Annotated in this window: 62 protein-coding genes (1 of these 62 running past the window's edge); 34 read left to right on the top strand and 28 right to left on the bottom strand. The window is 67.9% G+C overall.

Going from position 1 to position 54,025, the window contains the following annotated elements; all coding sequences use genetic code 11:
* The 4 genes from glf to ACQVDU_RS05590 all read right to left on the bottom strand — a co-directional run.
* On the bottom strand, positions 1–439 hold the beginning of the coding sequence (gene glf, locus ACQVDU_RS05605) for a UDP-galactopyranose mutase (RefSeq protein WP_443476479.1). It extends 698 nt beyond the left edge of the window; the window shows 439 of its 1,137 coding nt (coding positions 1–439); its start codon is at positions 437–439; its stop codon lies beyond the left edge, outside the window.
* Between the two features lie 93 nt (positions 440–532).
* On the bottom strand, positions 533–1,933 hold the full coding sequence (locus ACQVDU_RS05600; RefSeq protein ID WP_443476478.1) for a polysaccharide biosynthesis tyrosine autokinase: 1,401 nt from the start codon (positions 1,931–1,933) through the stop codon (positions 533–535).
* A gap of 159 nt (positions 1,934–2,092) precedes the next feature.
* A complete protein-coding gene (locus ACQVDU_RS05595; RefSeq protein WP_443476477.1) occupies positions 2,093–2,491 on the bottom strand; it encodes a type II toxin-antitoxin system VapC family toxin in 399 nt (132 codons plus the stop codon).
* Positions 2,488–2,742, bottom strand: coding sequence for a type II toxin-antitoxin system VapB family antitoxin (locus ACQVDU_RS05590; protein ID WP_443476476.1), 255 nt, complete (start codon positions 2,740–2,742; stop codon positions 2,488–2,490). The genes ACQVDU_RS05595 and ACQVDU_RS05590 overlap by 4 nt, the downstream gene beginning before the upstream one ends.
* Positions 2,743–2,813: 71 nt before the next feature.
* Here ACQVDU_RS05590 and ACQVDU_RS05585 point away from each other — a divergent pair, with 71 nt between their 5' ends.
* From ACQVDU_RS05585 to ACQVDU_RS05575, 3 genes are all read left to right on the top strand, one after another.
* Entirely contained in the window at positions 2,814–3,056 is a 243-nt protein-coding gene (locus tag ACQVDU_RS05585; RefSeq protein WP_443476475.1) for a hypothetical protein, read from the top strand.
* Entirely contained in the window at positions 3,053–3,490 is a 438-nt protein-coding gene (locus ACQVDU_RS05580; RefSeq protein WP_443476474.1) for a type II toxin-antitoxin system VapC family toxin, read from the top strand. The genes ACQVDU_RS05585 and ACQVDU_RS05580 overlap by 4 nt, the downstream gene beginning before the upstream one ends.
* A gap of 149 nt (positions 3,491–3,639) precedes the next feature.
* The gene (locus ACQVDU_RS05575; RefSeq protein WP_443476473.1) at positions 3,640–3,906 is read left to right on the top strand and encodes a hypothetical protein; all 267 of its coding nucleotides are present in this window, start codon (positions 3,640–3,642) and stop codon (positions 3,904–3,906) included.
* A gap of 39 nt (positions 3,907–3,945) precedes the next feature.
* Here ACQVDU_RS05575 and ACQVDU_RS05570 read toward each other — a convergent pair whose 3' ends face one another.
* From ACQVDU_RS05570 to ACQVDU_RS05555, 4 genes are read right to left on the bottom strand one after another with little or no spacing between them, the layout of a single operon-like run.
* On the bottom strand, positions 3,946–4,353 hold the full coding sequence (locus ACQVDU_RS05570; protein WP_443476472.1) for a type II toxin-antitoxin system VapC family toxin: 408 nt from the start codon (positions 4,351–4,353) through the stop codon (positions 3,946–3,948).
* A gap of 1 nt (position 4,354) precedes the next feature.
* Positions 4,355–5,005 carry an arsenate reductase/protein-tyrosine-phosphatase family protein gene (locus ACQVDU_RS05565; RefSeq protein WP_443476471.1) on the bottom strand — a complete coding sequence of 217 codons (651 nt, stop codon included), beginning with the start codon at positions 5,003–5,005 and terminating at the stop codon, positions 4,355–4,357.
* A gap of 41 nt (positions 5,006–5,046) precedes the next feature.
* Positions 5,047–5,448 (bottom strand): hypothetical protein, encoded by a 402-nt coding sequence (locus ACQVDU_RS05560; RefSeq protein WP_443476470.1) that lies wholly within the window; start codon positions 5,446–5,448, stop codon positions 5,047–5,049.
* Positions 5,445–6,065, bottom strand: coding sequence for a nucleotidyltransferase family protein (locus tag ACQVDU_RS05555; protein WP_443476469.1), 621 nt, complete (start codon positions 6,063–6,065; stop codon positions 5,445–5,447). The genes ACQVDU_RS05560 and ACQVDU_RS05555 overlap by 4 nt, the downstream gene beginning before the upstream one ends.
* Before the next feature lie 228 nt (positions 6,066–6,293).
* On the opposite strand from ACQVDU_RS05555, the gene ACQVDU_RS05550 reads away from it, so the two are divergent.
* Both ACQVDU_RS05550 and ACQVDU_RS05545 read left to right on the top strand, forming a co-directional pair.
* Positions 6,294–6,536, top strand: coding sequence for a helix-turn-helix domain-containing protein (locus ACQVDU_RS05550; RefSeq protein WP_443476468.1), 243 nt, complete (start codon positions 6,294–6,296; stop codon positions 6,534–6,536).
* Complete coding sequence (locus ACQVDU_RS05545) at positions 6,533–7,825, top strand: type II toxin-antitoxin system HipA family toxin (RefSeq protein ID WP_443476467.1); 1,293 nt, start codon at positions 6,533–6,535, stop codon at positions 7,823–7,825. Before ACQVDU_RS05550 ends, ACQVDU_RS05545 begins: the two co-directional genes overlap by 4 nt.
* Before the next feature lie 19 nt (positions 7,826–7,844).
* Here the strand turns inward: ACQVDU_RS05545 and ACQVDU_RS05540 are convergent, their stop codons facing one another.
* Positions 7,845–8,483, bottom strand: coding sequence for an arsenate reductase/protein-tyrosine-phosphatase family protein (locus ACQVDU_RS05540; protein WP_443476466.1), 639 nt, complete (start codon positions 8,481–8,483; stop codon positions 7,845–7,847).
* 85 nt (positions 8,484–8,568) lie between these two features.
* Complete coding sequence (locus tag ACQVDU_RS05535; protein ID WP_443476465.1) at positions 8,569–9,483, bottom strand: hypothetical protein; 915 nt, start codon at positions 9,481–9,483, stop codon at positions 8,569–8,571.
* Positions 9,484–9,829: 346 nt separating this feature from the next.
* On the opposite strand from ACQVDU_RS05535, the gene ACQVDU_RS05530 reads away from it, so the two are divergent.
* From ACQVDU_RS05530 to ACQVDU_RS05520, 3 genes are all read left to right on the top strand, one after another.
* Complete coding sequence (locus tag ACQVDU_RS05530; protein ID WP_443476464.1) at positions 9,830–10,474, top strand: lysostaphin resistance A-like protein; 645 nt, start codon at positions 9,830–9,832, stop codon at positions 10,472–10,474.
* A gap of 93 nt (positions 10,475–10,567) precedes the next feature.
* Positions 10,568–10,819: a type II toxin-antitoxin system Phd/YefM family antitoxin gene (locus ACQVDU_RS05525; RefSeq protein WP_443476463.1), complete on the top strand. Its 252-nt coding sequence runs from the start codon at positions 10,568–10,570 to the stop codon at positions 10,817–10,819.
* On the top strand, positions 10,816–11,202 hold the full coding sequence (locus ACQVDU_RS05520; RefSeq protein ID WP_443476462.1) for a type II toxin-antitoxin system VapC family toxin: 387 nt from the start codon (positions 10,816–10,818) through the stop codon (positions 11,200–11,202). Before ACQVDU_RS05525 ends, ACQVDU_RS05520 begins: the two co-directional genes overlap by 4 nt.
* Before the next feature lie 12 nt (positions 11,203–11,214).
* On the opposite strand, the gene ACQVDU_RS05515 is transcribed toward ACQVDU_RS05520, so the two are convergent.
* Both ACQVDU_RS05515 and ACQVDU_RS05510 read right to left on the bottom strand, forming a co-directional pair.
* Positions 11,215–11,397, bottom strand: coding sequence for a response regulator transcription factor (locus ACQVDU_RS05515; protein WP_443476461.1), 183 nt, complete (start codon positions 11,395–11,397; stop codon positions 11,215–11,217).
* A complete protein-coding gene (locus ACQVDU_RS05510; RefSeq protein WP_443476460.1) occupies positions 11,391–11,831 on the bottom strand; it encodes an MFS transporter in 441 nt (146 codons plus the stop codon). The genes ACQVDU_RS05515 and ACQVDU_RS05510 overlap by 7 nt, the downstream gene beginning before the upstream one ends.
* 378 nt (positions 11,832–12,209) lie before the next feature.
* Between ACQVDU_RS05510 and rplM the strand changes: the two genes are divergently transcribed.
* The 3 genes from rplM to glmM are packed head-to-tail and all read left to right on the top strand — an operon-like array spanning position 12,210 to position 14,552.
* Positions 12,210–12,656, top strand: a complete 447-nt coding sequence (gene rplM / locus ACQVDU_RS05505) for a 50S ribosomal protein L13 (RefSeq protein ID WP_443476459.1) — start codon at positions 12,210–12,212, stop codon at positions 12,654–12,656.
* Between the two features lie 28 nt (positions 12,657–12,684).
* The gene (gene rpsI, locus ACQVDU_RS05500) at positions 12,685–13,167 is read left to right on the top strand and encodes a 30S ribosomal protein S9 (protein ID WP_292729292.1); all 483 of its coding nucleotides are present in this window, start codon (positions 12,685–12,687) and stop codon (positions 13,165–13,167) included.
* Between the two features lie 20 nt (positions 13,168–13,187).
* A complete protein-coding gene (glmM, locus tag ACQVDU_RS05495) occupies positions 13,188–14,552 on the top strand; it encodes a phosphoglucosamine mutase (RefSeq protein ID WP_443476458.1) in 1,365 nt (454 codons plus the stop codon).
* 158 nt (positions 14,553–14,710) lie between these two features.
* Here the strand turns inward: glmM and ACQVDU_RS05490 are convergent, their stop codons facing one another.
* A complete protein-coding gene (locus tag ACQVDU_RS05490; RefSeq protein WP_443476457.1) occupies positions 14,711–15,643 on the bottom strand; it encodes a Ppx/GppA phosphatase family protein in 933 nt (310 codons plus the stop codon).
* Positions 15,644–15,678: 35 nt separating this feature from the next.
* A complete protein-coding gene (locus ACQVDU_RS05485; RefSeq protein WP_443476456.1) occupies positions 15,679–16,329 on the bottom strand; it encodes a YdcF family protein in 651 nt (216 codons plus the stop codon).
* A gap of 52 nt (positions 16,330–16,381) precedes the next feature.
* Between ACQVDU_RS05485 and coaA the strand changes: the two genes are divergently transcribed.
* The 10 genes from coaA (at position 16,382) to ACQVDU_RS05435 (ending at position 25,773) form a co-directional block, all read left to right on the top strand.
* Positions 16,382–17,344 carry a type I pantothenate kinase gene (gene coaA, locus ACQVDU_RS05480; RefSeq protein ID WP_443476455.1) on the top strand — a complete coding sequence of 321 codons (963 nt, stop codon included), beginning with the start codon at positions 16,382–16,384 and terminating at the stop codon, positions 17,342–17,344.
* A 162-nt stretch (positions 17,345–17,506) separates the two neighbouring features.
* Entirely contained in the window at positions 17,507–18,829 is a 1,323-nt protein-coding gene (locus ACQVDU_RS05475) for an esterase/lipase family protein (protein WP_443476454.1), read from the top strand.
* A 64-nt stretch (positions 18,830–18,893) separates the two neighbouring features.
* On the top strand, positions 18,894–20,747 hold the full coding sequence (gene glmS, locus ACQVDU_RS05470) for a glutamine--fructose-6-phosphate transaminase (isomerizing) (protein ID WP_363494223.1): 1,854 nt from the start codon (positions 18,894–18,896) through the stop codon (positions 20,745–20,747).
* 170 nt (positions 20,748–20,917) lie between these two features.
* Positions 20,918–21,304, top strand: coding sequence for a holo-ACP synthase (locus tag ACQVDU_RS05465; RefSeq protein WP_443476453.1), 387 nt, complete (start codon positions 20,918–20,920; stop codon positions 21,302–21,304).
* On the top strand, positions 21,301–22,440 hold the full coding sequence (gene alr, locus ACQVDU_RS05460) for an alanine racemase (protein WP_443476452.1): 1,140 nt from the start codon (positions 21,301–21,303) through the stop codon (positions 22,438–22,440). The genes ACQVDU_RS05465 and alr overlap by 4 nt, the downstream gene beginning before the upstream one ends.
* On the top strand, positions 22,437–22,943 hold the full coding sequence (gene tsaE, locus ACQVDU_RS05455) for a tRNA (adenosine(37)-N6)-threonylcarbamoyltransferase complex ATPase subunit type 1 TsaE (RefSeq protein ID WP_300591709.1): 507 nt from the start codon (positions 22,437–22,439) through the stop codon (positions 22,941–22,943). Before alr ends, tsaE begins: the two co-directional genes overlap by 4 nt.
* Positions 22,944–23,100: 157 nt before the next feature.
* Positions 23,101–23,796, top strand: coding sequence for a tRNA (adenosine(37)-N6)-threonylcarbamoyltransferase complex dimerization subunit type 1 TsaB (gene tsaB / locus ACQVDU_RS05450; RefSeq protein ID WP_300591707.1), 696 nt, complete (start codon positions 23,101–23,103; stop codon positions 23,794–23,796).
* A complete protein-coding gene (gene rimI, locus ACQVDU_RS05445; RefSeq protein ID WP_443476451.1) occupies positions 23,793–24,311 on the top strand; it encodes a ribosomal protein S18-alanine N-acetyltransferase in 519 nt (172 codons plus the stop codon). The genes tsaB and rimI overlap by 4 nt, the downstream gene beginning before the upstream one ends.
* Entirely contained in the window at positions 24,308–25,408 is a 1,101-nt protein-coding gene (tsaD, locus tag ACQVDU_RS05440; RefSeq protein ID WP_443476450.1) for a tRNA (adenosine(37)-N6)-threonylcarbamoyltransferase complex transferase subunit TsaD, read from the top strand. The genes rimI and tsaD overlap by 4 nt, the downstream gene beginning before the upstream one ends.
* Complete coding sequence (locus ACQVDU_RS05435) at positions 25,405–25,773, top strand: hypothetical protein (protein ID WP_292709848.1); 369 nt, start codon at positions 25,405–25,407, stop codon at positions 25,771–25,773. Before tsaD ends, ACQVDU_RS05435 begins: the two co-directional genes overlap by 4 nt.
* Positions 25,774–25,793: 20 nt before the next feature.
* Here the strand turns inward: ACQVDU_RS05435 and ACQVDU_RS05430 are convergent, their stop codons facing one another.
* Together ACQVDU_RS05430 and ACQVDU_RS05425 are read right to left on the bottom strand one after the other, a co-directional pair.
* Positions 25,794–26,987: a class I SAM-dependent methyltransferase gene (locus tag ACQVDU_RS05430; RefSeq protein ID WP_443476449.1), complete on the bottom strand. Its 1,194-nt coding sequence runs from the start codon at positions 26,985–26,987 to the stop codon at positions 25,794–25,796.
* A 133-nt stretch (positions 26,988–27,120) separates the two neighbouring features.
* Positions 27,121–28,449, bottom strand: coding sequence for an extracellular catalytic domain type 1 short-chain-length polyhydroxyalkanoate depolymerase (locus tag ACQVDU_RS05425; RefSeq protein WP_300591699.1), 1,329 nt, complete (start codon positions 28,447–28,449; stop codon positions 27,121–27,123).
* Between the two features lie 350 nt (positions 28,450–28,799).
* On the opposite strand from ACQVDU_RS05425, the gene groES reads away from it, so the two are divergent.
* Positions 28,800–29,096, top strand: coding sequence for a co-chaperone GroES (groES, locus tag ACQVDU_RS05420; RefSeq protein ID WP_228177199.1), 297 nt, complete (start codon positions 28,800–28,802; stop codon positions 29,094–29,096).
* A 260-nt stretch (positions 29,097–29,356) separates the two neighbouring features.
* Positions 29,357–30,322 (top strand): EamA family transporter RarD, encoded by a 966-nt coding sequence (gene rarD, locus ACQVDU_RS05415; RefSeq protein WP_443476750.1) that lies wholly within the window; start codon positions 29,357–29,359, stop codon positions 30,320–30,322.
* A gap of 34 nt (positions 30,323–30,356) precedes the next feature.
* Here the strand turns inward: rarD and ACQVDU_RS05410 are convergent, their stop codons facing one another.
* From ACQVDU_RS05410 to ACQVDU_RS05400, 3 genes are read right to left on the bottom strand one after another with little or no spacing between them, the layout of a single operon-like run.
* Positions 30,357–30,713, bottom strand: a complete 357-nt coding sequence (locus ACQVDU_RS05410) for a metal-sensitive transcriptional regulator (RefSeq protein WP_300594361.1) — start codon at positions 30,711–30,713, stop codon at positions 30,357–30,359.
* Complete coding sequence (locus ACQVDU_RS05405; protein WP_443476448.1) at positions 30,710–33,022, bottom strand: heavy metal translocating P-type ATPase; 2,313 nt, start codon at positions 33,020–33,022, stop codon at positions 30,710–30,712. The genes ACQVDU_RS05410 and ACQVDU_RS05405 overlap by 4 nt, the downstream gene beginning before the upstream one ends.
* On the bottom strand, positions 33,019–33,225 hold the full coding sequence (locus ACQVDU_RS05400) for a heavy-metal-associated domain-containing protein (RefSeq protein ID WP_443476447.1): 207 nt from the start codon (positions 33,223–33,225) through the stop codon (positions 33,019–33,021). The genes ACQVDU_RS05405 and ACQVDU_RS05400 overlap by 4 nt, the downstream gene beginning before the upstream one ends.
* Before the next feature lie 241 nt (positions 33,226–33,466).
* On the opposite strand from ACQVDU_RS05400, the gene ACQVDU_RS05395 reads away from it, so the two are divergent.
* A complete protein-coding gene (locus ACQVDU_RS05395) occupies positions 33,467–34,735 on the top strand; it encodes an ABC transporter substrate-binding protein (RefSeq protein ID WP_443476446.1) in 1,269 nt (422 codons plus the stop codon).
* Between the two features lie 350 nt (positions 34,736–35,085).
* On the opposite strand, the gene ACQVDU_RS05390 is transcribed toward ACQVDU_RS05395, so the two are convergent.
* Genes ACQVDU_RS05390 through ACQVDU_RS05375 form a run of 4 tightly spaced genes read right to left on the bottom strand, consistent with a single transcriptional unit; the run spans position 35,086 to position 39,100 of the window.
* The gene (locus ACQVDU_RS05390) at positions 35,086–35,850 is read right to left on the bottom strand and encodes an ABC transporter ATP-binding protein (protein WP_443476445.1); all 765 of its coding nucleotides are present in this window, start codon (positions 35,848–35,850) and stop codon (positions 35,086–35,088) included.
* Positions 35,847–36,872, bottom strand: a complete 1,026-nt coding sequence (locus ACQVDU_RS05385) for an ABC transporter ATP-binding protein (protein WP_443476444.1) — start codon at positions 36,870–36,872, stop codon at positions 35,847–35,849. The genes ACQVDU_RS05390 and ACQVDU_RS05385 overlap by 4 nt, the downstream gene beginning before the upstream one ends.
* On the bottom strand, positions 36,862–37,842 hold the full coding sequence (locus ACQVDU_RS05380; RefSeq protein ID WP_292709866.1) for a branched-chain amino acid ABC transporter permease: 981 nt from the start codon (positions 37,840–37,842) through the stop codon (positions 36,862–36,864). The genes ACQVDU_RS05385 and ACQVDU_RS05380 overlap by 11 nt, the downstream gene beginning before the upstream one ends.
* 13 nt (positions 37,843–37,855) lie before the next feature.
* Positions 37,856–39,100, bottom strand: a complete 1,245-nt coding sequence (locus ACQVDU_RS05375; RefSeq protein WP_300590555.1) for a branched-chain amino acid ABC transporter permease — start codon at positions 39,098–39,100, stop codon at positions 37,856–37,858.
* A gap of 283 nt (positions 39,101–39,383) precedes the next feature.
* Between ACQVDU_RS05375 and guaB the strand changes: the two genes are divergently transcribed.
* From guaB to ACQVDU_RS05335, 8 genes are all read left to right on the top strand, one after another.
* The gene (gene guaB / locus ACQVDU_RS05370) at positions 39,384–40,886 is read left to right on the top strand and encodes an IMP dehydrogenase (protein ID WP_443476443.1); all 1,503 of its coding nucleotides are present in this window, start codon (positions 39,384–39,386) and stop codon (positions 40,884–40,886) included.
* Positions 40,887–41,080: 194 nt separating this feature from the next.
* Complete coding sequence (locus tag ACQVDU_RS05365; RefSeq protein ID WP_443476442.1) at positions 41,081–41,932, top strand: endonuclease domain-containing protein; 852 nt, start codon at positions 41,081–41,083, stop codon at positions 41,930–41,932.
* Positions 41,933–42,105: 173 nt separating this feature from the next.
* Positions 42,106–42,384, top strand: coding sequence for a DUF2277 domain-containing protein (locus tag ACQVDU_RS05360; RefSeq protein ID WP_228179476.1), 279 nt, complete (start codon positions 42,106–42,108; stop codon positions 42,382–42,384).
* A 168-nt stretch (positions 42,385–42,552) separates the two neighbouring features.
* A complete protein-coding gene (locus ACQVDU_RS05355; protein WP_443476441.1) occupies positions 42,553–43,347 on the top strand; it encodes a HesA/MoeB/ThiF family protein in 795 nt (264 codons plus the stop codon).
* The gene (locus ACQVDU_RS05350; protein WP_443476440.1) at positions 43,344–44,564 is read left to right on the top strand and encodes a molybdopterin molybdotransferase MoeA; all 1,221 of its coding nucleotides are present in this window, start codon (positions 43,344–43,346) and stop codon (positions 44,562–44,564) included. Before ACQVDU_RS05355 ends, ACQVDU_RS05350 begins: the two co-directional genes overlap by 4 nt.
* Positions 44,561–45,031, top strand: coding sequence for a cyclic pyranopterin monophosphate synthase MoaC (gene moaC / locus ACQVDU_RS05345; RefSeq protein WP_292709878.1), 471 nt, complete (start codon positions 44,561–44,563; stop codon positions 45,029–45,031). The genes ACQVDU_RS05350 and moaC overlap by 4 nt, the downstream gene beginning before the upstream one ends.
* A gap of 29 nt (positions 45,032–45,060) precedes the next feature.
* Entirely contained in the window at positions 45,061–46,074 is a 1,014-nt protein-coding gene (locus tag ACQVDU_RS05340; RefSeq protein ID WP_443476439.1) for a DUF6457 domain-containing protein, read from the top strand.
* Entirely contained in the window at positions 46,074–46,307 is a 234-nt protein-coding gene (locus ACQVDU_RS05335; protein WP_443476438.1) for a MoaD/ThiS family protein, read from the top strand. Before ACQVDU_RS05340 ends, ACQVDU_RS05335 begins: the two co-directional genes overlap by 1 nt.
* 117 nt (positions 46,308–46,424) lie before the next feature.
* On the opposite strand, the gene moaA is transcribed toward ACQVDU_RS05335, so the two are convergent.
* From moaA to ACQVDU_RS05315, 4 genes are read right to left on the bottom strand one after another with little or no spacing between them, the layout of a single operon-like run.
* Entirely contained in the window at positions 46,425–47,537 is a 1,113-nt protein-coding gene (gene moaA / locus ACQVDU_RS05330) for a GTP 3',8-cyclase MoaA (RefSeq protein WP_443476437.1), read from the bottom strand.
* Positions 47,534–47,971 (bottom strand): molybdenum cofactor biosynthesis protein MoaE, encoded by a 438-nt coding sequence (locus tag ACQVDU_RS05325; protein WP_443476436.1) that lies wholly within the window; start codon positions 47,969–47,971, stop codon positions 47,534–47,536. Before ACQVDU_RS05325 ends, moaA begins: the two co-directional genes overlap by 4 nt.
* On the bottom strand, positions 47,971–48,495 hold the full coding sequence (locus ACQVDU_RS05320) for a MogA/MoaB family molybdenum cofactor biosynthesis protein (RefSeq protein ID WP_443476435.1): 525 nt from the start codon (positions 48,493–48,495) through the stop codon (positions 47,971–47,973). Before ACQVDU_RS05320 ends, ACQVDU_RS05325 begins: the two co-directional genes overlap by 1 nt.
* A complete protein-coding gene (locus tag ACQVDU_RS05315; RefSeq protein WP_443476434.1) occupies positions 48,492–50,855 on the bottom strand; it encodes an FdhF/YdeP family oxidoreductase in 2,364 nt (787 codons plus the stop codon). Before ACQVDU_RS05315 ends, ACQVDU_RS05320 begins: the two co-directional genes overlap by 4 nt.
* 157 nt (positions 50,856–51,012) lie before the next feature.
* On the opposite strand from ACQVDU_RS05315, the gene fdhD reads away from it, so the two are divergent.
* Entirely contained in the window at positions 51,013–51,891 is an 879-nt protein-coding gene (fdhD, locus tag ACQVDU_RS05310; RefSeq protein ID WP_443476433.1) for a formate dehydrogenase accessory sulfurtransferase FdhD, read from the top strand.
* Here fdhD and ACQVDU_RS05305 read toward each other — a convergent pair.
* Positions 51,834–53,321 (bottom strand): DHA2 family efflux MFS transporter permease subunit, encoded by a 1,488-nt coding sequence (locus tag ACQVDU_RS05305; RefSeq protein WP_443476432.1) that lies wholly within the window; start codon positions 53,319–53,321, stop codon positions 51,834–51,836. The two genes, fdhD and ACQVDU_RS05305, sit on opposite strands and share 58 nt — an antisense overlap.
* 59 nt (positions 53,322–53,380) lie before the next feature.
* Between ACQVDU_RS05305 and ACQVDU_RS05300 the strand changes: the two genes are divergently transcribed.
* Positions 53,381–53,998 carry a TetR/AcrR family transcriptional regulator gene (locus tag ACQVDU_RS05300; RefSeq protein WP_228179465.1) on the top strand — a complete coding sequence of 206 codons (618 nt, stop codon included), beginning with the start codon at positions 53,381–53,383 and terminating at the stop codon, positions 53,996–53,998.
* The last annotated feature ends 27 nt before the right edge of the window (positions 53,999–54,025 follow it).

The following is a 54,025-nucleotide window of genomic DNA, read 5'->3' as shown; positions in this document are numbered from 1 at the left end:
CGTACAGTGGCCGGCCGATCAGGCCGATCGCGCGCTCTTCGAGGTTGCGAGCGATCTTGACGTCGAATTCGCCTGTCTGTGCGGTGATCAGGGCCCGTGCTTCTCCAGGTGAGTACGCGGCGCCGAAGAATTGATTGATCGTGCCGAGATTGATCGGCAGCGGGTACACGACTCCGTTGTGATTCGTGTACACGCGGTGCACGTATGACGTGAACGCGGTGAAGCGGTTCACGTACTCCCACACGGTCGCGTTAGAGGTGTGGAATAGGTGCGCACCATACCGATGCACCTCGATCCCTGTGGACGGCTCCGCCTCGCTGAAAGCGTTCCCGCCGATATGGGAACGACGATCGATTACCGTCACTTCGCGTCCCGCAGCTGCGGCCCGCTCCGCGATCGTGAGACCAAAGAACCCCGAGCCTACGACGAGCAGGTCCATCTTCATCTCCAAGCGGTTCGGCACACATGTTCACGCCGTCGTGCTCGAACTAATCTAGGTGCGCTGGGTTACGGCAGCGTTAATCGCCCGGTTCTAGCGGGACTTCTTCTTGTCGGAGTGCCCATACCCGTATCCGTACCCATAGCCATACCCGTATCCGTAGCCGTACATGTAGGCATCGGGTCCCTTGGTGGGCGCCATCGTCATCACGAGTCCCGCGACCTTCGATCCGACTGTTTCCAGAGCATCGAGCGCACCGCCCAGCTGGTGTGTGTTGGTGCGGCCAGCAGCGGTGACGACGATCGCGCCCGCAGTGAGGCGCGACAGAACCGCGGCATCCGTGACCGGAAGAAGCGGCGGGGCGTCGCAGATCACGACATCGAAGGTGTTGACGAAGTCGTCGAGGAGCGCCTTCATCTGCGACGATCCGAGGAGTTCGGACGGGTTCGGCGGGACCTTGCCCGCGGGAAGCACATATAGAGGACGGCGGCCCCAGGGGAGCATCACGTCGGTGACCTTGGCGCGCCCGATCAAGACATCCGTGAGTCCGACTGCACCCTCGATGCCGAGGTAGTCGGCGACCTTCGGCTTGCGCAAGTCGGTGTCGATAAGGGCCACACGCTTGCCGGCATCCGCGAGCGCGATCGCCAGGTTGACCGCCGTCGTCGACTTGCCCTCGCTGGGAATGCTCGAGGTGATGACGAAGCTCGTGCCGCCGTCCATCTCGATGAACTGCAGGTTCGTGCGCAGGGCGCGGAACGACTCAGCGCGCTGGTTCGTCGGGTCGGCCTCGAGGATGATCGGGCGCTCCGCTGCCTTCGGGTCGAACGGAATGACACCGATCATCGGGCGGTCGGTCAGCTGCGCGACATCGCGCGGCGTGCGCACCTTGGTGTCGAGCACGGTGCGCAGGATGGCGAAGGCGATGCCCAGTGCCAGGCCGATGAGGCCACCGAGTGCCAGGTTCAGCGGCACGTTCGGGCTCACCGGCACGGTGGTGGGAAGAGCCGGGCGGATCACCGACAGACGCACGGGGCTCGCGCTGACGCTTGCCGTCGTCTCGATCTCTTCCACGGCATCGGACAGGCTCGCCGCGGTGGCATTCGCGATATCCGCTGCTAGCTGCGGGTCGGCATCCTGCACTGACACGTTGATGATCGCGGAGTTGAGCGGCGACGACACGGAGATCTGGCCCGCGAGCTGTCTCGCGGTCGTGTCGAGACCGAGCTCGTCGATCACTGGGTTGAGGACGACGGGGGTGGTCGCGACCAACACGTACGACGGAACCCGGTCGAGGGAGAAGTTGGCGCCCTGGTTCAGGTCCTGGATTGTTCCCGACCCTGTCTGCGTCGAAACGAACACCGAGCTTTGGGATTCGTACAGCGGCGTGCGCGTCAGGGAATACGCGGCGGCGGCACCGACACCGACGAGCGTCAGCGCAAGGATGATGAGCCAGTTCTTGCGCAGGATGTGCAGGTAGTCGCGGAGCTCCATGGTGCCTCTCGGTTGGGGATCCTCGAACTATCCTCACACACCCGGTATTTCGCGCTGGTATCCGGTTGGTATCCGGTTGGGGCGGCGAGGGTGCGTTTCGTCTCGCTTCGTTCGCTCAACGACCGGATGAGGCAGCTCGCTCAACGAGCGGGATGAGAGTCAGAGGGCAGACGGGATGTCGGTCTGCGCGAAGTCGTCGCCCTTGAACAGCAGCGGTGCGCCCAGGCTGCGTGCGAGCGCGTACGAGTAGCAGTCGCCCATGTTCAGTGATGCGGCGTGGCGACCCTTGCCGAAGCGCCGCCACGCTGCCGTTGCGATCGATGCCTGAGCAGTGTCGAAGGGTGCGACTGTGACGCGAGCGCGAGAGATGAGGGCTTCGAGATCCTGGGTAGCTGCTGGCCCCTGGCGCGCTTCGGCCACGATCATCGCTTCCACGAGGGTGGCAGCGCTCACGCGCAGATCGCCGACGTTCTCGGCGATCACCCGGGCGAAATGCGATGCATCCTCTTCGCCAAGGACGATGGCCAGCAACGCCGACGTGTCGAGTGCGATCGTCATCGGGGCAGGCCGTGCTCGTCGTAGCCGAGGATTTCGTCGGCCGGCCGCGGATCCAGGGTTGCCCGATCGCGCCCTCGGGAGATGATCGCCTCGAGGTCGGCCTGCACGTCAGGTGCCGTGGCCTGCGCCTTGACGCGGTCAAGGCGCTCTGCGAAGGCCCGTCGCGCGGCAACCGTGATGCTCTCGCCCGTTGCGTCAGCGAGAGCGCGCGCGAGGCGATCCGCCTCGGGGTCTTTTATGTTGAGGACCATGGCGGGATTCTACCTCTTGAGGAAGAAAGGGAGATGATTAGGCGGAAAGATGCGCATGCTACAGTATGAGCATGAAGACCGAACGCCTGCAGGTGCTCATCGAGACGGAGCAGCGCGAACGGCTTGAGCGGGTCGCCGCTCGCCGTGGAGTGTCGGTTGCCTCGCTCGTCCGTCGAGCGATCGATGTCGCCTACCCCTCGGGCCTCGAGCAGAAGGCCGCGATTGCTGCCGGCATCCTCGCTGCGGAACCGATGGACGTTCCCGATCCCGACGACTTACGCGCTGAACTCGACGTCATTCGCGGTCGCGCATGATCCTGCTTGACACGACGGTGCTCGTCTATGCGGTCGGGTCCGAGCATCCGTTGCGGGAACCGTGCCGTGCACTGGTCTCGGCGATCGGTGACGGGCGGATTGCGGCGACCACCACCGTCGAGGTGCTGCAGGAGTTCACTCACGTCCGCGCGCGGCGGCGCGGGCGTGACGACGCCGCGGATCTCACCTCCCGGTTCGCGGCGCTGCTGTCTCCACTCATCACGGTCGACGGGGCCGACCTCGCTGCCGGACTTGACCTGTACCGCACCCACGATGCAGTCGGGGCCTTCGACGCCGTACTCGCGTCGGTCGCAATGCGTCGTGATGGCATGCAGGGGTTGGTTTCGGCCGACCGCGCCTTCGCCACCGTCGGCGGACTCACGCACTACGACCCGGCATCGGCTGGGTTCCTCGCCGCGCTCGGCATCGGCTGAGTCATCCGTAAGGATCGACATTTGCTGCCGTTCCTCCCCAGGGCGCGGCAACGACCTGACCTGCGCGCGTGGGCAGATCGCACACCTCGAGTGCTCTTGCGTGCGTACGGTTCTGGATATGTGCGCTGATCCAGCGGACACTGGAGAACATGGAGGTCGTCGTGGGGATGGACACACTTGCCGTGCTCGCTGCGCTCGCGGTTGGCATCGTCGGGCTCGCGACGACGGTGACGGCGTCTGCGCGACGAACCCGCACCGAGCTGAAGACCGAGTTCGCGACGGAGGTGTCCCGCCTCGACGACCGACTCTCACGGTTGGACGACCGTGTTTCGCGGCTGGACGACCGTGTCTACGCGCTCGCGGCGGGCCTCGCACCGCGCCTGGCGCCCGCACGCGAGGCTCCGAGCGACGAGTAATCGGCGCCCGTCGCTCCTATCAAGCGGATCAACGTGCCGTCATCTCGAAGACTCGCGACCGGGCTGCGCGATACGGATCGCGAGAGCGGCAGCAGCATCGGCTTGCCTGTCGTCATAGGTGATGACCGCGCGAAGATCATCACCGAGCTCGAGAGCGGATGCAAGATGTACGGCATCCGATGACCGCAGTGCAACCGGTTCGAGGGTCGCGGCGCGCTCGAAGATCGCGGTGCTCAGCTGAAGCACCGTCAGCGACTCCAGCACCTCCCGCGCACGCACCATGCGGTCTGGTGCGTTGCGGCGCACAGCGCGCAGCAGTTCCGTGCGGCGGAGGTCACTTGTCACGGGCTCGCGATCCGACGCCTGAAGCCAACTCAGCAATGCGGCCGACTCGTTCTCGGCGACCACGAGCTTGACCACCGCCGAGGTGTCGAGGTCGCACGCCATCTCAGAATCGCTCTTCGTCGCGCATGGCCGCCAGGTCCGCCGACAACGGATCGCTGGGTGTGACGGCGGCGCGGATCACCCGAGCTACCTCTTCTACGGCTGGCAGCAGCTGGCTCATCGAGGTCTCGTAGGTGTCCCAGCCGCGGCCGGCCGGATCAAGGACGTCGTCCTCTGCTGGATCGCCCGGAGCGTCGACCGTGCCGCGCACGGTGAGCACGCGCGCGAGGGCAGCCTGGAACCGCGCGCGCGGTTCGTCGCCGGCATCCGTCGCGGCCTCGTGGATCTCGGCATCGGTCACGTGCCGTGACAGGCGAGCGAACTCGAGGATCGTGAACGCCTTGCGCAGCAGCGACGGATCGAGTTCGACGACGGCCTTGCGGTGCGCGCGGGTCATCGCCAGCACCAGGTCGCGACCTGCGAGCACCGGCTCGGTGAGGCGCTTGGCCTGATGGGCCTCGATCTCTGCCGCCGGGATGCCGAGCTCAGCCGCGATCTCGCACGCCTGCTCGGTCATCGCCTCACCCGGACGCGGCTGGGTTCCGGCGCTCGCCACCTCGACCGGGAGATCGGCCAGGAGGAGACGCAGGTACAGCTCCGATAGGGGGGAGCGGACGATGTTGCCGGTGCAGACGGTGATGATCTCGATCGGCATGAATCGAGGGTACCTGGGGGCGTTTCGGGAGGGTCGCTCGTTCACCGAGCGGGAGGGACGAGCCGGGCGGCCTGGACGAGTCGCTCGGCTGCGCGCCGCAGCTCGGCCAGCCGTTGGGCCGACACGGCGGCACCGCCGTAGCCAGCCTCGGTCTTTCGACTGAGCAGCCTCTGCAGCGATGCGACGAGACTCGGATCCGCGCGCCGGAGCACACCCAACGCGTCAGCATGATTCTCGCCGATCGAGTGCTCGCCGAGCTTCGATGCGCAGATCGCATCTGAAGCGGCGATTCCAGCCAGGATGTAGAGGCTGGCCATGCTGTTCGGATCGCCTCCGAGCTCGCTCAGGTCTTCGGCGCTCTGCCAGAAGTCGATCGCTCGGGCACGCCGGAGAGCGGCATCCTGGGCGTTTGCCCTGACGGTGCGGGACGACCGTGGTGTCACGTCATTGCCTCCTTGCGGAGCTGTCGGCGCAGCCAGGTCGTGCTGCCCGCGAAGACAAGTCCGTCGTTCACAACGGCCCGCAGGAGAGGGGCGTGGGCTTCAGAGCGAAGGTCATCCACCTCGAGATCGAGGATGCGCGCGTCGTTGCCCGTCATCGCCGTGACGCGACGGGTCAGGCCTGCAACGTCCGAGATCCATTGGTCTGACGCGCCTCGCGGAGAGACCAACAGGATGTCGATATCGCTGTCTTCACGCATCTCCGCCCGCGCAGCGGAACCGAACACCGCGCCGAAATCTGGCGGCGACGCCCATCGCGACACCTGCTCGGTCATTCTGCCCAGGAGTGCGGCGGTCGGACGCGCGATGGCGCGAAGTTCGCTCGCGAAGAGGTGCTCGTCGTTCAGAGCGTAGGTGCGCACACGACCGACGTCGCGTGCGACGACGGTGCCGTGAGCCACAAGACGCTCGGCAGCGTTGCGGATCCCGTTCAGCGATCTGGTCGGGATCAACTCGGCAAGGCGCGATGCAGTGTGCTCGGTGTGGGTCGACGCGAGCACGCCCAACACATCCCCATCCACGGTCGGGGTGATCGCGGCGAACGGTCGCTGCAGCTGCATATCACTATTGTGACTGAAAAGTCACTATTCTGCACGTGAAGTCAGAATTGTGATGCAACGATTCCGCCTACTCAGCGACCGGGGACAAGGCTTGGGCTTGGGGTGCTTCACTCGAGGCTCGCCGCTCTCTGATGCCATTTCGGGAATCGACTACGTCGTGATTCCCGAAATAGCATCACGCCGGGTATGATGTTGCAACGGGAATCATCGGCGTCAGGGGGACGTCCCATGCGAGTGCTCATCGACGACCCGAGTGACCTCGGGCGGGTCATCCGTCGCATCCGAGAACAGCACGGATGGTCGCAACGCCGACTCGCCGCCGCTCTCGGGGTCGGCCAACGCTACGTCCACGAACTCGAAACCGGGCGCGCAAAGAGGTTCGACACTCACTACTTGCAGGTGCTCGCCGCGCTGGGCGTTCGACTGGTCGCCGAGGTCGACGATCCTGATCCCACGGCATCCGAATCATGACCGACGCGCTGCCCGTGCGGCTCTATGACACGAACATCGGAACGCTCGAACGCACGGCGCGAGGCGGGGCAGTCCTGCGCTGGTCGCGCGAGGCGATCGACCGGTGGGGCGAGAACTCCCGGGTTCTCAGTGCCGGCCTGCGCGTCGGAGTGGACGACGAGCAAGCCTCCGAAGCGTTCTTTGGGGGGCTGCTTCCCGAGGGCGAGCACATCGCCCGGCTCGCGCGGGAGGTTAAGGTCGACCGTGGCGATGTCGTGGGTCTGCTGGCGGAGGTCGGCGCCGACCTCGCTGGGGCATTGCGAGTTGGTCACCTCGAGGCTCAGCAGCGCGACCCCGAGAAGCTCGACATTGACACCGTCGGGGCGCTCCTTGATCGTGCGAGCGGCTTCCTCATCGGCGGGGGAGGATCCGCCCTCCCGGGCTTTCAGCGCAAGCTCATGCTCACGCGCCGTGACGGATCGTGGTGGCGGGGGAACGGTGTCATCCCCTCGACCCACATCCTCAAGCCCGTCGCGGCGGAGTATGCGGCATCCGTCGAGAGCGAGAACTACACGCTGCAGGTCGCGCGACGCGCAGGGCTTCTCGCCTTCGAAACGTGGACCGAAACCATGGCGGGCCACCCCGTGCTCGTCGTCGAACGCTACGACCGCATCGCCGACGGTGACACTGTGCGCCGCATCCATCAAGAGGATGCCGCGCAAGCGCTGCGCCTGCCCTGGGGTGGCAACGACAAGTTCGAGCAGAACAACCTCAGCGCCACTCTGCGCGGCATCGCGGGTCTTCTCGATATCGGGCGCACCGTCTTCGAGACGCCGTACGCCGACCGGCTACGCCTCGCGCGATACGCAGCGTTCACTGTCGCCGTCGGCAACACGGACGCCCACGCCAAGAACTTCTCTCTGCTGCACGACGAGCGGGGCAGAGTCACGCTGGCGCCGATCTATGACGCTGCACCGCTCGCTCTGGCCTACGACGCGACGGATGCCCTCGCGTTGCGGATCAACGGGGTGACACGTCTTCCCGATGTCACGGCTGATGACCTGGTCGCCGAGGCGACGAGTTGGGGTGTGCCGGGTGGTGAGGCCCGGACGGCGATCGATGAGACGCTCGCCGCGATCGTCGAAGCAACACGCGAGGTGCACGCGCACCCCGCGATCGAGGCGCACGTACCCGGCTACATCCGCGGGCAGGCCGAGAACCTGCTCGCGGGACGACCCGCACGGATCTCGTCGACTATTCCGCTCTCGTTGCGCGAACGCATCGGGAGCCCCCAGGACCGGGGCGCGTGAGGGCTGCAGTGGTGCTCGCTCAGCGAACGAGGGAGGCCTCGCGGACGCGATCGGCGAACGCCACTGCGGCATCCAGCGCCGGGATCATCTCCGCCACCGCTCGGGCGTAGTGCGCACGACGCCGCGACAGCTCGGGGTCGAACACGTCATCCACCGCCGGGTCACCCGGCGGATCCATCGTGCCCCGCACCTCGCGCACGAGGTCGGTTGCGGCGCGAACCCGCGCAGTCGGGTCGTCGCCCGCACGATCCACTGCCCGCTGGAGGGCCTCGTCATCAACCTGGGCAGAGAGCCTGGCGAACTCGCGGATCGTGAACGCGCGCCCCAAGGCGCTGAGATCCATCCGCACGCACGCGCTGCGGTGGATGCGGGAGGCTCCGAGAATGATGTCGGCCTGCTCGATCATCTCGCGCGTCAGCAGCTGCGGGCGGTGGGCCTCGGCATCCGTCATCGACAAGCCCAGCGCCTTCGCGGCATCGCGAGCGCGTCGCGTCATTCCGTCACCGGGCGCGGGATGTGTGCCCGCGCTGCGCACCGTGATCGAAAGATCCGCGAACTTCTCGCGCAGATACAACTCGGCAAGCGGCGAACGAATCATGTTCGCCGTGCACACGACAAGGACCTCGACCATTGATCCCCAGATCTCTGTGGCCACCACTTCGGGTGTCGATGCCCCGTCCCCATGTGCACCGACATATGCATCCTAGGGGTGAAATGTGAACGGGTGGTTTCGCGCCGCGCTGTCAGCGGGCGGAAACGAAGGTATCGCCAGCCCAAACCCAGGGCACGCCGTCGCCGTCGAGGGTGACAGCGACCGGGGCATCCGTTGGAACGCTCGGGATGCAGGTCGCAGCGCTCGGCTCCGCCACGAGCATCCCGTCGCAGGATGCGGCATCCGGCCGTGCCGTCGTGATCTGGCCGTCACCAGCCACAGCCAGCGCCAGAACTCCGGCCTGACCGAGGGGCGACCAGGTGGCGGCATCCGTCGACTGGGAAGCATCCGACCCGCAGATCACCGCCGTCGTACCGGCGCCCGCGCGCACCCCCGTCGGTGTCGCGCACGGGGCGTCGAGCGTGCCGGCGGGGGTCACGACGGCTGCCGGATTCGCGGGATCGAGGTAGGTCGACGAAGCGAGGATGTCGCCGTTGGGCTCCCAGAACTGCCCGTCGGTGAAGGTACGCATGCCCTGCAACGTGCAATCCGCGCCCATCAGCGCAACCATCTGGCCCTGATCCGCCGCATACGGCGCGAGCGAAAGGATCTGCCCGATTCCGAGATAGCGGGGAGTGACATCCGCCCAGGTCGCGCCGGCATCTGTCGAGCGCTCCAGCAGCGGCTCTACCGACCCGCACTGCCCGGCGCTCGCGCGCCACCACACACCCTCGGATGTCGCCAGGAACCGTTGCTCTGCGCCCGTTGCTGCCGCCACCGTCGAGGTCGGTGTTGGCGTCGGAGTGGGAGTCGGAGTCGAGGTCTCGACGCCCATCGTCGGGGTGACGCGCGGCGACTCGGTCGGCGGAGGAGTCTGCGTGCGCGTGATCGCCAGCCAGCTGAGGCCCCCAACGGCGAGGATCAGCACCGCCACGATCACGATCGACACCCACGCGGGAACAGAGCCCCGGGAGCGGCGTCTCGACGTGCTCGATCGGTAGGCCACGGCGGTCCTCGCGTGTCGGCTGGTGTACGGCGGGCGGAACAATATCCGCTCGCGCTGGCGATGCGGATAGAAGCGTGTGGTTCTGGCGCCGAACCGGCAAGGAATTCCCCCGACAGGTACCCTGGCGCCTATGACGGAGTCTAGCGCGGCGACAGTACGTTCACGGGAACGAGGGTCATCGAGGCGCTCGGACGCTACCGCAGCATCCGGATCTTCGCGGCGATCATCCTCGTCTCGGGGGTCGGATTCGAACCGCGGGTCGAGGCGGAGCGAGCGCGCCAGCCACTCGTGGCGGTCGGGCGGGTCATCCGTCGCTCGCTGGGACTGGGAACTCGTCGGATGGGCAGTGCTCTTGCTCGGCGCCGGCATCCTGCTCGCCACCCTGGCCGACCGGCTCGTGGGCGGCACGCTCGGTTCCGCGCTCTCGCTTGCCGCCCTGTGGGGCGGGATGCTCGCCGCGATCATCCTCGCGTTCGCGCGCTCCCGGCCCCGGATGCTGCTGCGTTTCCACCCGTTTGACCTGCTCTACGGCATCGTGCTCGGCGTGCTGCTGCGCTTCACCCAGGGCTTCCTCGAGATCGCCGGCACCCGCACCGCCGCGTGGCCGACAGCAGGAACGCTGGACGGGTCGCTCCCGGCATCCTTCTGGTTCGACGGCGTGCTCGCGCCCGTCGTGATCGCGCCGGTTCTCGAAGAGTTCTTCTTCCGTGCCGTGCTGCTCGTGGCGATCTTCACGGCGGTCAGACGGATGACGAACTCACGTTCGTGGGCCGGGTTCGCCGCGATCTCGGTGACGACCGTGCTCTTCATCGGGCTGCACCTCGTCTTCGACACCTATACCTGGTGGTCGGTAGCGACCCTCGGACTCGTGGGGATCGTGTGTGCCGGCCTCGTCGTCGCAACCGCGCGGATCTGGGGCGCCGTGCTCACCCACATCGTCTTCAACGGCGTTGCCGTTGCGATGCTCGTCGTCGGCACGATCGGCGCTTAGCCGCATCCTCCCCCGGGAGGTGCGGTGACGCAGCTCTCCATACCCCCCTGAATCGCCCTGTGCTACGCGTGCTACGCCTGGTACATTCGCGGTATGCCCACCATCAGCCATCGAGAAATGCGCAACAACAGCGCAAACGTGCTGCGCGGTGTGCAAGAGGGCGAAACGTATGTCGTGACCAACGACGGTGTTCCCGTTGCCTCGATCGTGCCGAGCGGAGAGCAGGCTGCCGAACTCCCCCTTGTTCGCGCGGCGACAGCATCCGACAGGATCGGATCACTCACTCGACACAGCATCCGGGGGAGCGTCAGCGAGACTCTTGACGAACTGCGATCCGAGCGGTGACGCGGGCGTATATCGATACGTCGGCGGCAGCCAAGCTGGTGATTGACGAGCCCGAGTCAGCGGCGCTAGCCGCGTGGGTCGATGACGGTTCCGTCGAGCTCGTCGCCGGCATGCTGCTCGAGACCGAGTTGCGGCGCGTGGGGGTGCGCCACGGCATCCCGCAACTTGATATCACTGCCCTGCTCGATCACGTCACCCTCTACGGATTGACACCCGCTGTCTACCGCGAGGCGGGAGTACTACCTGGACCGGCGTTGCGCACACTCGACGCACTGCATCTGGCATGCGCTCTTCGCCTGGGCGTCGACACCGTTCTCACCTATGACGACCGGTTTGCGGATGCAGCGCAGGGCGTCGGTATTCCGGTCACTGCGCCGGTGTAGCGTATTCGCGGCCTACGGCGAGGCGGGGAGTGCGACCAGACCGAGTCGCGTTGCCTCGGCGATCGCCTCGTGGCGCGAGGAGACTCCCATCCGCCGGTAGAGCGAGCGCACCTGCGACTTGATGGTGTTGACCGACACGTGCAGTCGCGCCGCTATCTGCGCGAGCGAGTCAGGGCTTGCCAGTGCCGTCAACACCTCGCGCTCGCGCGGGCGGGAAGCACAGCCGCCGCTCCGACGGCGACCGCGACGGCGAGAAGGGACATCGCCATCGTCACCGTTCCGACGTGATCCGGAAGAAGGCTCGACAGCAGCAGGGGAGGAACGGCGCCGAGGAACGCCGCAGCTGAGAAAGCTCCCGAGGCTCGTCCACGCTCGGCATCCCGAACAGCGTCGGCGAGAAGACCCGCCGCCCCTGCCAGGAGCGCGTTGTAGAACACCTGCACCAGCACCCACGCGGTGAGCAGGATCCCGATCGACGGTGCGACCAGCAGGAGGCCCATCGAGGCGAGCCCGAAGACGGAACCGCCGATGATCCACGGATGCCGCGCACCGAGCCGCGAGCGCGTGCGGTAAGAGAGCGCCCCGAAGAGAGGGTTGGTCACCGTCGCCGCTACCGCCCCGAGCGTCACAGCCAGCGCGAGGATGCCGGTTCGTTCGGTTGGCTAACCTTTCGCGGGTTCGGGTGTCGACGCAGGTCCGGGCGCGACCCAGATGCTGTGTCGCAACGGCGCACCGTTTGGCCCACACGCCGGTGCCGCCCGCACATCTGCGGCGTGTCGCGGCCGGGGTGCGCCGTTGCGACAAGCGCGGCAGTACCAGGGCCCCGGCGCCGACGGTTCGCGCGCAGCATCCGGATGCCGTAAGCTATCCCTTTGGTGCTTGCCTCACTGCGGCAGACACCTGCGAACGTGAGCCCTCCACTGGCGTGTTCGGCGGCCTTCGGCCTCGGAACCACCCCGGAGCGGGATTCACGAACTCCTCCGTTCGAACCAGAAAGCAGCACTATCGTGACGCGCACATTCACCCCCAAGGCTGGCGAAATCCAGCGCGAATGGCTCGTGATCGACGCCACCGACGTCGTTCTCGGCCGCCTCGCCTCCCACGCCGCAGCGCTCCTGCGCGGCAAGCACAAGGCGACCTTCGCCCCGCACGTTGACAGCGGCGACCACGTCATCATCATCAACGCCGACAAGGTCGCCCTCACCGGTCAGAAGCTTGCGCAGAAGAAGGCCTACCGCCACTCCGGCTACCCGGGCGGCCTCAAGTCTGTTTCCTACAGCGAGCTGCTCGAGAAGAACCCCGTCCGCGCCGTCGAGAAGGCCATCCGCGGCATGCTCCCCAAGAACAGCCTGGGTCGCCAGCAGCTGTCCAAGCTGAAGGTGTATGTCGGTGCCGAGCACCCGCACGCCGCTCAGCAGCCCAAGACATACACGCTCGACCAGGTCGCCCAGTAAGCGCCGGACAGACCAGAAGGACATACTCGTGGCGAACGACACCACCGCAACCGAGCCCACCAGCTACACCACCGAATCCGCCGTCGACGTCGAGGCTGTCGAGGCTGCGCGCCCCGTACTCAACGTTCCCGGCGCGGCAGTGGGCCGCCGCAAGGAAGCCATCGCGCGCGTGCGCCTGGTTCCCGGTACCGGCACCATCACCGTCAACGGCCGCACGTTCGAGAACTACTTCCCGAACAAGCTGCACCAGCAGCTCGTGACCGACCCCTTCACGCTGCTGAACCTCACCGGCGCCTACGACGTCATCGCCCGCATTCAGGGTGGCGGCCCCTCGGGTCAGGCCGGCGCGCTGCGCCTGGGCATCGCCCGTGCCCTCAACGAGATCGACGCCGAGAACAACCGCCCGGCCCTCAAGAAGGCCGGCTTCCTCTCGCGCGACGCTCGCGTGAAAGAGCGCAAGAAGGCTGGTCTCAAGAAGGCGCGTAAGGCTCCGCAGTACTCGAAGCGTTAATCGCTTCCCAACCGCGAACCATGCCGCTTTTCGGCACGGACGGCGTACGAGGGCTTGCCAACGGCATCCTCACCGCCGATCTCGCTTTGTCCCTGGCCCAGGCGACAGCTGTCGTCCTGGGCCAGGGCCGTACCGCTGATGCCCGCCGTGCTGCGGGCAAGCGCCTCACCGCGGTCGTCGCCCGTGACCCGCGCGTGTCAGGGGAGTTCCTCGTCGCCGCCGTGTCGGCGGGACTCGCCTCCTCGGGCGTCGACGTCCTCGACGCGGGCGTTCTTCCGACGCCAGCCCTGGCGTACCTCGTCGGAGACCACGACGCCGACTTCGGGGTCATGGTCTCGGCATCCCACAACCCGGCGCCCGACAACGGGATCAAGATCTTCGCCCGCGGCGGCGTGAAGCTGCCAGACGTCGTCGAAGCGCGCATCGAAGCTGCCATGAGCGGTGAGAAGCTGCAGCCGACCGGCGCCGGAGTCGGCCGGATCACTCGCTTTTCGGATGCCGAGGATCGGTACGTCCTGCACCTGCTCCAGTCGCTGCCGCATCGGCTCGAGGGCCTTCACGTCGTGCTCGACTGTGCGCACGGTGCGGCGGCGGGCGTCTCGCCGCAGACGTTCGCGGATGCCGGGGCTCGGGTCACCGTCATCGGTGCCGACCCCGACGGCCTCAACATCAACGACGGTGTCGGTTCGACGCACCTCGACCAGCTTGCGGAGGCGGTCGTCGCGCACGGCGCCGACCTCGGCATCGCGCACGACGGCGATGCCGACCGGTGCCTCGCCGTTGACGCCGCGGGCGCCGTGATCGACGGTGACCAGATCATGGCGATCCTCGCCGTGGCATTGAAGGAGCGCGGCGAGCTCACCGACGACACGCTCGTCGCGACAGTCATGAGCAACCTGGGTCTTCACCGCGCGATGGCCGATCACGGCATCCGGGTCGAGCAGACAGCCGTGGGTGACCGCTATGTGCTCGAGCGCATGACCGCGGGTGGGTTCGCCCTCGGTGGCGAGCAGTCGGGCCACGTCATCATGTCGCGTTTCGCGACGACCGGCGATGGCCTGCTCACGGGACTTCACCTGATGTCGCAGATGGCCCGGACCGGGCGCACACTCGCCGACCTCGCCTCGATCATGACCGTCTACCCGCAGGTGCTTGTGAACGTGACGGGCGTCGACCGGTCGCTGGTTGCGACTGACGAGGTCGTGCAGGATGCGGTAGCCCAGGCATCCGCTGCCCTGGGGCAGTCGGGCCGCGTCCTGCTGCGCCCCTCCGGAACCGAGCCCCTCGTGCGCGTCATGGTCGAGGCCGCCGACGCCGAAACCGCGCACGCTCAGGCCGAGGCCCTCGCCGAGGTCGTGCGTGAACGCCTCAGTCTTCCCGCCTGAGGCGCGCCGACGCGGCATCCGTTACCGCCGCCCCTGAGGTCGTAACGGCGCAGAGTCTCAGCGACACGCCGCGGCCCGCGGCGCGAGGCCGGGGTGTCGAGCACGATCTGCGCCGTTGTGCGCCGGAAACGGTGCCGCCGCCGTAGCTCGGCGCCGGGTCAGCCCCAGGCCATCGACTCGATGTAGCGCAGCAGCACGCCCTCGCGCAGGGCCCACGGGCTCACCTCGAGCTCCTCGACATCCATCGCCTTCATCGCCTCGTGCAGCACGACGGCTCCCGCGACGATCTGGAAGGTGCGGTCGGCGGTGATGCCGGGAAGTTCCTGGCGAGCGGATGCCGGAATGCGCGCCAGCCGCGGGATCCAGGACCCGAGGGCAGCCCGAGGGAGCATCATCCGTTCACTTCCCGACCAGCCGGGCAGCGGATAGCCGACGAGTTTGGCAAGGGACCGGATCGTCTTCGAGGAGCCGACGGTGTGATCGGGCCGGGGGAGGGCGGCGAAGGTCTTGGTCAGCGGTTTGAGCGTCTGGCGGGCGTGTGCCCGAAGACGATCCACGGCCTCCTCGCCGGGCGGGTCTTCTGGCAGATAGGCGATCGTCATGCGGCCGGCGCCGAGGGGGACGGATGCCGCTTCATCCGGCAGCTCATCGGCGCCCGCCGCGATCTCCAGCGACCCACCGCCGATGTCGAAGAGCAGGATCTGGCCTGCCGACCAGCCGAACCACCGCCGCACCGCGAGAAACGTGAAGCGTGCCTCGGACACGCCCCCGAGCACCTGCAGCTGCTGTCCGAGCGCGGCCTCGATCCGCGAGATGACGTCCACGCCGTTGGTCGCCTCCCGCACCGCCGAGGTCGCCGTAGCGAGGAACTCGTCGACGTTCTCGCGTTCGGCCACGGCGCGGGCCTGCGTGACGGCATCCACCAGCGCGGCGATCCCGTCCTCGCTGATCGCGCCATCGGGCGTGACGTACCTCATGAGGCGCAGCACCGATCGGTGGCTCGTGGAGGCGAGGGGGCGACCGCCCGGGTGAGCGTCAGCAACGAGGAGATGGACGGTGTTGGAGCCGATATCGAGGACGCCCAGACGCACGGGTGTCAGCCTATCGGTGGCTTGAGCTGGCGGCGTCAGAGGAGGGCGTCGGCAGGGGGCTCCGCGCAGCCGAGGATCCACGCCTTCGCGAATGCGGCGCTCTGGTAGGCGTAGTTGTAGATCCAGTGCGAGAGGTTCAGGTGCTCGTCGACGGGGATCACTGTCACGTCGGCATCCGCGCACGTGTCGAAGATGTAGCGCGTGCGCAGGACGTGCGGGGTGTAGGTCAGGACGATGACAGCATCACTGTCGGTCGCATAGGCCTCCAGCATCGCGGCCTCCCCTCGCGTCGTGAAGGGGTCGGGAGTGCGGCAGGTCACGTAGGCGCGCCAGCAGTAGGGGAGCTCGTCAGCCGAGTCCGGCCCCGAGGGCGGTACCGATACGAGAACCTGATCGGCGATCCCCTGGTCGCGAAGGCTCTCGGCGTCAGCGATGCGGGTGGCAGTCGGCGGGCCGATCACGTAGATGAGGTCGGCTTTGGGCGCCGGGGGATCGGCGGGAAAGACATACAGGGGGAGCCCGATCACGGCGACGAGGGTGATGATTGTCAGGATGCCGAGAGCGCCGCGACGCGCCCACCGGGCTCGAGTGATGATCGACTCGTCGTCCACGCGTGCATCCTCCGTCTCGTCGTGCGGCGACCACGGCGTCGACGTGCTCTGACGAGCGACAGTGTAGTGAGCCATTGATGACAACTCGGCGTCAGGGCGGAGGACTCGCGGGGGCTACGATGGCCCCGTGCCCAGCGATGCCGCAGCCCTCGACGCCCGCGAGCAACTGAACCCGCAGCTCTACCGTGAGATTTTGCGCCCTGACTGGGCGAGACTCGCCGCCGACATGCGTCAGCCGCTCACCGAGACAGAGATCGTGTCGCTTCGCGGCCTCGGCGATCGCCTGGACATCGACGAGGTGCGCGAGGTGTATCTCCCGCTCAGTCGCCTCCTGAGCCTGTACGCCGGCGCGACCCGGCGAATCGGAGCCGATACCAGTGCGTTCCTCCACGAGACCGACTCGACCACCCCGTTCGTGGTCGGTGTCGCCGGTTCGGTAGCCGTCGGCAAGTCCACCATCGCGCGCCTGCTGCGGGAGCTCATGAGCCGCTGGCCCGACACCCCGCGCGTCGAGCTCGTGACCACCGACGGCTTCCTCTATCCCAACGCCGAACTCGAGCGCCGCGGCATCATGCACCGCAAGGGCTTCCCCGAGTCCTACGACCGTCGCGCGCTCGTGCAGTTCCTCACCGACGTCAAGAGCGGGGCACCCGAGGTTCGCGCTCCCTTCTACTCCCACATGAAGTACGACATCGTCCCGGATGCCGTCATCACGGTTCGCCGGCCGGATGTCGTGATCGTCGAGGGACTGAACGTGCTGCAACCGCCGCCGTCGCCGAACGAGGTGGCGGTCAGTGACCTGTTCGATTTCTCGATCTATGTCGACGCCGATCCCGAACACATCACGCAGTGGTTCGTCGACCGGTTCCTCGCACTCAAACACGGCGCATTCGCCGATCCCGGATCGTTCTTCAACGTCTTCTCGGATCTCACCGATGAGACGGCGGTTGAGACTGCCCTGGGATTCTGGAACGAGATCAACTTGCCCAACCTGATCGAGAACGTCCTTCCGACCAGGCATCGGGCAACCCTCGTGCTGCAGAAGGCTGCCAATCACGCGGTCGACCGCGTGCTGCTACGCAAGGTCTAGATCTAGAAGCGCGATCAGCGCCCGCCGTCGGCCCTGATCGGCGGCATTCTCCAATCGCCGAGGCGTGGGAGCGATCCCAACGTGCGCGCGGCATCACCGATATCGCGACACGCCGATGGTCATGGTAGAGATATTTCATGCGGGGTGGTCATCGGGGGCCGTATGAAAGCTCTGCTCCCTAACCGGCGTGGGCGCTTCTTCGGCGTGACGTTCCTGTCAGCGATTGCGGCAGGGGCGATGATCGGCGTGCCTTCCATCGCCTGGGCCACGCCGGCCGACCTGGCTGGTTCCGCGGCATCCGGCTCGCCCGTCACGACTGTTCCATCGGGCTCATCGAGTGTCGATGGCGTGGATGCGGCGTCTTGCCTCGCGGAGGTGTCACCCCACCTCGTGCGGCTCACCGGCTCCGATGAGGACCCCGTGCGAAACCCCGTCCTGCTCGTGCACGGGTGGCTCAGTACCGCGATGCCCGAGGCGGAGGTGGGGCCCCGACCGGTCACGACGAGCACGGGTATCGCGAATTCTCCCTTCTCCAGGCCCGTCGAGTGGTCGTCGGGCGGTGACCCCGCGGTGGATTTGCGCTCGCTGCAGGAGCGACTATCCGAACTGCCCGACACCTCTGTCTTCGCCTTCGACTATTCGTCCATGGCTGCACTGTGGGTGGGGCACACCGCGATAGCTCCCGCCCTCGCGGGAGCTATCGACTGTCTCGCGGCGGTGTCAGGCGACACCGTCGACATCGTCGCGCACTCGATGGGTGGACTGGCTCTTCGCTACGCCCTCGGGGGATCGAACGAGGGGGTGACCTCGCACGTCGGCCAGGTCATCACCGTGGCGACCCCCAACGAGGGCTCGCAGGTCGCATCGGCGGTGTCGATCCTCGGGGATGCGACAGAGTCGCTGTTCTCGTCGGCGTCGGTCCTCGCTCAGATCGCGTTGCCCGCAATCGTCGGGATCTGCAATCGCGAGATGGAGTCGGATGCTCGGGTCGGGTGCGACATCCCACCGAGCGCCCGAACCGTCTTCGCTGTCGCGGGTGACGGCGGTCAGGCGCTGCGGGCAGGCTCCGCGGAGCTGTCGAGCGTGCCGGAGTGGCCGAGCAGCCTGAAGGTTCACGCGATTGCCGGCGACTACCGCATTCACCTGACGGCGGGGCTCGTGCCTCCCGAGCTCTTCACGGCTCTGCGCGACGCAGCGGGGGTCTTCGGGTTGGATGTGAGGCCCATTGTCGACGAGGAGATCGAGGCGGGAGATGGCATCGTCGAGGTGAGTTCGGCGACAGCGGATGCCGACTCAAGCTTCATCGCGCGCTGCGACGTGACTGTCGATCTCACGACCACGGAAGGGTCGGCGACGTTCGGCGAGCTCACTGATCGGTTTGGGGGGATCCCGCCGCTGGCCGGCCCGTGTGCGCACGATCGCCTGTTCGAGAATGACGACGTCGCGCGGGATATCGTCGCGACGCTCGGGGCGTCCCGCGGGTAGTGCTGTCGCGTATTCCCGGCGGCGGCGCAGGATGCGGGCGTTTGCGCCCCGTAACATGTGTGGAATGTGTGGAATCGTCGGCTATGTCGGGCCCCGTGAGAGCCAGCCCATCCTCATCGCCGGGCTGTCGCGGCTGGAGTACCGCGGCTACGACTCGGCCGGTATCGCCGTCATCGACGGTGACGGGAACCTCGGGATGCGCAAGCATGCCGGCAAGCTCAGTGTGCTGCGTGAAGATCTCGCCGAGCACCCGCTCCCCGCGGGGACGACGGGGATCGGCCACACGCGCTGGGCGACCCACGGTGGCCCCACGGATGCCAACGCTCACCCGCATCTCGCCGATGATGACAAGCTCGCGCTGATCCACAACGGCATCATCGAGAACTTCGCCGCGATCAAGAACGAGTTGCGCGAAGAGGGCTTCGAGTTCCGCAGCGAGACCGACACCGAGGTCGCGGCGGTGCTGCTCGGACGCGAGTATCGGGCGCACGGTGGCGACCTGGTCGCCGCGTTCCGTTCGGTCGTGCGCCGCCTCGATGGCGCCTTCACTCTTCTCGCGATGCACCGCGACAACCCCGGCCTCGTGGTCGGCGCCCGGCGCAACTCGCCCCTGGTGATTGGACTAGGCGAGGGCGAGAACTTCCTCGCCTCCGACGTCGCAGCCTTCGTCGAGCACACGCGGCAGGCTCTCGCGATCGGCCAGGACGAGATCGTCGCCATCACCCCCGACGGGGTCGAGGTGACGGACTTCGACGGCAACCCCGTCGGCGTCGAGCCGTTCGAGGTGCTGTGGGATGCCGCCGCCGCCGACAAGGGCGGATGGTCGTCGTTCATGGCCAAGGAGGTGTCGGAGGAGCCCGAGGCCGTCGCGAACACGGTGCGGGGCCGCATCCGTGACGGGGTGGTGTCGATCCCCGAACTCGATGGCCTGGACGAGTTGTTCGCCGGTATCACCCGCGTCATCGTGGTGGCCTGTGGCACGGCAGCCTATGCGGGGATGGTCGGCAAGTACGCGATCGAGCAGTGGGCGCGGGTGCCGGCCGATGTCGAGCTGGCCCACGAGTTCCGCTACCGTGACCCGGTCATCGGATCTGACACTCTCGTCGTCTCGATCAGCCAGTCCGGTGAGACGATGGACACGCTCATGGCGGTCAAGTACGCCCGCGAGCGCGGTGCGAAGACGCTGTCGATCTGCAACACGCAAGGGGCGACGATCCCGCGCGAGTCCGACGCCATCGTCTATACGCACGCGGGCCCCGAGGTCGCGGTCGCCTCGACAAAGGCGTTCGTCGCGCAGATCACGGCGCTCTACCTCCTCGCCCTGCACATTTCGCACGTGCGCGGAACCCTCAGCGACACCGAGATCCGCCAGCAGGTGCTCGAGCTCGAAGCGGTTCCCGACAAAATCACGCGAGTGCTCGAGAGCGAGCAAGAGCACATCGAGCAGTTCGCGCGCTGGATGGGCGACACCCAGTCCGTGTTGTTCCTCGGTCGTCATGTCGGCTATCCGATCGCGCTCGAGGGGGCTCTCAAGCTCAAGGAGATCTCCTACATCCACGCCGAGGGCTTCGCGGCCGGCGAGCTCAAGCACGGCCCCATCGCCCTCATCGAGCCCGGTCAGCCGGTCTTCGTGATCGTGCCCTCGCCGCGTCACTCGCCGCTGCTGCACTCGAAGGTCGTCTCGAACATCCAGGAGATCCGCGCTCGCGGCGCCCGCATCATCGCCGTGGCCGAAGAGGGGGATGCCGCCGTGCTTCCCTACGCCGACGAGGTGCTGCGCATCCCGCTGGCGGACCCGCTGTTCGAGCCGCTGCTTGCCGTCGTGCCGCTGCACATCTTCGCGATGGGCCTGGCCACGGCCAAGGGCCTTGACGTCGACCAGCCGCGCAACCTCGCAAAGTCCGTCACGGTCGAGTAGCGCCCGGGCGCGCTGTTTCGGTCGGACGAGGCAGCCTTGGTCGGATGCTGTGCGCTGAGGCATCCGACCAACGTCGATTGATCCGACGGATGCACGCCGCGCCGGTACCGGCCAGCGGTAGGGTGGCGGATGCTGCGGCATCCGTCACCGCCGCCGGCTGAGGAGAGTCCATGATCGTCGGGATCGGCGTCGACCTTGTCGACATCGAACGCTTCGAACGGACGATAGCGCGCACCCCGAAGCTGCTGGTGCGGCTATTTTCGCCCGCCGAACGGATGCTGAAACCGCGGTCGCTGGCGGCCCGGTATGCGGCGAAGGAAGCGCTCATCAAGGCGCTCGGCGGGTCGGACGGGGTGCACTGGACCGAGATCGAAGTCACTCCCGAGGCATCCGGTCGGCCGTGGTTCACGCTCACGGGCTCGACGGCCGAGGTCGTCGCCGCCCGATCGATCACGACCCTGCACCTGTCGATGTCTCACGACGCGCACCTGGCCACCGCCTACGTGATTGCAGAATCAGCCCAGGAACGCCGCATCGCTGAGGAGGGAGTGTCATGAGCGTCATGCCGGGGTCGAGATTGCCCGAGGGGATGCTGCGCGAGGCATCCGTTGACGTCGCCGCGATCGCGGCGAATGTGCAGCACCTGCGACGGATGACGAACTCCGAGGTCATCGCGGTCGTAAAGGCCGATGGGTATGGCCATGGGGCGACGCGGTCGGCTGTCGCGGCGCTCGCGGGCGGTGCAACCCGGATCGGTGTCTCGGACATCACCGAGGCGCTCGCTCTGCGCCGCGCGGGCATCACAGCCCCGATCCTCGCCTGGCTGCACGCGCCCGGCACCTCGTTCCGCGAAGCTGCCGCAGCTGGCATCGAGCTCGGCATCTCGAGCTTCGACCAGCTGCAGCAGGCCTCTGCTGCGGCATCCGTCGACCGGCCCGTCGGGGTGCACCTGAAGCTCGAGACCGGACTCGGGCGCAACGGCGTCGCACCGGCGGACTACGGCGTCGTCTTCGCCGAAGCCGCGCGGCTCGAGCGCATCGGCAAGCTGCGGGTGATCGGCCTGTTCAGCCACCTCTCGAACACGAGCAACGACGATGACCGGGCGGCGCTACGGGTGTTCCTGGATGCCGCGGGCTCGGCTGCCGCGCTCGGCCTGGCGCCCCCGCTTCGCCACCTCGCCGCCACCCACGCCGCGATCGCCCTTCCCGAGACACGACTCGGATGCGTGCGGCTGGGCATCGGGATCTACGGCCTGTCGCCTTTCGCCGACCGCTCCTCGGCCGACCTCGGCCTGCGACCCGCCATGACGCTGCGGGCAGCGGTTGCCGCGGTGCGCCGCGTGGATGCCGGACACGGCGTCTCGTACGGGTACCAGCACCGGACCGAGCGCGAGAGCACCCTCGCGCTCATCCCGATCGGGTACGCCGACGGGGTCCCGCGAAACGCGTCCGGGCGCGGTCCGGTGTGGATTGGCGGCAAGCCGTTCGCGGTAGCCGGACGCATCGCCATGGACCAGTTCGTCGTCGACGTCGGTGACCACCCCGTCGCGGTGGGGGATGAGGCTGTGCTGTTCGGCGACCCCACGCTCGGTGTCCCGTCGGCCGACGACTGGGCCCGCGCCGCCGGCACGATCAACTACGAGATCGTCACCCGGATCGGGCCGCGCGTTCCCCGGCGGCAGGTGTCATCGTGAGCGGCCTGGACGCCCTCGTCGGCGAGCGCGAGATCACGAGCCCCGCCGACATGCACGCCCTCGGGGTGCAGATGGGACGGATGCTGCATCCGGGCGACCTCGTCGTGCTCACCGGTGTGCTTGGCGCCGGCAAGACGACCCTCACGCGCGGGATCGGCGAGGGGCTCGGTGTGCGCGGCCCCATCCAGAGTCCGACCTTCGTGCTTGCCCGCACCCACCCGTCGCTCGTGGGCGGGGCGCCGCTGGTGCACGTCGACGCTTACCGCTTGGGCTCTGCCGCAGAACTCGATGACCTCGACATCGACTACGACGGCTCGGTTGTCGTGGTCGAGTGGGGACGCGGCATGGTGGCGGGCCTGCGCGATCACTGGTGGGACGTCGAGATGCAGCGCGAATGGCACGGCACCGGCGTCGACACCGCCTGCGGCACCTATTCGCGGGCCACGGAAGACCTCGCCGCCGATGCGCCGCGCCTGGTCAGCATCCGTCGCGAACCATCCTGATCCGCGACGCTCCCGGGTGGGATCGGCTCGCACCGGTCTACCCGGGCCGAATGCAGGATGAATCGGGTGTTAGCCCCATCGAAAACGCCGGCAGCAGCGATTGAGCCTGCGAACGGTACGCAGCTGCTGGGTGCTCGGGCGCGGATACCCTGGAGGGGTGATTCTCGGCATCGATACCTCGGTCGGCACCGCAGTCGCGGTCGTCGAGGCCGATGGCGTGGTGCTCGCCGAAGCCTCGAGTGCGAACCCCCTCGGGCACGCCGAGGTCATCGGCGACCTGCTCCAGACTGTGCTCGGCACGGCGCGTGCTGACGCACCCCTCGGGCACGCCGGTGCTGGGACGCCCGGTGAACGCCCCGCAATCACGGCGATAGCCGCGGGCATGGGTCCTGGACCCTTCACTGGCCTGCGCGTCGGCATCGCCGCGGCCCGCACGTTCGCGCTCGGGCGCGGCGTCCCCGTGATCCCGGTGGTCAGCCACGACGCCGCAGCCCTCGGCATCCTGTTGGATCAGGCACTTCTCGGCGAGACGGATGCAGAACCCGGCCGCTTCGCGATCGTCACTGACGCCCGCCGCCGCGAGTTCGCCTACACGGTCTACGAGGGGATGGATGACGACGGCCTGCCGATCCGAGTCACCGAACCTGCCCTCACTCCACGCGACGAGATCGATACGGTGCTCGCCGGCTTCGGCGCCGAGCGGCGCGACACGACGGCGGTCTCGGCCGCGATGGTCGCGCTCGTCGCCGCGCGAGCGCTGGCGGCGGGGCGCGAGGTCGGGCCCCGGGACGCGCTGTACCTGCGCTCGCCGGATGTCACCCTCCCCGCCGGACCGAAGAAGGTGGGCGTATGAGCATCCGCCTCGCCACTGCCGACGACCTCGCCGCGATCATGGCGATCGAGCGGGCGTCGTTTCCGACAGACGCGTGGTCGGAGGCGATGATGGCCGGCGAACTCGTGTCGCCGCACGGCTCCTATCTCGTCGTGGAAGAAGCCGGTCGCATCATCGGCTACGGCGGCGTGCGCGCGGTGCGCGGGGCAGCGGATGCCGACATCCAGACCATCGCCCTCGATGCCACCGCGCGCGGTGCTGGGCGCGGACGAAAGCTGCTCGCCGCGCTTCTTGAGCGCGCACGCGAGGCCGGCTCGCGAACCGTGTTCCTTGAGGTGCGCGACGACAACCTGGTCGCCCAGGGCCTGTATCGGCGCGAGGGCTTCATCGAGACCGGGCGCCGCCCGCGGTACTACCAGCCCGACGACGTGGACGCGATCATCATGCAGCTCGACCTGGTCGGCTGGGACGCCGCGCGACGCGGGGCTAGCGGAAACGAGTCCGCGACCGTCGCATCCGCGGGAGTGTGCACGTGAGCGCCACCGAACCGCTCGTCCTCGGAATCGAGACCAGTTGCGACGAGACCGGCATCGGCATCGTGCGCGGGCGCACGCTGCTCTCGAACACGATCGCCTCGAGTATGGACGAACACGCTCGCTACGGCGGGGTCGTTCCCGAGGTGGCCGCGCGAGCCCACCTCGAAGCCCTGCAGCCGGCGATCGAGGCAGCGCTCGCCGAGGCGCAGGTACGGCTCGCCGACATCGACGCTGTGGCGGTGACGTCAGGGCCGGGGCTCGCGGGGGCGCTCATGGTCGGGGTGGGTGCCGCGAAGGCGCTCGCTGTTGCACTCGACAAGCCGCTCTACGCCGTCAACCACCTCGTGGGCCACATCGCCGCCGACCTTCTCGATGCTGACGCGGAGCCGCTGGAGTACCCGACGATCGCGCTGCTGGTCTCGGGTGGGCACACGTCGCTCCTGCTCGTGCGCGATCTCACGAGCGACGTCGAGTTGCTCGGCGAGACCGTGGATGACGCAGCCGGCGAGGCGTTTGACAAAATCGCCCGCATCCTCGGCCTGCCCTACCCGGGAGGACCCGAGATCGATCGGGCCGCGGCATCCGGGTCTGACGGCCTCGGCGGCACGCGCGCCGGAGACCCGAACGCAATCCGTTTCCCGCGGGGGCTCTCGCGCGCGAGCGACATGGCCGAGCACCGCTACGACTTCTCGTTCTCGGGCCTGAAGACCGCCGTCGCACGCTGGGTCGAGCAGCAGGATGCCGCGGGCCAGCCCGTCTCGACAGCCGATGTCGCGGCATCCTTCCGCGAAGCTGTCGTCGACGTGCTCGTGACCAAGGCGCTCGCCGCGTGCGCTGACTACGGCGTGCCGCGGCTGCTGCTGGGCGGCGGGGTCATCGCGAACCGGCGGCTGCGCGAGGTCGCCCTCGAGCGCGCGGAGGCGGCAGGGGTGACCGTGCGGATTCCGCCGCTGTCGCTGTGCACCGATAATGGGGCGATGATCGCGGCGCTCGCCTCGGAACTGATCATGGCCGGGCGTACCCCGTCGACGATGGCCTTCGGTGCCGACTCGACGCTGCCGATCACCGACATCCAGGTCGCGGGGGAGGCGGGATGACTGATCGTTCTCGAGGGTTCTCACGGTTCCCGACGGCGCCGGTCGAGGTGCCGACAACCCTCAGTGGCCCCGACTTGTCGTCGGATCGTCCCGGATGGGAGCCGGATGCTGGACCGGTTGAAGCAACGAGCTTCGACCGCGGGTTCGCCGGTTGGGCCCTCGGGTTCGCGATCGTGGGTCTTGCCGTCTCGCTGTTCGTCGGATGGGGCTTTGTCATCGGGATCGTCGCGATCGTGGCGGGCATCATGGCGCTGCGGCATCCGCGCGACAGCAGGCGCGTCGCGGTGTGGGCGATCGTGCTCGCCGGCGTATCCATCCTCTACAGCGCCGGCTGGCTCCTCTACGCCTGGACCGTGCTGACCTGACCCTGGCCCGAGGCTAGGCATCAGGGGGCCGTCGGAACGCGGTCGGCGAGGATCGCGACGCGGGAACCCGCGATCCTCGTCATGATGAGGGTCGCCGACTCCTCACCTTTCAGCTTGAGACTCTGGCGCAGCGCCGCGGGGTCGACATCCACTCCGCGCTTCTTGATCTCGAGGATGCCGATACCGCGCTCCTTCAGCGCCCGCGCAAGCTTCTTCGTGTCCGCCGGCAGCACCTCGCGCACCCGGAAGCTTTGCACGAACGGACTCGTCACCGCCTCATCACCGGTGAGGTACGCGATCTTCTCCGCCAGCATCCCCGCCCGCAGCGACCTCGCAACCTGTCCGATCAGGCGGGCGCGGATGACTGCCCCATCGGGTTCGTGGATGAACTCCCCGAGCGCGCGCACCGGTTCGTCCTCGCTGTCGGCGGGCGCCGTGAGCTCCGCGGCGTGCTGCCCCCGCAGGAGCAGCGCCGACCGTGTCACGCCCTCGCGCGCGAGCGCGCCCGACCACAGCACGAGCTCGATCGTCGATCCGTCGGCGCTGACCCACTGCGCCTCGTACCCGTCGGGGATGCGGTCGCGGTCGAGTCCCGGGCCGAGCTTGACGCCGCCCGGCATCCGGCCGGTGAGTTCGAACACCCACTCCAGCGACGGTGACCAGTCGTCGGTACGCGCGCGGCCCGTCTCGCCGGCCTCGCGCCGTGCCGGATCAAGCCAGACCGCCTCGACCCCGCTGAGGTCCTGGTCCTCGGCCAGGCCGTGGCGCACGGTGACGTCAGCGCCGAACGGCGCAAGATTCACGGTAGCGAGGGCCGCGGTCACCTCGTCGGCGTCGACGGCGTCGACACGGATGCCGAGGCTTGCCAACGCCAGCGCATCTCCGCCGATCCCGCAGCCGAGATCTGCGACGCGCTCGATCCCCGCGCGGCGGAACCGCCCGGCATGGTGGGCGGCAACCGACAGACGCGTCGCCTGTTCGAGACCGGCGCGAGTGAACAGCATCCGTGCCCCGAAGTCGCCGAACTTCGATCGCGCCCGCTCCCGAAGCCGCGCCTGGGTCACGACAGCCGACACCAGGTCGGGGGAGTGCCCGGCGCCGCGCAGCCGCGAGACGGTGCGCGCCACCTCGTCGCTGGAGGAGACGGGGCCGAGGCTGTTCAGCAGGTCGAGTCCTGCCGGGGTCAGCAGCGCCCGCACCTCGGCGATGTCCATCCATCCACCCTAGGTGCGGGCGCTGCCAACTCCTCAAACCCGCCCACGGAGTGAGGCCCGCGGGCGGGTTCTGCGGCTCTGATGCCCGACTCTTGAGGAGTTACCGACGCATGAGAGCGTCAGCGGGGCCACGTCAGCCGCAGCTACTCACGAGATCCCACGAGGATGCCGATACGCGCTGCAGACTCGTCACGGTGGCATCGCCGAGGCCCAGGTAGTCCTGGGTTCCGATCGCGTAATAGGGGTTGTAGGGGTTGACCCCGTACGACGTGGCGCGGCCCGCTGCCTTGTGGGCGGCGTTGGTGGCGGTGACGCAGTCGCTCGGCGGGACTGTCGGCGTCGGCGTGACTGTCGGGGTCGGCGTCGGCGTGGACGTGGGCGTCGGTGTGGGTGTCGGCTCGCCTGACCGATCGACGCGGCGGTTGTTGTCGAAGAAGAACTCCGTCACGTACGCCGGGTAGTCGATGCTGTTCGCGCTGATGTACGAGCCGCCAGATCCCGCGCCGGCCGGCCAGTTGTGGCCGAGTCCGGTGTTCTGGATGACGGAGACGCGCGGCCCCTCGGCATCCGAGTGAAGCGTTCCCGAGCCCGACGTGTTCGTTCCAGCAAGGCCCGACAGGCCGAAGCTCGAGGTCTGGTCGGCGTCGTAGATGTCGGCCATGATCTGCCCGTTCAGCGTGTTGTACCCGGGCGCAACTGTCGAGTCATTGCTGCCGTAGACGACCGAGGTCAGCTGCGTGTCGAATGACCCGGATGCCGAGCCGGCGAAGCCCGTGCACGTCGATACTCCCTGGTTCTTCGATACCGCGACCGACGAGATCTGACCCGAGGTGGTGCCCACCGTCGGTCCGGCGTTGATGCCGATCCCGGCGAACACGTCAGGCGCGAGGCATCCCATGACCATCGTCTGGCCACCGCCCGAAGAGAGTCCCGACACGTACACCTGGTCGGCGTCGATACCCAGGCTCGCGCGGGCGGTGAGCGTCGAGGCCAGCGAGAGCAGGTTGTCGTCGTGGCGCGACGGGGCGGTGCGCGAGTGGTTCGCGTCGTAGTAGTCCCAGCAGCCGAGGATCACACCGCCGTTCGGGGCATCCGGCAGCGCGACGACCATGCCGTACTCGTCAGCAGTCTGTGCCCAGTTGCCGGCGGACTGCAGGTCGGATGCCTTCTGTACGCATCCGTGGAGCGAGATCATCAGCGCGCGGCCGGCGGGAAGCGCGGCAGCCGTCGTCGGCGTGTATAGCCGCACCGACATCCCGGCGATCGTTTCGGTCGTCCAGGTGCCAGTGCCGCCGGTCGAGCCACCGCCAGATCCGCCGCCGTTGGTGCAGCCCGGCAGGGTCTCGAAACCCGGAGGGCAGGTGATCGCCTGGGCGGCGGGGGCTGCGGCCGCGAGTCCCGCCACCGCCAAGCCGGCCGCCAGGAGCGCGCCGAGTGCGCGCTGTCGAATACGAGAGATCATGCGTCATCCCTTCGTCGGCGCCCCGGCCATCGCCCCGGGCGCCTTCGCGCGGTCGTCCCGGTCGGAGCACGGGCATCCCTCGTCAGTGAGCGGATGCCGAGGTGCGTCATCGCACGGCACTCACGGTAACTGAAAGATGATTCATATACCAGGTTAAGTCGTCGCGCATGGCAGGACTCTCATCGTGCAGGCGCGGCGAAGACGAAGAAGGTGAGAGAGCGTCAGCAGTTCGGCATCTGGATTGGCACTCGCGTTGCGTGAGTGCCAGAGCTTCAATACACTTGCGTTAGCACTCTCGGTGTGAGGTTGCTAACGAGTCTTGGTATCTCAAGGAAAGCAGAGGTAGACCCGTGTCGGTTTCCATCAAGCCGCTCGAGGACCGCATCGTCATCAAGCAGGTCGAGGCCGAGCAGACCACCTCGAGTGGTCTGGTCATCCCCGACACCGCGAAGGAGAAGCCCCAGGAGGGCGAGGTCGTCGCGGTCGGACCCGGTCGTATCGATGACAACGGCAACCGCGTTCCGCTCGACGTCGCCGTCGGTGACCGCGTCATCTACAGCAAGTACGGCGGGACCGAAGTGAAGTTCGGCGCTGACGAGTACCTGGTGCTCTCGGCCCGTGACGTGCTGGCGGTCGTCGTCCGCTGAGTCGACAACTCTTCGACGGGGCTCGGATGCTGTGGCATCCGGGCCCCGTCTCTTGTTGTGGCCGGGGACGGTCCCTCGCCTCGCGGGGCATGGCAGGAATCGGCCGGGATTCGGCCGTCGAGCTCTGTCCGCGCTCGTCGGACGTGCGCCGTGGTGTCGTCGGCGCGCCCTAGTCTGAATAGGTGACGCGCGAATCGAATCCGGGAGACAGGGGTTCCGCGCCAGTGACCGGTGACATTCCGGCATCCGGTGCCGCCGAGATCGCCGGGTCGGATGCCGCGCAGCTGGCCCAGGAAGCACCGGCGGATGCCGCGCGCGAGAGGCTCGTCGGTGGCGTCTTCGCGTTTTCGGCCTATTTCCTCTGGGGCTTCCTGCCGCTCTACTTCATCCTGCTCGCCCCGATCACCGGGTGGGAGTTGGTGGGATGGCGGATCCTGCTCTCCCTCGTCTTCTGCATCTTCCTGCTCACCGTCATGCGCGCGTGGCGTCCGTTCCTCGCGATCGTGCGTCAGCCGCGCCTGCTCGGCTGGACGGCGCTGGCGGGAGCTGTCATCTACGTCAACTGGCAGGTGTTCATCCTCGCGACCCTGTCGGGTCACGTCATCGAGACGAGCCTCGGCTACTTCATCAACCCGATCGCCACGGTGTTGCTCGGTGTCATCGTGCTGCGCGAGCGGTTGCGTGTGACGCAGTGGATCGCCATCGCGATCGCAGGCATCGCTGTGATCGTCACGATCGTCGGCTATAACTCGGTGCCGTGGGTAGCTCTCACGCTCGCGGCATCCTTCAGCGTCTATGGCCTGATCAAGAAGCGCATCGGGCCGTCGGTGGATGCCGTCAGCGGCCTCACCCTCGAGTCGGCGTGGCTCACACCGCTCGCGATCGTGCTGCTGGTGGTCACGTCACTGACGAGCGGTCTCACGGTCGGCGCGTACGGGGTCTGGCATGTCGTGCTGGTGAGCCTCGCGGGCGCCGCGACGGCCGTGCCGTTGCTGCTGTTCGCCGCCGGAGCGCGGCGTGTGCCGCTCACCGTCGTCGGACTGCTGCAGTTCATAGCGCCGATCATGCAGTTCATCACCGGGGCGTGGATCCTCGGTGAGCCGATGCCGCCCGAGCGGTGGATCGGCTTCGGTCTCGTGTGGGTAGCGCTCGCGGTGCTGACTGTCGACTCGGTCGTCTTCGCGCGACGCGCGCGCGGCGTCAGCGACGTCGCCGAATACAGCTGACTCGGCTGGCGCCAGCGTGCGCTGAGGCCCGGCGTCAGCGCACGAAGCGGGCGATGGCTGCCGAGGCTTCGCGGATCTTCTCCTCGGCCTGCTCGTCGCCCTGCCGCGCGGCATCCACGACACAGTGACGCAAGTGGTCCTCGAGAAGCCCGAGCGCGACAGACTCCAGCGCGGCAGTGGTCGCGCTGATCTGCGTGAGGATGTCGATGCAGTACTTCTCGTCCTCCACCATCGAACGGATGCCGCGAGCCTGTCCTTCGATGCGCTTGAGCCGGTTCAGGTATCGCTGCTTGTCGCCGATGTACCCGTGGTGCGCCTCCGGCTCGTGAGCACCGTGCTCGTCATCCGTCGCTCCGCCCTCGTGCGGGGTGGTCTCGAGAGTGTCGCTCATCGCGGGCTCCGTTCTTTCGTGCGTGTGCGTGACGGGGCGACTGCCGGGTCGATGCTCTGGAAGCGGCGCAGTCGCAGGCTGTTGCCGACGACGAAGACGCTGGATGCCGCCATTGCCGCCCCGGCGATCATGGGGTTCAGGAGCCCCAGGGCAGCCAGCGGAATCGCCGCGACGTTGTACGCGAACGCCCAGAAGAGGTTCCCACGGATCGTCCGCAGCGTCGCCCGCGACAGCCGGATGGCGTCGACCGCGCCCAGGAGGTCTCCGCGCACCAGCGTCAGGTCGGATGCCTCGATGGCGGCATCCGTGCCCGTGCCCATCGCGATGCCAAGGTCTGCCTGCGCGAGCGCTGCAGCGTCATTGACGCCATCGCCGACCATCGCCACGACCCGGCCGCCTGCCTGAAGCGCCTCGATCTGTGCGGCCTTCTCGGCCGGCAGCACACCGGCGATCACCTCGCGGATGCCGACCTCGTCGCCCACCCGACGCGCCACGGCCTCGTGGTCGCCGGTCAGCAGGATCGGCTCCAGCCCGAGCGCGCGCAGCCGGGCGACGGCCTCCCTGCTCGAGGGCTTCACCGAATCTGCGACGTTCAGGATGCCACGAGCTTTCCCATCCCACGCGACCACGACGGCTGTCGTCCCGTTCGCTCCGGCGCGCTCGACGGATGCCGTAATCTCGGCATCCGGATGCACTGACCAGTCGGCCATCAAGCCCAGCGAGCCGACCGCGACGGCGTGGCCTTCGACGACCCCCGTCGCTCCTCGTCCCGGCACCGACGAGAAGGACGCGACCTCGGGAAGCGGGTCTCCGGCCGCCGCCGCCGAACCTGCGATGGCCTGGGCAATGGGGTGCTCGGATGCCGACTCCACCGCTCCAGCCAGGCGCAGCACCTGGGTGGCATCCTCGCCCGCTGCCGGAACAACACCGATAAGCGTCATCCGCCCCTCGGTGACGGTGCCGGTCTTGTCGAGCACGACGGTGTCGACGCGCCGGGTCGACTCCAGAATCTGCGGCCCCTTGATGAGGATGCCGAGCTGCGCGCCCCGGCCGCTCCCGACGAGGAGCGCTGTCGGTGTCGCGAGCCCCAGCGCGCACGGGCAGGCGATGATCAGCACGGCGATCGCAGCCGTCAGCGCCATCGCGGTGCCGCCGCCAAGCAGGAGCCAGGTAACGAGGGTCCCGACGGCGATCACGATCACGATCGGTACGAACACCCCGGCGACGCGGTCGGCCAGTCGCTGCACCTCGGCCTTGCCCGCCTGCGCCTGTTCGACCAGGCGAGCCATCTGTGCCAGCTGCGTCTGCTCGCCGACACGCGTAGCGCGCACGACGAGGCGACCACCGACGTTGACTGTCGCGCCGATGACCGCGTCACCGTCGTGGACCTCGACGGGAACCGACTCTCCGGTGATCGTCGAGGTGTCCACGGCTGATGTTCCCGAGACCACGACCCCGTCGGTCGCGATGCGCTCGCCGGGGCGCACGACGAACTCGTCACCGGCCCGAAGCTGCGCGACGGGAACGCGCACCTCGGCGCCACCGCGCAGCAGCGCGGCATCCTTCGCGCCGACCTCGAGGAGTGCCCGAACCGCCTGGCTTGCGCGCCGCTTCGCGCGTACCTCGAGGTAGCGCCCGAGCAGCAGGAACGTTGTCACTCCCGCGGCGACCTCGAGGTAGATCGTGTTTCCGGCCTCGCCGGGCTGCGCGATCCACGTGAAGCCGTGGGTCATGCCCGGCATTCCGGCGCCCCCGAAGAAGAGCGCGTACAGCGACCACAGGTAGGCGGCTGAGACTCCCATCGACACGAGCGTGTCCATCGTGACGGCGCCGTGGCGCAGGTTGATCACCGTCGCGCGGTGGAACGGCCAGGCTGCCCACACCACGACGGGGGATGCCAGCGCGAGCGATGCCCACTGCCAGTAGGTGAACTGCAGCGCGGGGATCATCGCGAGCAGGATCACCGGTACCGACAGCACCGCCGCACCGATCAGACGCTGACGCAGCGAAGCGAGCTCGGGATCGGTCTCTGGCTCATCCCTTTCCGGGGTCGGCGGCGCGGGGAGGGCAGCCGTGTAGCCGGTGCGTTCGATCTCGGCGATGAGGGCTGCAGCATCGGCTACCCCCGCCGGGGCGTCGTCAATGTGGACGACGGCCTTCTCGGTGGCGTAGTTGACGGATGCCGACACCCCCGGCATCCGATTGAGCCGCTTTTCGATGCGCGCGGCGCACGAGGCGCACGTCATCCCGCCGATCTGAAGCTCGATCGGTGCGGAGCCGCCCCCGCCGACGCCGAGGGGGGTCGTCACAGTCGCGCGGCCTGGTATCCGGCCTCGTCGACCGCGCTCAGTACTGCGTCGTCGTCGAGGGCGTCGGCGGTGACCGTCAGGAGGCCCGTCGCGGCGCTCACCTCGATAGCCGTTACTCCCGGGATCTGCGAGACCTCGTCGCGCACGGCGTGCTCGCAGTGGCCGCAGGTCATTCCGGTGACGAGGTATTCGTGGTTTGTCATGGCGGGTTCCTCCCGTGCGCGTTCGGCGGTTGTAATACCCCCATGGGGTATGAATCTCAACGATACCCCCATCCGCGCCCTTCTCGTCCCGCAGATCGCGACGGATCCCAGCGCCAGGTAACGATTTGACGGCGTTACACATCGTTAACGCACCGCAACACACGCGAGACCAGTCCGCGGATAGGTTATTGGCACTGTGCGGGCGCTTGACGACCCGCATCCATTCACAGCAAGGAGCATCATGGGCGTCTTCACACGATCCCGCGCCGGCTCGATCCTCGGCGGTATCGCCGTGGTCGGTGTCAGCGCGGTCTTCCTGGCGGGTTGCGCCGGCGAATCCGGTGGCGGGAGCGGTACCACCGAGCCGGGCGAGTCCCTCGACCTCAAGATCGGCACTGCGCTGCCTGTCACCGGCAACCTGGCCTTCCTGGGCCCGCCGGAGATCGCGGGTACCGAGTACGCCGCATCCGAGGTCAACGCCGCGAACGCCGGCGTGACCATCAAGATGATCCAGGGCGACTCGGGTGACACCGACAACAAGGCCTACGAGACCGAGATCCCGCGCCTGCTCGGCGAGGGCGTCTCCGCGATCATCGGTGCAGCCTCGTCGGGTACCTCGCTGCAGTTCATCGACCAGGTCGTCGGCGCTGGTGTCATCCAGTTCTCGCCCGCCAACACCTCGGCGGCATTCACGACCTACGACGACAACGGGCTCTACTTCCGTACCGCACCGTCTGACACCCTGCAGGGTGAGGTGCTCGGAAACCTGATCGCCGAGTCGGGCGCGCAGACCCTGGGCATGATCGTCCTCAACGACTCGTACGGCACCGGTCTTGCGAGCTTCGTCAAGGACGCGTTCGAGGCAGCCGGCGGCACCGTCGTTGCCGAGCCCACGTACAACACGGGTGACACGAACTTCTCGGCTCAGGTCTCCGAGGTCGTCGCGGCCAACCCCGACGCGATCGCTCTGATCACGTTCGAAGAGGTCAAGACGATCCTGCCCGAGCTGTTCGCCGCAGGCGTGCCCGCCGACAAGCTCTACTTCGTCGACGGCAACCTGTCGCAGTTCGGCAGCAACGGCATCGACGTGGGTGGTTCGCTCGAAGGAGCCAAGGGAACGCTTCCCGGCCTTTCGATCGACACGATCACCGACTTCACCGATTCGCTCAACACCTTCTGGGTCGATGAGGGCAACGAGGAGCTGACCGAGTTCAGCTACGCTGCCGAGTCGTACGACGCCGTCATCCTGCTCGCGCTGGCGTCGCTTGCCGCCGGCTCCACGGATGGCGTGGCGATCGCCGACAAGCTGGTGGAAGTCTCCGGCGGCTCTGGCGACGGTGAGAAGTGCACCACGTTCGCCGAGTGCGCCGAGATCATCAACGGCGGTGGAGTTGCGGACTACGACGGTATCTCCGGTCCGATCACGTTCGACGACGTGGGCGACCCGACCGAGGCGTCGATCGGCATCTACCAGTACACGGCAGACAACGACTACGTCGCGTACGAGTAAGCCTCACGGCTAGCGAGCGGGGCTCCGACCTTCGGGTCGGGGCCCCGCTTCTGTTGCGTGGGCATCCGTGCCCGCGGGCCTGCGGCTAACTCCTCAAACACGGGCCGCGCGGCAGCAGAGTTGTCGAATCCAGCCGACGAGGCGTCGATTGTGACGAGTTAGCCACGCTCTCCCGCAGGTCGCGGTGTGTTGCCGAGCCGCGGGTTTCGTGTGGCTAACTCCTCGAGATCGGCGTCATACCCGCCTCAGTCGGTCCGAGTTGTGCCGTCGGACCGGCGGGACTGAGGAGTTGCCGACGGGGCTGGGCCCGCAAGAGCGACGGATGCCGCGTCAGTGCAGTCAGGCCTCGGCTAGGCGCCGAGGGTGCCGAGGTAGAGGCCGATGACCTTCGGGTCGTTCAGCAGCTCGCGGCCGGTGCCGGTGTAGGCATCCTTGCCCTGATCGAGGACGTAGCCGCGGTCGCAGATCTGCAGGCAGCGGCGCGCGTTCTGCTCTACCATGATCGTCGTCACGCCGGCCTTGTTGATCTCCGAGACCCGCAGGAACGCGTCGTCCTGCCTCGCGGGCGACAGGCCCGCCGATGGCTCATCGAGCAGGATGACGGCAGGATCCATCATAAGCGCGCGACTCATAGCCACCATCTGGCGCTCACCGCCCGAGAGCGACCCGGCGCGCTGATTGAGGCGCTTGCCGAGCTCCGAGAAGATCCCCGTGACGAACTCCAGCCGCTCGGTGTAGAGCTTGGGGCGCTGGAAGAGGCCCATCTGGAGGTTCTCGGCGATCGTCAGGCTCGGAAAGACGTTGTTGGTCTGCGGGACGAACCCGACGCCCTTGGCGACGAGCTTGTTCGCCTTCAGGCCCGTGATCTTCTCGCCGTTGAGCGAGATGTCACCTTGGCGCACCTTCACCTGGCCGAAGATCGCCTTGAGCAGCGTGGACTTGCCGGCGCCGTTGGGTCCGATGATGCCGATGAGTTCGCCGTCCCAGGCGGTCAGGGTCGCGCCGTTGAGGATGTTGACTCCGGGCAGGTACCCGGCGTGGACGTCGTCGACCAGAACGACCGGGGTGCCCCCGCGGACGGGGGGACGCTCGTCGGTGGCTGCTGCGTCGGTCATGACTTCTCCGTCCCGGCGCTCTCGCCCGACTCAGGTGTCTTGCTGGGGCTGGCATCCGACTCGTGGTGAAGGGTCTTCTCGATCACCTCGTCGAACTCCTGCACCTCCTGCTGCAGTTCGATGGCCGCGGTGTTGAGTTCACCGGGCACGCGGCCCGTGACAACGCCCAGGTCGACATCCTGGTGCGACCCGAGGTAGGCATCGATCACCGCGGGGTTCTGCATGACGGTGTCGGGCGGCCCCTCGGCGACGATCTTGCCCTCGGCCATCACGACGACCCAGTCGGCGATGTGACGGACCATGTGCATGTCGTGTTCGACGAACAGCACCGTCATGCCCTCGTCCTTCAGGTCCAGGATGTGGTCAAGCAGCGACTGCGTGAGCGCAGGGTTCACCCCAGCCATCGGCTCATCGAGCATCACGAACTGCGGCGAGCTCATGAGGGCTCGCGCCATCTCGAGGAGCTTGCGCTGGCCACCCGACAGGCTCGCCGCGAAATCGGACTCCTTCGCGTCGAGCTTGAATTTCTTCAGCAGCACGCGGGCGCGCTCTTCGATCTCGGCATCCTGCTTTCGCCACAGGAACGGGAAGAGGGACGCTAAGAAGCTCTCGCCCCGCTGCCCCGTCGCACCGAGCTTCATGTTCTCGAGCACTGTCAGAAGTCCCAGAGCCTTGGTCAGCTGGAACGTGCGCACCGCGCCCATCCGCGACACCTTGAACGCGGGAACTCCCGCGAGCGCTGTGCCATCGAAGGTCCACGACCCCTCATCGGGCTTGTCGAAGCCGGTGAGCAGGTTGAAGAACGTCGTCTTTCCGGCACCGTTCGGGCCGATCAGGGCGGTGATCGCATTCCGCGGGATCTCGAGGTGCTCGACATTCACGGCGGTCAGGCCGCCGAACGTGCGCTTGACGCCGTCGGCGATGATGATCGGGTCGACCTTGGCGACACCCGGGCGGATCTCACCCTCATGAAGGCCTGTCGTCTTGGGGCGCGCTACCGGCGCGAGCGGCTCATCGGACAAAGCTCAACTCCTTCTTGTTCCCGAGGATCCCCTGCGGGCGGAAGATGATCAGCAGCATGAGCGCGACCCCGATCAGGACGAAGACCGACTGCTGTGCCTGCTCGCGCGAGAGGAAGGGCAAGAGCCCGGCATCCACCAGCGCGGGAAGGAGGTTGGAGAGGAACGCTCGCACGACCCAGAACAGCACAGCACCGAGCACCGGGCCGAAGATCGTCGCCGCCCCACCCAGCAGCAGCGCCGTCCAGATGAAGAAGGTCTGCGAGGTCACGTAGACGTTGGGGTTGACGTTCGTTCCCATCGCCGTGACGATGCCGCCGGCGGCGATGATGACGCCACCGATGACGAGGGCCTGCATCTTGAACGAGAACACGTTCTTGCCGAGCGACCGCACGGCATCCTCGTCTTCTCGGATGCCCTTGATGACGCGTCCCCAGGGGCTGCGCATCAGCGACCAGGTGAACAGCACGGCTACCGCGGTCAATGCCAGGCCGATGATGATGACCCACCACTGATCGCTCGTGTACGTCCACGGGCCGAAGCCATAGGTCCCCTGCGGCAGCGGGTTTGCCGCACGGAACTCGGCCTGGAAGCCGAACAGGCCGTCAGCAGAACCGGTGACGTCCTTGTAGGCGGTCGAGAGGAACAGCAGCCGCACGACCTCGGCGGCGGCGATCGTCACGATCGCGAGGTAGTCGCCGCGAAGACGCAGCGTCGGGATGCCGAGAATCAGCGCGAACACCGCTGCGAGCACGAAGCCGACGAGCGCCGCCGCCCACCACGGCAGCCCGAACGTCAGGATCGAGATCGCGAAACCGTAAGCACCGACTGCCATGAAGCCGGCGACACCCATGTTCAGCAGGCCCGCGAAGCCGAAGTGGATCGACAGGCCGATAGCCGCCAGCGCGAAGCCGAGGGTGGTGGGGCTGAGGATCTGGCTCAGCGTGTTGCTCAGAATCTGACCGAAGTCCATCGTCGTACCCCCTTCAGCCCACTCGCTCTTTTCGACCCAGGATGCCCTGTGGTCGGAAGAGGAGGATCAGAATCAGGACGACCAGCGCGCCCACATACTTGAGATCGTCGGGAACCCCGAACAGGCTCGTCGTCTCGACGAGGATGCCGACGATGAGGGATCCGACCAGGGCGCCGAGTGCGGTGCCGAGGCCGCCGAGGACCACCGCCGCGAACAGCAGCAGCAGGATGCTCGACCCCATGTCCCACTTGATGCCGGGCCGGAAGTAGGCCCAGAGGACGCCCGAGAGTCCAGCGAGCGAGGCCGCCAGGATCCAGACGATCCGTACGATCGCGTCCACGTCGATTCCGGATGCCGCCGCCAGCGATGGGTTGTCGGACACTGCCCGCGTCGCGCGCCCGATCCGACTGCGCGTGAGCCACAGAGCGAAGAGGATGATCACGACGACCGAGATGACCATGCTGAGCAGGTCCATCCAGGTCAGCACGATCGATCCCGGCAGCGGGATGACGCCGGAGAGCGGATTGGGCAGCTGCAGGGTGCCGCCGCCGACGAACATCTGGAAGATGTAGCGGAGGGCCAGCGAGAGCCCGATCGACACGATCATCAGCTGGACGACGCCGAGCCCCTTTCGGCGCAGGGGGCGCCAGAGCCCGGCATCCATCGCGTATCCGAATGCTCCTGACACGATCACCGCCAGCGGGACTGCCACGAGCAGCGGCAGACTCAATCCCACGGCGAACAGCAGCGCTATGAGGGCCCCGAAGGTGACCATCTCGCCGTGGGCGAAGTTCGAGATCCCGGTCGTGCCGTAGACGAGCGACAGGCCGATGGCCGCCAGCGCCAGCATCAACCCGAAGTTGACGCCATTGACCAGCCGCTCTAGCAACTGATCGATGAAGCTCGTCGTGTTGCGTTCGCCTTCACCGATGAAGAAGTTCGTCGTGACGCGGCCACCCGGCCCGACGGTGACCTCACGGACATTGGGCGAGGTGTCTTCGCCGGTCTCGTCGATGACAGCGATGCCCTCGGGGAGCGTCTCCTCGTTGAGGGTGACTGTGTAATCAGCATTGCGTTCGGGCACCCCGACCGACCACTGCCCGCTGGCGTCTGTCTCGACTGTCTGTTCGCCGCCGGGACCGTCCACCGTGAGCTCGACGCCCTCGAGCGGCTCGCCCTCGAGCTGCACGTTGCCGCTGATACGGTAGGGATCGTCCTCGGCCGCGTGCGCCGCGGTCGGCAAGGCGAGAAGGCCCATGAGGGTCAGTGCCAACGCCAGAAGCGCACCCGCGCGATTGCGCGTCGTCCTGGCTCGGGCATTCGGATGTGTCACTCAGACCTCCCGGACGGCAACGGCCGAGGAAGTCGCTTCGACCGTGATAGACGACCGTACGAGCGTAATGTGTCGGCGGTGTTTCCGGGGCATATTCGGGTGAGAACGATCCCATTCCGTTGCGGGGCTGGCCGCGAGGACGACTCGGGAATGTTGGCGAGCCCGCGAACGTAGAATTCTCTATAAGGCTCGCGACCGCAGGAGAAGCATGGACACTCACGACCCGTTCGGATTCGTCGGACTCACCTATGACGACGTTCTTCTGCTGCCGGGTCACACCGACGTCATCCCGAGCGAGGCCGACACGTCGTCCCGGGTTACGCGCCGCATCACTGTCGCAATCCCGCTCATTTCCAGCGCAATGGACACCGTGACCGAGGCGCGGATGGCGATCGCCGTCGCCCGTGAGGGGGGACTCGGCATCCTGCATCGAAACCTCTCGATCGAGGAGCAGGCGGCTCAGGTCGATCGGGTCAAGCGCAGCGAGTCGGGCATGATCTCCGACCCCGTCACAACGACTCCCGACGCCACGATCGAAGAGGTCGACGCGATGTGCGCGACCTACCGCATCTCGGGACTTCCGGTCATCGACGAGGAGGGAACGCTCGTCGGCATCGTCACTAACCGCGACATGCGCTTCGTGTCGGGCTTCGAGCGCAAGACCACCCTCGTCAAAGACGTCATGACCAGCGAGGGCCTCATCACCGCTCCCGTCGGGATCGGCGCGAATGATGTCATCGCGACCTTCGCCAAGCATCGCGTCGAGAAGCTGCCGCTCATCGACGACAACGGCAAGCTCGCGGGCCTGATCACCATCAAGGACTTCGACAAGAGCGAGAAGTACCCGCTTGCCACCAAGGACGAGCACGGGCGACTGCGCGTGGGAGCTGCCATCGGATTCTTCGGCGATGCGTGGGAGCGTGCTGAGGCGCTGCGGGATGCCGGAGTCGACGTGCTCGTCGTCGACACCGCCAACGGTCAGTCGGCGGGAGTCATCGACATCGTGCGGCGGCTGAAGGCCGACCCGTCGTTCGCGGGCATCGACATCATCGGCGGCAATGTCGCGACCCGCGAGGGTGCGCAGGCGCTGATCGACGCCGGTGTGGATGCCGTGAAGGTCGGCGTGGGCCCGGGCTCGATCTGCACGACGCGCATTGTCGCCGGTGTCGGCGTTCCGCAGGTCACGGCGATCTACGAGGCGTTCCAGGCTGCGCGCGAGGCTGGTGTTCCGGTCATCGCCGACGGTGGCCTGCAGTACTCGGGCGATATCGCGAAGGCGCTGGTTGCTGGCGCAGACTCGGTCATGATCGGTTCGCTGTTCGCCGGCACCGACGAGGCTCCGGGTGAGATCGTCTTCCAGGGCGGCAAGCAGTTCAAGCAGTACCGAGGCATGGGATCGCTCGGGGCTCTCCAGACGCGCGGCAAGAAGACCTCCTACTCGAAGGACCGGTACTTCCAGGCCGACGTCCCCACCGACGACAAGCTCATCCCCGAGGGGATCGAGGGGCAGGTCGCCTACCGCGGCCCGCTCGCTGCAGTCGCGTACCAGCTTGTCGGGGGCCTCCGGCAGTCGATGTTCTACGTGGGCGCCCGAACGGTCGAGGAGCTGAAGGCGAAGGGCAAGTTCGTGCGCATCACCTCTGCCGGCCTCAAGGAGTCCCACCCGCACGACGTGCAGATCGTGGTCGAGGCGCCGAACTACAAGCGCTGACCCGCGGCATCCGTCTGGTTCGCTCGCGAAGTCCGCAGATTCGCGCGAACCTCGCATTCTCTGCCCCGAATCCTGTGGAGTAGGGGCGATTCTGCGGAGTTGGCGGCTCCTCCCCAGGGCGGCAGTGCCGTCAAGAGCGTGCAGAAGGATGCCGCTCGCGGTCGTTGCGCTCGCTGACGGCACAGACTCGCGGTGTGACGCCAGAGCTCGAAGAGTGGTTGCGGCGGCAGGGTGGAGTCGCGCATCGGAGCGACATCCTGCGTGCCGGGTACAGGGTCGCGGCCGTGCGGGGGTTCGTGCGGGACGGGAAGGCGCGCGTCATCCGTCGCGCCTGGGTGACCCTTCCGGATGCCGCGCCCGATCTCGTCACCGCGGCCACCGCGGGCGGGCGGATCTCATGCCTCTCCCTCGCACGCAGGAGAGGGTGGTGGATGCCGCCAGACCTGGATCCGCATCCCCATCTGCATATGGTTCCCGGCTCCGGTTCCGCGCGCCTGCCTGACGGATGGCCGGGGCGCCTTCACTGGACGATCCCTCTCTCGCCGCCCGGGCGCAACCTCACGGCGACGGTCGAGGACGCGCTCGCGCACGTCGCCGGGTGTTTTCCTCACGACGCTGCGCTCGCCGTCTGGGAATCCGCGGTTCGGGTGGAGGGTCTTGCGCCCGAGGCGCTCAGGCGCATCCCCTGGACCTCTTGCGCCGCGCGAGACCTGGCTGGGGAGGTCGTCGGGCTCTCCGACTCCGGGCTCGAGACCCTCGTCGTCCTGCCGCTGCGCCGCTGGGGCGTTCCGGTGGTGCAACAGGCGAAGATCGCCGGACGATTCGTCGACCTCCTGATCGGCGAGAGGCTCGTGCTGCAGATCGACGGGTTCGCGCATCACTCCTCAAGCGCACAGCGCACGAAGGACATCGCCCACGACGCCGAGCTTGCGCTTCGCGGATACACCGTCATGCGCCTGAGCTACGCGCAGATCGTTCACGACTGGCCGGCGGTTGAGCGCAGCATCCGTCGCGCCCTCGCGGCACGTCTCCACCTCGCATCCTGAGCCCGCCTGCCGCCGCCCCGCCCCCGCATCGTCCAGGTCCGCAGAATCGCGCCAACGTCGCAGGATGCCGCGACGATCGTGCGAACTTTGCATGATTCTGCGAACTTCGTGGTGCCGGGCACGGCCCGGGGGTGGGGTGGTCGAGCCGCGCGGGGCGGGCGTATGGTCGGGGCATGTGCCGGAACATCCACACCCTTCACAACTTCGAGCCGGCTGCGACCTCGGATGAGGTGCACGCGGCGGCTTTGCAGTACGTGCGCAAGATTGCCGGGACGACCAAGCCGTCCAAGGCGAACCAGGATGCCTTCGACCGGGCGGTCCACGAGATCGCCCACGCTACCCAGCACCTGCTCGACGACCTCGTCGCCGTAACGCCGCCGAAGAACCGCGAAGAAGAGGCCGCCAAGGCTCGTGCTCGCGCCGTCGCGTCGGGGCGCTACTCGGTCGCGTAGGTCAGCTCGCGGCATCCGTTCGCCGACTGACCCGCTCGCTGGCGACCCCGAACTTCGCAGAACCACGCGAAGTTCGCAGGATTCTGCCCCGCAGGTGCGGAGTTGGTGCGATCCCGCGGAGTTGAGCGACGCCGGTCCGCACGCCGCAGCGCGGGCTAGCGTAGGGGCATGTCACTTCCTCCTCTCGTCGAGCCCATCGATGCGCTGACGGATGCCGAACGCGACCGCACCGCGCGCCACCGAAAACTCTTCGCTATCGGTGACCTGGGTCAGCGCCGCCTCGCTGCTGCTCGCGTCGCGGTCGTGGGAGCCGGTGGGCTCGGGTCCTCCGTCATCCTGGCCCTCGCCGCCGCGGGCGTCGGAACGATCGGCATCATCGACGACGACGTCGTGGACCTGACCAACCTGCACCGGCAGATCATTCACTCCGTTGACACAGTCGGCGAGCCGAAGACCGAGAGCGCTGCGGCTCGTGCGCGCGGCCTCGCCCCCGGGGTGCGCGTGATCGAGCATCCGGTGCGCCTGACCGCCGCTAACGCGCGCGGAATCCTGTCTGACTACGACCTCGTGCTCGACGGGTCCGACACCTTCGAGACCCGCGACGTCGTGGATGCCGCAGCCGCAGAGCTCGGCCTGCCGGTCGTGTGGGGGAGCGTGCTGGAGTTCTGGTCGCAGGTGACAGTCTTCTGGTCGGCACCGCCCGCGGGGGCCCAGCCGGTGCGCCTGAGCGACCTGTTCCCCGCCGGCTCGACCGGCCAGGTCGTCACGTGCGAGGAGGTCGGCGTCCTGGCGTCAGTCTGCATGCAGACCGGCTCGCTCATGGCATCCGAGGCGATCAAGCTCATCGTCGGCGAGGGGCGCCCGCTGCTCGGGCGGATCGCGGTCATCGACGCGCTCGCCGGAACGATGCGAGAACTCCCGGTCCGCTCGGCATCCGCCGTTCCCGCCCCCTCGCACGCATGATTTTCACGCGCACTGTCGCCGAACATCGCGACGCGATCCTCGCGGCGACCACGCCCTTGACGCCGGTGCGGGTCTCCATCACGGATGCCTGGGGTCGCACGACCGTGGAACCTGTCGTTGCCACCCTCGAGATCCCCGCCTTCGACAATTCCGCGATGGATGGCTACGCCGTCCGGACCGGCGACGGAGCCGTCCCGCGCACCGTCGTCGCCGACATCCCGGCAGGCGTTGCCCCCGGCGCCAGCATCGGGCCCGGGGAAGCAGCCCGGATCATGACAGGCGCTCCGCTTCCGGCGGGAGCCGACGCCATCGTGCCGCACGAGCAGACCGCGGAGCCGTTCCGTGACGTCGCGCCGGGATCGGTCATTCACCTCGACGCCGCGCCGACCCCCGGCGCGCACATCCGCGGCCGGGGAGACGACGTCTCGGTCGGGGATGCCGTGGTCGCTGCGGGCGAGCGGCTGGGCGCGCTGCAGCGATCGGCGGCGGCAGCGGCTGGTGCGGCATCCGTGCTCGTTCGCCCGGCCCCGCGCGTTGTGGTGATCGCCAGCGGCGACGAGCTGGTCGCGCCTGGTGAGCCCGTCGGGCCGGGGCAGATCCCCGAGTCCAACGGGCTGCTGCTCGACGGACTCGTGCGAGCAGCTGACGGTGTCGTCACCGAGCTCATCCGCGTCGGCGATGACCCGGCGGTGTTGCGGCGGGTACTCGCCCGCGTCGAAGCCGACTCCCCGGACGCGATCGTGCTGACCGGCGGCGCAAGCGTCGGCGCCTACGAGGTGGTGCGCGAGGTGCTCGAACCGACAGGTGTGCAGTTCCTGACGGTCGCGATGCAGCCCGGCAAGCCGCAGGGACACGGCGCCGTCGGCGGCATCCCGGTCTTCTGCCTGCCCGGGAACCCCGTGAGCGTCGCCGTGTCGTTCGAGGCATTCGTGCGCCCGGCGCTGCTGCGGATGCAGGGCAGACATGACGTGCTGCGCCCGATCGTGCGCCTGCGAGTCTCGACCGGATGGCGCACGCCGCCCGGTCGCGAGCAGTTCATGCCCGTCGCAATCGATCGGTCGGATCCCGCGGTATGGACGGTGCGTCCGGCGACAGCGGGCGGATCCGGTTCCCACCGCGCCGGTGCGCTCGCGCTCGCCGAGGCGTGGGCAGTGGTTCCGGCATCCGTCGAGGAGGTGGCCGCGGGCGATCTCGTCGATGTCATGCTGGTGACATGAGTTTCACGCACCTCGACGAGTCCGGTCACGCCCGCATGGTGGATGTCACCGGCAAGCAGCCGACGGTGCGTGCGGCCTCCGCGCGCGCCTTCGTTTCGATGGCTCCCGACACCGTCGCGGCGCTGCGTGAGGGCAGTGTGCCGAAGGGTGATGTGCTCGCGGTCGCGCGGATCGCCGGCATCCAGGCCGCCAAGCGCACCCCCGAACTGCTGCCGCTCGCGCACGTCATCGGGGTGCACGGCGTCGTCGTGGACCTGCAGATCGAGGATGCCGGAATGAGCATCACCGCGACGGTGCGCACCGCCGACCGCACCGGGGTCGAGATGGAGGCGCTGACCGCCGTGACCGTCGCTGCGCTCTCGGTGGTCGACATGGTCAAGGGCATCGACCGCACCGTCACCATCACGGATGCCTGCATCACCGCCAAAGAGGGCGGCCGCTCGGGATCGTGGACGCGTGCGGAGTGATGCCTGACGACCCGGTTTCAGGTCCGGGTGTGTCCGCCCCCCGTTCGCGAGCCCGGATCGGTGCGATCATCCTGTCGGGAGGCCGGGCATCGCGGATGGGTGGTATCGACAAGACCGCCCTGGAGGTCGCTGGTCGGTCGATGCTGCGACGTACGACGGATGCCGCGCTCGACGCGTGTGATGGGACAGTCATCGTCGTCGGCACGCCGCCCACGGACCCGGCGACGGGTCGTTACCCTGCCGAGGCCGGGCCGAATGCAGGATCAATGCCCTACGGAGCCGCGCCCACGGGTACGGGTGCGCCGTTCATCCTGCGTTCGGGACAGTCGGCCGCATCGCGCGTCGTGGTGATGAGCGAGGAGCCGGCAGGAGGCGGACCGGTCGCCGCGATCACCGCAGTGATCGGCCGCGTGGATGCCGACGAGGTGCTGCTGTTGGCCGGCGACCTCGCCGCAGGCGATCGCACCGTGGCGGCCCTCGTCGCGGCGGGCCGTGACGACCCCACCGGCGTGGACGGAGTCGTGCTCGTGGATGCTGCCGGTCGCCGCCAGTGGCTCTGTGCCCGGATTCGGACGCAGGTGCTCGCCGAGGCCACTGCCAGACTGACGAATCCGGTGGGGGCGCGGATGAGTGATCTGTTCGCCGACCTGCACTGCCGAGATCTGCCGGATGCCACCGGGGTGACGACCGATGTCGACACGTGGCAGGATCTGTCCCGTGCCCGGTCTCGAGAGTCAGGAGCCCGCATGAACGACCGCACCCTTCCGCCCGAGGCGCTCGATGAGTGGTCCTCGATCCTGCGCGACCGCTTCGGTCTGGATGCCGAGCAGGTTCCGATCGCACTCGTGCTCGACCTCGCGCGCGATGTCGCGCATGACGTCGCGCGCCCCGCTGCGCCGCTGAGCGCCTTCGTCGCGGGGCTCGTGGCGGGCCGGGCGGGCGGAACTCCCGAAGACACCGCGGCCGCCCTCGCCGAGGTCGTCGCGCTCGCCGGCGCGTGGGCCGAGGGTCGTGCTCCTCGCAGCGACGGGAGCGGAGTCTGATGGCGACGGTTCGCTACTTTGCCGGCGCGGCTGACGCAGCCGGTGCCGACGAAGAGATCCGCGGCGAAGTGACGCTCGACGCCCTGCGCGCTGCGATCGTGAGCGACCACGAACGCCTCGGATTCGTGCTGCCGCGGTGCGCGGTGCTCGTCAACGGAGAGCGCACGGATGCCGATATGCCGCTGTCGGCATCCGATGTCGTCGACATCCTGCCGCCCTTCGCCGGCGGCTGAGCGCGTCCGAAGTCCGCAGAATCGCGCGAAGTTCGCAGGATGAGGCCGTGGCGGTGCGACGTCCGCGCGACTCTGCGGACTTCGCGCGGGCATTTCGTGCGGGTCCGGATGCCGGGGTCAGCCGCCGATGGCGCTCATAGGGCGCTGGGGTTGCAGGAATCCGGGGTCGTCGATGCCGTGACCGGCGCGCTTACCCGCGATCGAGCTGCGCAGGAGGTCGGATATCGCGTCGTCGTCGGCCGGAGCCTGTCCCTCGGCTCCGCGGAGCAGCGGCAGCAGATCGGACTCTTCGCGCGCGAACAGGCAGTTGCGGATCTGCCCGTCAGCGGTCAGCCGTACCCTGTCGCACGCCCCACAGAACGGGACTGTCACCGAGGCGATGAGCCCGACAGTCGTCGGGCCGCCATCCACGAGGTAGTCCTGTGAGGGCGATGAACCGCGCTCGCCGATCGGTGTGAGCGTGAAGCGCTGCGTGAGCTTGTCGAGAATCTCGCCGGCATCGACCATCTCGGTGCGCGACCAGGTGTGCCCGGGATCCAGCGGCATCTGCTCGATGAACCGCATCTGCGCGCCGTTGTCGACCGCGAACTGCACCAGGTCGACGATCTCGTCGTCGTTGACGCCGCGCATCGGCACCGCGTTGAGCTTGAGCGGTGAGAACCCGGCGCGGCGAGCCGCACGGATGCCGCGCAGAACGTCATCCAGGCGATCGCGGCGCGTCAACTCCGCGAAGCGGCCCCGCCGCAGCGTGTCGATCGAGACATTCACCCGCGCAAGACCCGCCTCTCGCAGCGGCTCGGCAAGCTCGGGGAGTTTGAGTCCGTTGGTCGTCATCGACACCTCGAGCGGGCCCGCGACACCCTCGATCGCGGCCACGCGACGCACGACATCCACGATGTCGCGGCGCAGCAACGGCTCACCGCCGGTCAACCGAACCTCGACGATGCCGAGGCTTGCGAGAACGCCCGCAACCCGCACGATCTCGTCAGTCGTCAGGATGCTGCTCTTGGCGAGCCATTCCACACCCTGCTCGGGCATGCAATAGGTGCAGCGCAGCGAACAGCGATCGGTCAGCGAGATCCGCAGGTCCCGATGGACCCGGCCGAACCTGTCGACCAACTGCCCGCGCGAACCCGGCGCAGCATGATTGCCGGGCGCGGGATCGGACCCGACGCGTGCGCCAGCAGGGCGCGCGAGCGTCGTCGGCAGCGGAAGGTGGACGACGCTCATACGTCGAGCCCCACCCAGCTCGCGGTGCCGTCGTGCTCGTGCTGGCGCTTCCAGATCGGCAGGTCGGTCTTGATGCGCTCGATCAGCGCACGGCACACCTCGAACGCCGGTGCGCGGTGGGCGCTTGACACCGCGACGACCACGGCGAGGTCGCCGACCTCGAGCTTTCCGATGCGGTGCGTGACGGCGATGGCGCACTCGGCATCCGTCCCGCCGGCGCATGAGGCAGCGATCTCTGCCAGGGTCCGCTCCGCGTCGGGATGCGACGAGTATTCGAGCAGCGTCACCTCACCGCGCGCGCCCGGATCGTGGTCGCGAACCGTGCCGACGAAGGTAGCAATGCCGCCTGCCGTCGGGCCGGATACCGCCGCGATGTGCGCAGCGAGGTCGAGAGGCTCGTCGCTGATTCGCGCGATCCGTACGGCGTCTGCCATCAGTGGTCACCGCCCGTGAGCTGATCGAGCACGTGGGGCAGGAGGGGCAGCAGTGTCTCGAGGCCCTCGGTGGCACCGCGCGTCGACCCGGGCAGATTCGCGATCACAGCACCCGCGCCATCGACGACGCCGACGATGCCGCGCGAGAGCGCAGCCATCGGCGTGGATGCCGCGCCCTCGCGTCGCAGCAGCTCGGCGAGGCCCGGGACCTCCCTGTCGATCACGGTCCGGGTAGCTTCGGGGGTGCGATCGCGAGGTCCGACTCCCGTGCCACCGGTCGTGATGACCAGTCGCGCCCCGGCGTCGAGGGCGCGACGGATGCCGTCAGCAACCGATTCCTGCCCGTCGGCCACAACGATCGCGGCGTCGCACGCATACCCCGCTTCGACGAGTCGCCGCACGAGCGCCGGCCCCGTCGCATCCGGACGCTCCCCGGATGCCGCACGGTCGGATGCCGTCACGACGGCAGCTCGGACCGCGGCCCGGCCGGCGGGCACTGCGGCAGCATCCGTGGCGGCTGTCACGAGCTCGGCCGCCCCGCCGCAGTGTCGTCTCCAGCCCCGGTTCCCCGGCGCTCGAGGCGGATGATGACGGACTTCGAGGTCGGCGTTCCCGATCCGTCTGCCGTCGAATCCAGCGGCACGAGGACGTTCGTCTCGGGGTAGTAGGCGGCGGCGTTGCCGACGGGGGTGTCGTAGTGCACCACCCGGAACTCCTCGGCTCGCCGCTCGGATCCGTCGGTCCATACCGACACGAGGTCGACGATCTCACCGTCGGCGACGCCCGCGGCGTCGGCATCCGTACTGTTCACCAGTACGACGCGGCGCCCGTCACGGATGCCGCGGTACCGGTCGTCCTTGCCGTAGATCGTGGTGTTGTACTGGTCGTGGCTGCGCAGGGTCTGCAGCAGCAGGTGTCCCTCGGGGATCGTCGGGTACTCGAGCTCGTTGGCTGTGAAGAGCGCCTTGCCGGTGACGGTTGTGAATCGGCGCTCGTCGCGAGGGCCGTTCGGGAGGAAGAAGGTGCGTCCCTTCGCGATGCGCTCCTCGTAGTCATCGAACCCGGGAACGACGGCTTGGATGTGCGCGCGGACCGTCGCGTAATCGGCCTCGATGGCTTTCCAGTCGGCCCGGGGAGCATTCGGTAGGGCGTTGGGCCCTGCGAACAAGCGCTCGGCGATCCGAGCGACGATCGCCACTTCCGACAGCATGTCGTCGGCGGGGGGCTTCAGACGCCCTCGCGATGCGTGGACAGCGCCCATGGAATCCTCGACGGTGACGCGCTGGTCGATTCCGCCGCGGTGGTCGCGATCGGTGCGGCCGTGAGTCGGGAGGATGACGGCGCGCGTGCCGGTCACGAGGTGCGAGCGGTTGAGCTTGGTCGAGACCTCGACGGTGAGTCGGAGGTTTCGCATGGCGGCTTCGGTCACGGCGGTGTCGGGGGTGGCTGAGACGAAGTTGCCGCCCATCCCCATGAAAAAGCGCGCCTTGCCGTCGCGCATGGCCCGGATCGCTTCAACGGTGTCGTAGCCGTGGCTGCGGGGAGCCGCGAACGAGAACTCCGCGTCGAGGGCCTCGAGGAACGGTTCGGGCATCTTCTCGTAGATGCCCATCGTGCGATCGCCCTGCACGTTCGAGTGACCGCGCACCGGGCAGACCCCGGCGCCGGGCCGACCGACGTTCCCTTGCAGAAGTAGCAGGTTGACGACATCGCGCAGCGTCGCGACCGAGTGCTTGTGCTGCGTGAGTCCCATCGCCCAGCACACGATCGTCGCGGGCGATGCGATCACCAGATCGCCGATCTCCCGCATCCGTGCCTCGCTCAGGCCCGTCGCCGTTTCGAACTCGCTCCAGGATGCCGCCTGAATGAGGTCGGCGTAGGCGGAGAAGTCGCTCGTGTGCTGGGTCAGGAAGTCGGCATCCAGGATGCCCGGCTCGCCAGACTCCACGCGACGCTCGTGCTGCTCGAACACATGCTTGGCGAGCGCCTGAAACAGGGCCTGGTCACCGCCCATCCGGATCTGCACGAACTCATCGGCGATCGCGGTGCCATCCCCGATGACACCGCGCGGGATCTGCGGATTCTTGAACCGCATGAGCCCGGCTTCGGGCAGAGGGTTCACCGCGACGATCGTCGCGCCCTTCATCTTCGCCTTCTCGAGGGCGCTCAGCATGCGGGGGTGGTTTGTGCCGGGGTTCTGCCCCGCAACGATGATGAGGCTGGCGTTGTGGATGTCTTCGATCGATACCGTGCCCTTGCCGATACCCAGCGTCTGCGACAGCGCGACCCCGCTGGACTCGTGGCACATGTTCGAGCAGTCGGGGAGGTTGTTGGTGCCAAGCCCCCGCACCAGCAGTTGGTAGAGGAAGGCGGCTTCGTTCGAGGTTCGGCCGGAGGTGTAGAAGATCGCCTCATCGGGGCTGTCGAGGCCGCGCAGTTCGTCGGCGATCAGGTCGAGCGCCTCATCCCAGCTGGCAGGACGGTAGTGCGTGGCGCCTTCGTCGAGAATCATCGGTTCGACCAGGCGCCCCTGCTGTCCGAGCCAGTAATCGTCGTGGTCGAGAAGGTCGGCAATCGAGTGCTTCGCGAAGAAGTCGGCAGTGACGCGGCGTACGGTTGCTTCTTCGGCCACCGCCTTTGCACCGTTCTCGCAGAACTCGGCGATGTGGCGCTTGTCTTCTTCAGGCCACGCGCAACCGGGGCAGTCGAACCCGTCCTTCTGGTTCACGCGCAGCAGCGTTCGGGCGCTGCGCACCAGGCCCATCTGCTCGATCGACATCTCGAGAGCGTGCATCACGGCGGGAACGCCCACGGCTTCGGTTGCGGGCGCCGAGACACGGAGCTTCGACTCGTCGATATCTGCAGTGGGGGCTGACTTTGCCATGGTGGATTCTCCGGGTGGACTCTCCGGCGGGAGCGGCTGACCTCTCCACGCCGCCGGTCGACGTCGACCTGTTCTCCCGAGACTAACGCCGATCCTCGGCATCCGGCCTCGTCGCGCGGGTGCGGGGCACAATGGGAGCAGAACGAAGGGGTCCGAGATGGCAACTGGGATGGCGCGGCACCGCGTGACCCGCGTGCGGTGGAACGATGGCGTGGATGCTGCAATCACATCGACGCGGGAGGATGTCGTGGCCCGCGAAGAGCCGCTCGAGATCCGGATCGACGGCACGTCCTGGTCGGTGACGATGCGTACTCCCGGCGACGATTTCGACCTCGTTGCCGGGTTCCTCGTCTCCGAAGGCGTGATCGCTGCGCGCGATGAACTCGCCTCGCTGCGCTACTGTGCCGGATTCGACGAGTTCGGTCGCCGCGAAGAGAACACCTACAACGTCATCGACGCAGTGCTGGGCCGGGGCGCGGTTCCCCCGACGGATGCCCACGCTCGCCATTCCACGACGACCTCGGCCTGCGGAATTTGCGGTACCACCTCGATCGAGGCCGTCAGCAAGCAATCACGTTTCGATGTCGCAGGTGACGGCATCCGTATCGACGCCGGCACGCTGGCGAACCTGCCCGACGTGCTGCGGGAGAGCCAGGCACTGTTCGATCGGACCGGCGGCGTCCACGCTGCGGGCCTCTTCACCGCCGAGGGTGAGCTGCTGTGTCTGCGCGAGGATGTCGGGCGCCACAACGCGGTCGACAAGATCGTCGGATGGGCGGTACGCGAAGACCGCCTGCCACTGTCGGGGACAGTGCTGCAGGTGTCGGGGCGTGCCTCGTTCGAGCTCGTACAGAAGGCGCGGCTCGCCGGTATCCCGGTGCTCGCGGCCGTCAGCGCGCCCTCGTCGCTCGCGGTGGATCTGGCGGCGGCATCCGGGATGACCCTCGTCGGGTTCAGCCGCGGCTCGAGTCTCGCGATCTACACCTGTCCCGAGCGCGTGCTCGTGCCGGCGACGGCCGAGGTCGCGACGGGCTGAGCCGGCGACTCCGACGCGGAACGTCCCGCAGGCAGCCAGAGGGCAGCGACCGCGCTGATCACCAGCACAATGCCTCCCACGAACACCGCGGGCCGCGCCGCCTCGACGTAGAGGTCGGGAACCAGCTCCCCGCCGGCGCCGAGGAAGATCGCCGTGAGCACCGCGGTACCGAGGGCGAGTCCGATTTCGCGCACCGTCGAGTTGACACCTGATGCCTTCGCGTGATCGACGATGCCGAGGGTAGCCAGAAGCGCCGTCGCCGAGGGTGCGAACACGAGGCCCATCCCGACGCCGGCGATCACGAAGGGGGCGATCATCGCGACGTAGGGGGTGTCGAGATCCAGGATGGCGGCGATCCAGAGCAGCGCTGTCGCCTGCAGCACGAGCCCCACGACCATCAGGATGCGGGTGCCGATACGCGGTGCGAGAAGACCCGCGAGCGGTGCGATCGCCATCGGCGCCAGCGTCCACGGCGTCGTACGCACCGCCGCCTCCCAGGGCGAGGCGCCCTGCACAACCTGCATGTACTGGATGAGCAGGAAGATCGCGCCGAACGTGCCGAAGCTGAAGCCGAAGCCCGCGATATTGGTCACGGTGAAGCTTCGGTCGCGGAACAGGCGCAGAGGAACGAGGGGAGCCGATGCTCGCGCCTGCCAGGCGACGAATCCCGCCAGGAGCGTGATGCCGGCGACAAGCTCCGCGATGACCCCGAATGATCCCCAGCCGTCGTCGTTGCCGCGAACGATCGCGTGGACCAGCAGGACGACGCTCGGGGCGATCATGACGGCGCCGATCAGGTCGAGGCGCACGCGTGCTCCGCGGTCGTTGCGCAGAGCCCACAGGGCGAAGGGGATCGCGACTATCGCGATCGGAACGTTCAGCCAGAAGATCGCCTGCCAGTTCCACCCCTCCATGATCGCGCCGCCCACGAGCGGACCGACGGCGACCCCGAGACCCGAGACGCCACCCCAGATCCCGATGGCGAGCGGGCGACGTTCGGGGGAGACGCCACCTGAGAGCAGAGCGAGCGACAGAGGGAAGATGCCGGCCCCGCCGAGTCCTTGAACGGCGCGAGCGACGATCAGCTGCGACGGATCGGTGCTGAGAGTTGCGAGCACCGATCCGATCCCGAAGACGGCGATTCCGATCGCGAAGACCGTCCGGCGCCCGAACCGGTCGCCCAGGGCGGATGCCAGCAGGATCGCGCCGGCGAAGGCGAGCGTGTAGGCGTTGACGAACCACTGCAGTTCCTCGACGCTCGCGCCGAGGTCGCGGTGGAGCACCGGCAGGGCGTTGGTCATCACGAGGTTGTCGAGCGTGGCCATGAACATCGGAACCGACGCGGCCGCGACCACCAGGCCGAATGCACGATGCCGCGGTGCGGTGAGGTGCGAGGGCGGCGCAGGAGCCGGATCGAGCGTGGTGGTCACGGGATGCCTCCGTTGATGTAATCGGATGATTACTTGGACTGTAGTAATCGACTGATAACATGTCAAGCATGGTTCAGAACGGCACGCAACGACGCATGAGTTCCGATGAGCGCCGCGCCGAAATCCTGCTGGCCGCTCACGCTGTGTTCGGTGCCCGCGGGTACGAAGGAGCCACCACAGACGAGGTAGCTCGCGCCGCCGGCGTGAGTCAGCCGTACGTGGTCAGGTTGTTCGGAACGAAGGAATCGCTGTTCCTTGCCGTATTGCACGACGCTCTCGATCAACTGCTCGACGGATTCCGCGCCGAACTCGACGCCCCCGCCGACGCTCCGGCGCAGGAGCGTATGGGGGCTGTCTATCTTCGGCTTCTCCAGGTGCGGGGACTCCACCAGACCCTCTCGCACGCGTTCCTTCTCGGCGGTCATCCGGTGATCGGACCCGCCGCCCGCCAGGGCTTCGTGAAGGTCTGGCGCTTCCTCCGCGACGAGGCCGGATTCGATGCCGACACCGCCCAATCGTTCCTTGCGGAGGGGATGCTGATCAACACCATGATCGGGTTGCGCCTCATCGACGAGGTCGACGCGGATGCCGGCATCCACGAGCTCTTCGAAACATGCTTCCCGACCACGATGCGCGCCGTCCGCGACGTCGCGCCCCGCGGCAACGAACCGTGGTGATGGCTGTGCGGCGCCTCTTCCGGAGCG

It is taken from the genome of Microbacterium sp. F2 (assembly GCF_052274505.1).
Lineage (GTDB): Bacteria > Actinomycetota > Actinomycetes > Actinomycetales > Microbacteriaceae > Microbacterium.
This window is presented reverse-complemented; position numbering and strand designations above follow the sequence as displayed.

What these genes read in the sequence shown, in the direction of transcription:
- alr (WP_443476452.1), top strand. Translation starts at nt 21,301, where the DNA reads ATGAGCGTCATGCCGGGGTCGAGATTGCCCGAGGGGATGCTGCGCGAG.
- ACQVDU_RS05360 (WP_228179476.1), top strand. Translation starts at nt 42,106, where the DNA reads ATGTGCCGGAACATCCACACCCTTCACAACTTCGAGCCGGCTGCGACC.
- ACQVDU_RS05570 (WP_443476472.1), bottom strand. Translation starts at nt 4,353, where the DNA reads ATGGCGTGCGACCTCGACACCTCGGCGGTGGTCAAGCTCGTGGTCGCC.
- ACQVDU_RS05475 (WP_443476454.1), top strand. Translation starts at nt 17,507, where the DNA reads ATGAAAGCTCTGCTCCCTAACCGGCGTGGGCGCTTCTTCGGCGTGACG.
- ACQVDU_RS05425 (WP_300591699.1), bottom strand. Translation starts at nt 28,449, where the DNA reads ATGATCTCTCGTATTCGACAGCGCGCACTCGGCGCGCTCCTGGCGGCC.
- ACQVDU_RS05550 (WP_443476468.1), top strand. Translation starts at nt 6,294, where the DNA reads ATGCGAGTGCTCATCGACGACCCGAGTGACCTCGGGCGGGTCATCCGT.
- ACQVDU_RS05355 (WP_443476441.1), top strand. Translation starts at nt 42,553, where the DNA reads ATGTCACTTCCTCCTCTCGTCGAGCCCATCGATGCGCTGACGGATGCC.
- guaB (WP_443476443.1), top strand. Translation starts at nt 39,384, where the DNA reads ATGGACACTCACGACCCGTTCGGATTCGTCGGACTCACCTATGACGAC.
- ACQVDU_RS05590 (WP_443476476.1), bottom strand. Translation starts at nt 2,742, where the DNA reads ATGGTCCTCAACATAAAAGACCCCGAGGCGGATCGCCTCGCGCGCGCT.
- ACQVDU_RS05410 (WP_300594361.1), bottom strand. Translation starts at nt 30,713, where the DNA reads ATGAGCGACACTCTCGAGACCACCCCGCACGAGGGCGGAGCGACGGAT.
- ACQVDU_RS05575 (WP_443476473.1), top strand. Translation starts at nt 3,640, where the DNA reads ATGGAGGTCGTCGTGGGGATGGACACACTTGCCGTGCTCGCTGCGCTC.
- ACQVDU_RS05555 (WP_443476469.1), bottom strand. Translation starts at nt 6,065, where the DNA reads ATGCAGCTGCAGCGACCGTTCGCCGCGATCACCCCGACCGTGGATGGG.
- glmS (WP_363494223.1), top strand. Translation starts at nt 18,894, where the DNA reads ATGTGTGGAATCGTCGGCTATGTCGGGCCCCGTGAGAGCCAGCCCATC.
- ACQVDU_RS05335 (WP_443476438.1), top strand. Translation starts at nt 46,074, where the DNA reads ATGGCGACGGTTCGCTACTTTGCCGGCGCGGCTGACGCAGCCGGTGCC.
- ACQVDU_RS05375 (WP_300590555.1), bottom strand. Translation starts at nt 39,100, where the DNA reads ATGGGCCTTCTCGCCTTGCCGACCGCGGCGCACGCGGCCGAGGACGAT.
- moaC (WP_292709878.1), top strand. Translation starts at nt 44,561, where the DNA reads ATGAGTTTCACGCACCTCGACGAGTCCGGTCACGCCCGCATGGTGGAT.
- moaA (WP_443476437.1), bottom strand. Translation starts at nt 47,537, where the DNA reads ATGAGCGTCGTCCACCTTCCGCTGCCGACGACGCTCGCGCGCCCTGCT.
- ACQVDU_RS05485 (WP_443476456.1), bottom strand. Translation starts at nt 16,329, where the DNA reads ATGGCTCACTACACTGTCGCTCGTCAGAGCACGTCGACGCCGTGGTCG.
- ACQVDU_RS05325 (WP_443476436.1), bottom strand. Translation starts at nt 47,971, where the DNA reads ATGGCAGACGCCGTACGGATCGCGCGAATCAGCGACGAGCCTCTCGAC.
- fdhD (WP_443476433.1), top strand. Translation starts at nt 51,013, where the DNA reads ATGGCAACTGGGATGGCGCGGCACCGCGTGACCCGCGTGCGGTGGAAC.
- ACQVDU_RS05350 (WP_443476440.1), top strand. Translation starts at nt 43,344, where the DNA reads ATGATTTTCACGCGCACTGTCGCCGAACATCGCGACGCGATCCTCGCG.
- ACQVDU_RS05595 (WP_443476477.1), bottom strand. Translation starts at nt 2,491, where the DNA reads ATGACGATCGCACTCGACACGTCGGCGTTGCTGGCCATCGTCCTTGGC.
- glmM (WP_443476458.1), top strand. Translation starts at nt 13,188, where the DNA reads ATGCCGCTTTTCGGCACGGACGGCGTACGAGGGCTTGCCAACGGCATC.
- ACQVDU_RS05580 (WP_443476474.1), top strand. Translation starts at nt 3,053, where the DNA reads ATGATCCTGCTTGACACGACGGTGCTCGTCTATGCGGTCGGGTCCGAG.
- rimI (WP_443476451.1), top strand. Translation starts at nt 23,793, where the DNA reads ATGAGCATCCGCCTCGCCACTGCCGACGACCTCGCCGCGATCATGGCG.
- ACQVDU_RS05390 (WP_443476445.1), bottom strand. Translation starts at nt 35,850, where the DNA reads ATGACCGACGCAGCAGCCACCGACGAGCGTCCCCCCGTCCGCGGGGGC.
- ACQVDU_RS05400 (WP_443476447.1), bottom strand. Translation starts at nt 33,225, where the DNA reads ATGACAAACCACGAATACCTCGTCACCGGAATGACCTGCGGCCACTGC.
- ACQVDU_RS05600 (WP_443476478.1), bottom strand. Translation starts at nt 1,933, where the DNA reads ATGGAGCTCCGCGACTACCTGCACATCCTGCGCAAGAACTGGCTCATC.
- ACQVDU_RS05545 (WP_443476467.1), top strand. Translation starts at nt 6,533, where the DNA reads ATGACCGACGCGCTGCCCGTGCGGCTCTATGACACGAACATCGGAACG.
- ACQVDU_RS05395 (WP_443476446.1), top strand. Translation starts at nt 33,467, where the DNA reads ATGGGCGTCTTCACACGATCCCGCGCCGGCTCGATCCTCGGCGGTATC.
- ACQVDU_RS05300 (WP_228179465.1), top strand. Translation starts at nt 53,381, where the DNA reads ATGTCAAGCATGGTTCAGAACGGCACGCAACGACGCATGAGTTCCGAT.
- ACQVDU_RS05565 (WP_443476471.1), bottom strand. Translation starts at nt 5,005, where the DNA reads ATGCCGATCGAGATCATCACCGTCTGCACCGGCAACATCGTCCGCTCC.
- ACQVDU_RS05525 (WP_443476463.1), top strand. Translation starts at nt 10,568, where the DNA reads ATGCCCACCATCAGCCATCGAGAAATGCGCAACAACAGCGCAAACGTG.
- ACQVDU_RS05315 (WP_443476434.1), bottom strand. Translation starts at nt 50,855, where the DNA reads ATGGCAAAGTCAGCCCCCACTGCAGATATCGACGAGTCGAAGCTCCGT.
- ACQVDU_RS05380 (WP_292709866.1), bottom strand. Translation starts at nt 37,842, where the DNA reads ATGGACTTCGGTCAGATTCTGAGCAACACGCTGAGCCAGATCCTCAGC.
- ACQVDU_RS05465 (WP_443476453.1), top strand. Translation starts at nt 20,918, where the DNA reads ATGATCGTCGGGATCGGCGTCGACCTTGTCGACATCGAACGCTTCGAA.
- ACQVDU_RS05435 (WP_292709848.1), top strand. Translation starts at nt 25,405, where the DNA reads ATGACTGATCGTTCTCGAGGGTTCTCACGGTTCCCGACGGCGCCGGTC.
- ACQVDU_RS05585 (WP_443476475.1), top strand. Translation starts at nt 2,814, where the DNA reads ATGAAGACCGAACGCCTGCAGGTGCTCATCGAGACGGAGCAGCGCGAA.
- ACQVDU_RS05430 (WP_443476449.1), bottom strand. Translation starts at nt 26,987, where the DNA reads ATGGACATCGCCGAGGTGCGGGCGCTGCTGACCCCGGCAGGACTCGAC.